The organism is Sphingobium xenophagum, assembly GCF_002288285.1.
Taxonomy (GTDB): domain Bacteria; phylum Pseudomonadota; class Alphaproteobacteria; order Sphingomonadales; family Sphingomonadaceae; genus Sphingobium; species Sphingobium xenophagum.
On record NZ_CP022745.1, the window covers coordinates 789391 to 845304 of the forward strand.

Genomic DNA, 55914 nt, shown 5'->3' on the forward strand with positions numbered 1-55914 from the left:
GTATAATGGGCAAGGTCCGTGGCAGTGTCGCCCGCCGCGCGCCACATGACATCGGCCGCGCGCCAGCCCAGCCGGGTCGCGCGCGCCGCATTGGTCGGCAGGGCAAGGATGGCGATGGCGCGGCGCAACGCTTCGCGGTCGGGCGCCAGCAGGTCCAGCCGCGCCTCCACCAGCGCGATGATCCTGCGCCGGATCGACAGCGCGTCAAGCGTGTCGGCTGGCAAAGCGTCCAGCATCCGCGCGTCGATGCTAGCGAACCAGGCGTCGATCATGTCGACCGGGCCGTCGGCAAAGGCCAGCGCGGCAATATCCGCGTCCACGCCCTTTTCCGCCGCAGCCATGGCGACCGCTTCCTTGCGCCACCCGTCAAAGGCCGCATGGCGCGCCAGTACGGGCGCCAGCAGGACGCGGATTTCATCGAGGGTCATGTCGGCAATATCGTCGCTCATGCCACCAATCTAGGCGCGCGAGGGCAAGCGCACAAGCACCAGCGCGGCGGCGACCGCCATCGTCCCCACCATATCGGTGACGCTCAGCCATTCGCCAAACAGCACCCAGCCCAGCACCGCCGACACCGCCGGTTGCAAAAGCAGGCTCAGGCCCAGCACCAGCGGCGTGAACCAGCTGATCGCATAGGTCAGCAGCCCCTGCCCGACCAGCTGGCTGCTGAGCGCCAGCACCACCAGCGGGGTCCAGTCGCCCGGCATGATCCGTTCGCCCAGCCACAGCGCGCACAGCAGCAGCGGCGGGATGCTGAACAGGGTCGACATGGCCAGCACCGACCAACTGTCGAGCCGCACCCGCGCCCGCTGCACGATCAGCAGATAGCCGGTATAGGTCGCCCCGGCGAGCAGACAGAGCAGATCGCCATGAAGGTAACGCGGCGAAAGTTCATAGCTGCCCCCCATCATCACCGCCGCACCTGCCGTCGCCAGGGTGAGGGCGATCGCCTGCATGGCCCTGGGCCGTTGGCGCAGCACGACCATTCCCCATATCGGCAGCATCAGACCGCTCATATTGCCGAATATGGTGGCATTGGTGACTTTGGTGTAGAGAATGCCGATATGCCACGCCGCCAGATCCGCTGCGAAGAAAAGCCCCGACCAGATCAGCGCCGACCATTCGCGAATCGTCGGCATCGTGCGGCGCAACCGCGGCAGGGCGAGGATCAGGAGAAATGGCAGGGCCAGCGTCAACCGCCAGAATGCCGCCGCTACCGGCCCCACATCGGCCATCCGCACCAGCACCGGGCCGAGTGGCAGGATGAGATTGGCCAGTATCAGTGCTGGAAATGCAAATTTGGGCATGCCTGCACGGGCATTGGGGGTTGAACTGACCATCGCGGCTCCCTAGCTGGCTTTCAGCTTTACGTCCCGTTGCAATTTGCAACTTTTATAAAGGGAATTTTCATGTCCAAGCTGTTCGAGTCCGTCCAGATCGGCGCCATTGGCGCACCCAACCGCGTCGTCATGGCGCCGCTGACCCGTGGCCGCGCGACTCGCGATCATGTGCCGACCCCTATCATGGTTGACTATTATCGCCAGCGCGCGGGCGCTGGGCTGATCATCAGCGAAGCGACGGGCATTTCCCGCCAGGGTCTGGGCTGGCCCTATGCACCGGGCATCTGGTCGGACGAACAGGTCGCGGCCTGGCAGCCGGTGACGCAGGCGGTGCATGACGCGGGCGGGCGGATCATCGTCCAGCTGTGGCATATGGGGCGGCAGGTCCATAGCAGCGTCACGGGCGAACAGCCGGTGTCGTCCAGCGCCACCGCTACGGCGGGAGAGGCCCATACTTACGAGGGCAAAGCGCCGTTCGAAACGGCCCGTCCATTGACGCTTGAGGAAATTCCCGGCCTGATCGACACCTATGTCACCGCCGCGCGCAACGCGATCCGCGCCGGTTTCGACGGTGTGCAGATCCACGCCGCCAACGGCTATCTGATCGACCAGTTCCTGCGCGACAATGCCAATTTCCGCACCGATCAATATGGCGGCAGCATCGAAAACCGCGTGCGCTTGCTGGCGGAAGTCACACAGGCGGTGGTCGACGCGATCGGCGCGGACAAGGTGTCGGTACGCCTGTCACCCAATGGCGACAGCCAGGGCGTCAATGACAGCAATCCCGGCCCGCTTTTCGCCCATGCCGCCGAAGTCCTGAACGCGATCGGCATCGCGTCGCTCGAACTGCGCGAACCGGGGGAGAAAGGCACGTTCGGCGCAACCGACGTGCCGCGCCAGTCACCGCTGATCCGTCAGCATTTCAAGGGGCCGCTGATCCTGAACAGCGATTATGACAAGACACGGGCGCAAGCGGATCTGGACAGCGGCCTTGCCGACGCGATCAGCTTCGGTCGCCCGTTCATGGCCAACCCCGATTTGGTGGAGCGACTGGAAAGCGACGCGCCGCTGAACCCGATCAAGGGGATGGAAACCTGGTATGGTCCGGGCGAGGATGGCTATACCAACTATCCCGCGCTGGAGCAGCAACCGGCCACCGCCTGATCGAAATGAACCCGTCGCCCCATGGGGGACGACGGGTATTTCCCGGCCGTCCGGGGCCATGGTCCATCCGCTCTGTCATTGCGCCCCCCGCGTGCGGGGGCGCAAACAGCCTAGGCCCCGAAGCGCTCGCGCAGGGCCAGCATGGCGATGGCCGCCTTGGCCGCCTCGCCGCCCTTGTCCTTTTCGGTCCGCTTGGCGCGGGTCAGCGCCTGCGCTTCATTCTCGACCGTCAATATGCCGTTGCCGATCGCAATCGCATCCATGCTGAGCGCCATCAGGCCGCGCGCGCTTTCGTTCGACACCACCTCGAAATGATAGGTTTCGCCGCGGATCACGACGCCGATGGCGATGAAGCCGTCATAGCGGCCGCTTTCCGCCGCCAACGCAATCGCGCCGGGGATTTCCAGCGCGCCCGGCACCGTCACCACCTCATATTTATGCCCTGCATCGTCCAGCGCAGCCTTCGCGCCTTCGATCAGCAGGTCGTTGAGATGGTCGTAGAAGCGGGCTTCGACGATCAGGAACTTGGCCATGATAAATCCTTTACAGCTCGATCGGACGCTGCCCAACCACGGCCAGGTCATAGCCGTCAAGCGCGATCAGGCTGCGATGGCTGTTGGTCAGCAGGACCATGTCATGCACGCCCAGTTCGGCCAATATCTGCGCGCCCGCGCCATAGTTGCGCAATTCGTCCATATCGCCGACGGCAATTCCGGCATTTTGCTGGAGCATGCGGGTCAGTATGTCGGGTTCGTCGCCATGCAGCAGGACGATGATGCCCGCCCCTTCCGCGCTGATAATCTCCATCGACCGTTGCAGCAGGCCAGCGCGCGAACCTTGCTTGCCGAACGTATCGGTCAGTGGCGAAAATTGGTGCATCCGCACCAGCGTTGGCGTGTCCGGGTCGACATGGCCCTTCTGCAAAACCAGTTGCTCGGTCCGCGTCGCCTTGTTGTAAAAGCTTATCGCCTTCCAGTCGCCGCCCCACTGGCTCTGGAACGTGGTTTCGGCGCGGCGTTCGACGATATGGTCGTGGCGGCGGCGATAGGCGATCAGGTCACGGATCGTGCCGATCTTCATCTTGTGCCTGGCGGCAAAGGGGATCAGGTCGTCCAGGCGCGCCATCGTGCCATCGTCCTTCATCACCTCGCAAATGACGCCGGACGGGTTCAGGCCCGCCAGCCGCGCGACGTCCACCGCCGCTTCGGTATGGCCCGTGCGCACCAGCACACCGCCATCCTTGGCCACCAGCGGAAAGACATGGCCCGGCGTCACAATATCGCCCCGGCCCTTCGACCCGTCGATCGCGACGGAAATGGTGCGCGCGCGGTCGGCTGCGCTGATCCCGGTCGTCACCCCCTCGCGCGCCTCGATCGACACGGTGAAGGCGGTTTCATGGCGGGTGCCATTGTTGCGGCTCATCAGGCTCAGCCCCAGTTCATCGACCCGCGCCTTGCTCAGCGCCAGGCAGATCAGGCCGCGCCCGTGGGTGGCCATGAAATTGATCGCGTCGGGCGTCGCCATCTGCGCCGGGATCACCAGATCGCCCTCATTTTCCCGATCCTCGTCATCGACCAGGATGAACATGCGGCCATTGCGCGCTTCATTGATGATTTCTTCCGGCGACGCGAGCGCGGTCCCGCCCTCGCGCTTCAACAGATAGGCTTCCAGCTTGCCCAGCGTATCGGCGGTCGGGTTCCAGTCCCCCTCGCCCAGCTTGCGCAGCGAATTGGCGTGCAGCCCCGCCGCACGGGCCAGGCCGGATCGCGACATGCCACCATCGGTGACGAGGCTGCGGACGGTATCAATCAGGGTAGAGGACATGGCAGCGGACTCCTTCCCGAACGCCGGGATGATCCGCATATCACATTACAATGTGATTATTTCAAGAGGCAATCACATTGTGCGCGTGCGAAGGCTCATCATCCGGTCGAGATAACGGGCCAGCACGTCAATCTCCAGATTGAACGCACGCCCCTGCGGCAGCGCGTCCAGAGTCGTTTCAGCGGCGGTGTGCGGAATGATGTTCAGGCCGAAATGCACGCTGCCATCCGCCTGATCCTCGACATTATTCACCGTCAACGAAATGCCGTCGAGCGTGATCGATCCCTTGGCCGCCAGCGCTGCGGCCAGCGTGGAAGGCGCGGCAATGACCAGCCGGGTCGAATCGCCTTCGGACGTGGCCGACACCAGATGACCCACGCCATCGACATGCCCGGTGACGATATGCCCGCCCAGTTCGTCCCCGACCTTGAGCGCGCGTTCCAGGTTGAGCCGACCGCCCTCGACCCACAGGCCCGGCGCGGTGCGCGCGACCGTTTCGGCCGACAGGTCGACCGCGAACCAGTCCGCGCCCTTTTCCACCACGGTCAGGCATGCACCCGAACAGGCGATCGACGCGCCGATCGCCACCGACTCCATGTCATAGGCGCTGCCGATCACCAGCCGCAGGTCGCCGCGCTGTTCCGCCTGGCGGATGGTGCCAATGTCGGTGATGATGCCGGTGAACATAGGTCGAAATCCAATTGTCCGTTCACCCCGAGCGAAGTCGAAGCCCCGCTCAGCCCGAACGGGATGAGTTGGTCGTTCCTCTAAGCGCTCGACACCGCCTCGTAAACCTCCAGACGATCAACGCCCAGCCGCCGTTCGTCGGTCAGCCGCCAGCGGCCATGCGCATGGGCCAAGTCCGCAAGGCCAATGTCGCCGATTCCTGCCAGCCCCGCACCGATCAGGATCGGCGCGCGATACAGCAGCAACCGGTCGACCAGCCCCGCCCGCAAAAAGGCCGCAGCCGTTTCCGCCCCCCCCTCCACCAGCAGATGATCGACCCGGTCGAGCGCCGCTATCTCTTCGGGCGCGCCGATCCGCTCCCAGCCGACAGGCGCGTCGCTGCGGCTCAGCAGCACCCGGCGCGGCGAACGATCCTCCAGCCCCGCCAGCCGCACGTCCAGCCCCGGCGCATCGGCGCGCAACGTGCCGCCGCCGACCACGATCGCATCATGCCGGGCGCGTTCGACATGGGCGTGGGCGCGCGCGTCAGGCCCGGTGATCCAGCGGCTGGACCCATCCGCCAACGCGATCCGCCCATCGAGCGACAGGCCCAGTTTCAGCGTCACATGCGGCCGCCCCCGCGTCTGGCGCAGGACGAAGCCCGCCATCGCGCGCGCCGCTTGCGCCGCCATCAGCCCCATCTCAACCGTCACGCCGCGTTCGCGCAGCCAGGCCGCACCCTGCCCATCGGTGCGCGGATCAGGATCGCGCAGCGCGATCACCACCCGCGCGACGCCTGCGCGCGCCAGCAGGTCGGCGCAGCGCGGCCCGCGCGGGGACAGATGAAAACAGGGTTCCAGCGTCACATAGGCGGTCGCGCCATGGGCTTGCTCCATCGCCTGCGCCAGCGCCTGCGCCTCGGCATGGGGTCGCCCCCCCTTCTGGGTCCAGCCCCGCCCCACGACCCGATCGTGCCGGACGATCAGGCAGCCGACATTGGGATTGGGGGTGGAAAGGCCGCGCCCGCGCCCCGACAATGCGATGGCGGCGGCCATGTAGCGCCGGTCGGCGGCGGACGTCGACGTCTGGCTCAGGGCTTGGCGACTTCCGGTTCGGATGAAGGCTTTGGCTGGACCTCCGCCTCTGCCTTCACCAGCCGCTGGTCGAGCATGGCGTTGATCTGCTTGACCGCTTCCTTGCGCCGCGCAGTGTTGCGGGCCTCGTCAGCGCGCCAGTCGATGCCGAACGCATCGGCAATCTTCTGCATCTCCACCTGCTTTTTCTGCAGTATGGCGTCGCGCCGGGCCAGGTCCATTTTCTGTTGCAGGATGATCGCGGCATCGCTGCGATTCGCGTCCCAGCTCTGAAAATAGATGATCTTGTTGCGCGTCGGCATGGTGTTGGTGTTGGCATCAGTGATGAACGCCCACACGATGACCCAGGTGAACGCCATGGAAACCCCCAGCAGCGGCCATTTATGCTGGCGCGGCTGCCGGAAATAGCCCCACAGATCGCCTAGCGCGCTCTTGGGGGAAACGGGACGGGGAAAAATCGCCATATCGCCCATATAGTGCAGGCCGCGCCCGGATGCAAAAGGGGGAAGGCACGGCAATTGCCGTCGCGCTTCCCCCAACCCCTCCCGCTGGCGGGCGGGGCGCAAAAACATCTATCGGTCCGTCAATGTGAACCGCACGGTCATTATCTTCGTCGTCGCCACCGGCACGCCGTCCCGCGTGGCGGGGCGGAAGCGCCATTTGCGCAGCGCATGGCGCTGGGTCGCCAGCCAGAAGCTCTCATCCGTCGCCGACACCCGCGCAATGTCTGTCACGCGCCCTTCGGCATTGATAGTCACCCGCACCGTCACCGATCCTTCCAGCCCCTGCCGGATCATGGCGCCGGGATAATCGGGCTGGAACTGGGGCAGCGCGCGCGGATCGATACCCGCGTCGACCAGCACCGGCGCGCGGGGCGGATCGGCAGGCGGCAGGATGATGGTGGGACCAGGATCAATCCCCTCCCCTGTCCCGGCGCTGCCGATCACGACCGGATCGCCCTGCGCCCCAGTCACGATCGCGTCGGCAGTTGTCGGCTGCTGCTGGGTCGGGCGAGTCCTGATCGGCTGCTCGATCGTCGTTTCGACAGGCTCTGGCGGCGGCGCTTTCTCCTCCGGCACGGCATAGGTCTCGAACGGGCGCGTGATCACCGTATCGATTACCTCTTTGGGGATCAGCAGCCACGCCCCGATCACCAGCGCGTGAACGGCGATCGCGCCGCCAATGCCAACCGATGATCCGGTGCCGCCGCGATAGCCCGACGGTGCCGGCTTGTCGCCTCCGCCTGCTATATGCCTATGTCCGATAGCTGCCTGCATGATGCTCAAACGCATTGCCCGACTCCTCTCCCGCCCGTCCGCTTTTGAACGGTGCGTGACATATTACATCATGTTTCAATGATATGATGCAACATGATTTTTAGCGATACATGGGGGCCGGATCAGCGCGTTCAGAATAGCGTGTCGACAGTGTGGATCACCAGGCCGACCAGCCCGCCGACCAGCGTGCCGTTGATGCGGATATATTGCAGGTCGCGGCCCACCGCGCCCTCCAGCCGGTTGGTGATGGTGCCCGCGTCCCAGCCACGCACCGTGTCGCTCACCAGCCGGACGATGGCGTCGCCATAGGTCGCGGTCGCCCCCACCGCCGCGCGCCGAACAAAGCGGTTGATGACGTGGCGCAGCCGCGCATCCTCCTGCAACGTACCACCCAATTGGCGCAGCGCCTCGCCCAGCCGCCCGGCCATCGCCTTGCCCGGATCGCGCACCGCGCGCAGCAGGCCGCCGCGCGCCTGTTCCCACAATCCGTCGATCCAGCGCTGCATCGCCGGATTGTCGAGAATCTCGTCGCGGATCTGCGCCGCCTTCGCCTGCATCTCGATGTCGAACTGGAGGTCGAACGCCAGCTTCGCCATCCCCTCTTCGGCCTTCAAGCGCAAGCTGTGCCCCGGATCGGCCGCCATTTCCGCCAGCATCTTGCGCAGCCCGTCGATGATCGCATTGGCCAGATTTTCGTCCAGCCCCGTCCATCGCAACAGCTTGCCCGCCTTGTAATGCACCATCTGGCGGATCAGATGGTCGTTCGCTTCCAGCGTACGATCGGCCCAATGGATGATGCCGTCCATCACCGGCGCATGGCGACCGTCGCGCATCGCCGCCTCGATCGCCTGCCCCACCAGCGGGCCGACATTGATGCCGCGCAGCCGCTGGCCGATCGCGCCCTTGACCATGCCGCCCAGCCGTTCCTGGTCCAGCGCCTCCAGCATATCGGCGATCAGGCGCGATGCACCCTCGCGCAGCCGCCCGTCGCCCGCCGACGGGCTGGCCAGGAACCGCCCCGCCGCCGCCGCGACATCCATGCCGCGCATCCGCCGCGCGACCACGGCGGGGGTCAGGAAATTGTCGCGCAGGAACAGGGCCAGCGTATCGCCGATCCGGTCCTTGTTGCGCGGAATGATCGCGGTGTGCGGAATGGGCAGGCCCAGCGGATGGCGGAACAGGGCCGTGACCGCGAACCAGTCGGCCAGGCCACCGACCATCGCCGCTTCGGCAAAGGCCTGTACGAAGCCGATGGCCGGGTGCATGTGCACGGTGCTGCGCGCGGCGATGAACAACGCCGCCATCGCCAGCAACATGCCCGTCGCCAGCAGCCGCATCCGTCGCGCGGGATTGGGCTGGCTTTCGCCGATGGACCGGGGGACGCGGAGCAGCTTCATGGCTCCCCAACGGTTACGCCGCCGTTTCGTTCAGGCAAAGCGTTCTTTTGGGAAGGGCACCGCCCGCGTCATTCCGCCGGTTGCACGTGCCCCGGCGTCTCCTTGTCGTCGCCCGGCTTGTAGGTCAGCAGCCCCCGGCCCAGGCGCGGCCCGACCCAGCTTTCGATCGCGATCGCCAGGCTGAAGGTCGCAGGGACGATCACCAGCGTCAGCACGGTGGACAGGATCAGCCCGCCGATCACGGTAATGCCCATCGGCGCGCGCCAGGCGCCATCGCCCGACAGCGACAGGGCCGTGGGCACCATGCCCGCGACCATCGCCACGGTGGTCATGACGATCGGCTGGGCGCGCTTATGACCTGCATCCATGATCGCCTCGAACTTGGGCACGCCCTTCTCCATCTCCTCCAGCGCGAAGTCGATGACGAGAATGGAGTTTTTGGCCACGATCCCCAGCAGCATCAGCAGGCCGATGAACACCGGCATCGACAGCGGCTGCCCCGCGACATGCAGCGCCAGCGCGCCGCCAAGGGGCGCAAGCAGCAGCGACCCCAGATTGACGAAGGGCGGCATGATCCGCTTGTAGAGCAGCACCAGCACCGCCAGCACCAGCAATATGCCCGACACCACGGCGATGGCGAAATTCTGGAGCATTTCCAGCTGCCACTTGGCGTCACCCGCATTGATCTTCTGCACGCCCGGCACGCGGCCTTCGTTGATCGCCTTCATCAGCGGCAAAGCGTTGAGCTTGGCCATGCCTTCGCTGGTCACGATGCCCGGCGCCAGATCGGCGCCTACGACGATGCGCCTGATCTGGTTATAGCGACGGATCTGCGTCGGTCCCGCGCCAAAGCTGATGTCGGCGACCACCTTCAACGGCACCGATCCGCCATTGATGGTGGGTACGGGCATATTTTCGATCGTGCTGAAATCCTTGCGGCTATCCTCGGCGATCGACACGCGGATCGGAATCTGGCGGTCCGACAGAGAGAATTTCGCGCTGTTCTGGTCAATCTCACCGATCGTGGCGATACGGATCGTCTGGCTCAGCGCCGCAGTGGTCACCCCCATGCTGGCGGCCAGGTCCAGGCGCGGCTTGATGATGATTTCGGGGCGCTGCATGTCGCCCTGCACGCGCGGCGCGCGCAGTTCGCGGATCTTGGACATTTCCGCGACCAGTTGATTGGCCACCGACTCCAGTTTTACCGGATCGTCAGAGCCGAACATCAGGATGATGTCGCGACCAAAGCCGCCGCCCGACTGCGACTGGAAATTCACCCGCGCGTCCGCAATCGTCTGGAATTTGGGCGCAACCTTGCGTTCCCATTCCACCGAAGAGATGGGGCGATCCTTTTTCAGCGTCAGGAATATGTCGGCACTGGTGGTTTCAATATCGGCAAAGGCAGCTTCCACCACATCGCTGTCGGCGGCCAGCATATCGGCCACCTTGCGCGTGATGGCGGTGGTCTGCGCCAATGTGCTGCCCGGCACGGTTTCAATCTTCACCTGGCTGAAATCGGTGTTGATGACCGGCTGGAACGTCATCGGCAGCGTGGCGAAGGCGGCAATCGTGGCGATGAACGCCAGGAAGCCGAAGCCGACCGTCCACATCCGGTGGTCCAGGAAAACACTGGTGAAACGACGCCAGCCGCCCCGCGCGCGATGGGCGATGGCGCGGCGTTCGTCGAGCGACCAGCGCAGCACCGCCATATAGCGATCCATCAACCACCCCTCGCCATGGCTTTCCGCGCCATGGGCCTTGAGGAAATAGGCGGCGATCATCGGCGTGATCAGGCGCGCGACCGCCAGGCTCATGAGAACCGATACGACCACGGTCATGCCGAACTGGATGAAGAACTGCCCGGAAATCCCCGGCATCAGCGCGACGGGCAGGAACACAGCGACGATCGCCATCGTCGTCGCCAGCACGGCCAGGCCGATCTCGTCAGCCGCATCGATGGACGCCTGATAGGCGCTTTTGCCCATCCGCATATGCCGCACGATATTCTCGATCTCCACGATCGCATCGTCGACCAGCACACCGGCCACCAGGCTGAGCGCCAGCAAGGAAATGCCGTTCAGCGTAAAGCCCAGCATGTCCATGAACCAGAAGGTCGGGATGGCCGACAACGGGATGGCCAGGGCCGAAATCATCGTTGCGCGCCAATCGCGCAGGAACAGGAACACGACGACCACGGCCAGCACCGCGCCCTCGATCATCGCGGCCATCGCGCTATGATATTGCTCCCTGGTATAATCGACGCTGGTATAAAGCTGCTTGTAGGTAACCTTGGGGTTTTCCTTTTTCAGCTTTTCCAGTTCCTTCATCGCATCGTCATAGACAGTGACGTCGGACGATCCCTTGGCCTTTTCCAGGCTGAAGCTGGTGACCTGGCGCCCGTTCATCAGCGACAGGCTGCGCTGTTCGGCATACATGTCGCGCACATCGGCTATGTCGGCCAGCTTGACCGTGCGTCCGCCGCTGATGGCGATCTGCGTCGCGCCCAGGTCGCGCGCATTGGCGGCGTTGCCCAGCACGCGGATCGACTGTTCGGCGCCTGCGATTTCGGTGCGCCCGCCCGCTGCGTTCAGATTGACCTGATTGAGCTGCTGGTTCACCTGCGCCGCGGTGATGCCGAACGCCTGCAATTTGGCCGGGTCCAGAATGACCCGGATTTCGCGGCTCACCCCGCCGCCGCGGTTGACCGCCGCCATGCCGCTGACCGACCGCAACCGTTTTGCGACCGTATTGTCGACATACCAGGACAGTTCCTCCAGCGTCATGTCGGTCGCTTCGGCGCTGAAATAGGCGATCGGCCCGCCGTCGATGTCGACGCGGGTAACCTGCGGTTCCAATATGCCGTCGGGCAAGTCGCTGCGGATCTGATCGACAGCGTTCTTGACGTCGTTGACCGCCCGGTCGACAGGCGTGCCGATCGCGAACTGGATGTTGCTGAGCGATCGGCCTTCGGACACGAAGGACGTGATTTCGTCGACCCCGCTGATGCCGCGCACCGCCGCTTCGACCCGCTGGGTCACCTGGGTTTCCAGTTCGGTCGGGGCCGCGCCGGGCTGGCTGACGACCACGCTGACCATCGGGAAGCTGACATCGGGATTATTGTTGATGTCCATCCGGCTGAAGCTGACCAGACCAGCCAGCAACAGCGCCGCGAACATGACGAGCGGCGTCACCGGATTGCGAATGGCCCAAGCCGATATATTGCGAAAATTCATGGGCTACAGCTTCCTTCGCCGGACGCAATCCGTCCGTTCATTCCGTCGCACAGCCGCCCCGATGCGGGCCGCCGAATATTCTTACGAAGCCTTCAGGCGCTCCGGCTTGACCTTCTGTCCCGGCGTCAGGAAGGCGCCGGCCGACGTCACGATCTTTTCATTGCCCGTGATGCCGCTCGTCACGGCAACGCCGGCCTCCGACACCTGACCCACGGTCACGTTGCGCCGTTCGACTTCATTCTTGGCATTGACGACATAGACATAATTGCCCTTGGGATCACTCTGCACCGCCGATTCCGGCAGCAAGGGCGCGTTGCCCGATCCGCTGGTGATCGTGACGGACGCAAAGCCGCCCGGCCGGATCGCGGGCTGATAGGGGAGCGCGATGCGGGCGATGCCCTGCCGCGTCTGCGGATCGACCACAGGCGAAACCTGCCATACCCGTCCGGCAAACTGGTCATTGCCCCCCACGGGGGTCACGATGGCGCTATTGCCCGGACGCAGCGTCGCCAGGTCGCCCTCGGCCACCTGCGCCAGCAATTCCATCTCGCCATCCTTGGCCATGCGGAACAGCACGCCGCTGCCAGAGCCCACAATCTGCCCCGGCTCGACCGCGCGGGTCAGCACCAGGCCGTTGGCGGGCGCGCGAATATCCAGCCGCCCGGTGCGGGCGCGCTGTTCGGCCAGCTGGGCGACGGCGACATTGACGCGGGCCATGGCCGCGTCGCGCGTCGCGGTGCGCTGGTCGATGTCCGCTGCGCTAATGAAACCACGCCCGACCAGCGCCTTGGCGCGATCCAGCTGCGCCTGCGCCAGCTTGGCGTCGGCACGGGCCACATCGACCTGCGCGGCGAGCGAATTGACCTGCTGCGCCTGCACCGACCGTTCGATCACGGCCAGCACCTGCCCGGCGCGAACCCAGTCGCCCGGCTGCACCAATACGCGGGTGACCATGCCGCCTTCACCCACGACGCCGACCGGCATGTCGATCCGCGCGGCAAGTGATCCGGTGGCGGTCACCGTGCGCGCGACGGTCGACTGACCGGGGCTGTTAACGGTGACGACGGGCACCTGTGCGGTGACCGCAGGCGCTGCGGCGCCGCCACCCCTGGTCGAAATCCATACCGCACCGCCGACCAGCGCCACGATGACCACCGCCGCGACCAGCAACAGCCGCCGCTTGCGCGCACGCGCATCCTCATCGTCGATGACGACCGCTGAGTCGGCCGTGACCTGGGTTTCGTAATTCATGCGATTCTGTCTCTCCGGCGCTTCGCCATCCAGCAACTGTATTATATCAATATAGCACCGGCCTCAACCCCCAATATCATGGGTCAAAGGGGGAGGGCAAAGCGATATTGCGCGATTGTATAAACCGGAACGGTGGAAAGGGCAGGCGGTATTGTTAGCGCAATCATTTGCAATTTCCGCCCGTCAGTGGATTCATTTGCCAAAAGCGCCCGATTATGGCGCTATGCGCGTGGGCGCGAAGATCAACAGGGAGGAGCGGGCCATGGACTTGCTGGGTTGGATCATCATCGGCCTGCTGGCGGGGGCAATCGCAAAGCTGATCATGCCGGGGCGCGATCCTGGCGGCTGTATCGTCACGATCCTGCTGGGGATCGCCGGTGCCCTGCTGGCGGGCTTCGTCGGCCGACTCGCGGGCTTCTACGCGCCGGGTGAGCGGGCAGGTTTCATCGCCGCCATATTGGGATCGGTCGCCGTGTTGGCGCTCTATCGCTGGTTCGCCGCGCGACGATAGGCGGGACATAATGAAAAGACCGCGCCCGGTTGGGGGCACGGTCTTTTGGGTGGTCAGTCTTTTCAGGGGTGCGGTTAGCGCACCGACCCGCGACGGACCAGATTGACGATCGCCAGCAGGATGACTGCGCCGACCAGCGACACCAGGAAGCTGTACAGCGACAGGCCGGCATTGTTGATCGAACCGCCGCTGAAAATCATGCCGCCGATGAACGCGCCGACGACGCCGACGACGATATTGAGCAGGATGCCCTGCTGCGCGTCGGTCCGCATGATCATGCTGGCGAGCCAGCCGATGATGCCTCCGACGATAAGCCACATAATGATGCCCATGTTAATCTCCTTGACCACGCCCCCAGCGGGTTGGGTGCTGCGGGATTAACGGTGCACGGGGCGGAGCGTTCCATGAGCCAAAAATGATTCCGGGCGGGAAACCATCCCCGTCCCGCGTCGTTACAGGCGGTTTTGCCGCCGCCGACCATTTCAGCGCCACCCGGCCGCTATCGGTGCGGCTGCGCAAGGACGCGTTTCAGGACCGGCCCTCACGCAAAAGGGGCCGCCGGATGCTGTCCGGCGGCCCCTTTTCATGCTGCATCACCGATGCCTGGGCGACAGATTAATATTTCTGCTGCCGTTCATAGAGGGATTTATAATATTGGATGCGCGTCACGCGCAGGCCATGCATGCCCGACCGGTCGACCGCCCGCTGCCAGCCGGCAAATTCTTCCAGCGTCAGATTATAGCGCGCGCACGCTTCATCCACGGTCAGCAACCCGCCGTTGACGGCCGACACGACTTCGGCCTTGCGCCGCACGACCCATCGGGTCGTGTCCGGTGGCGGCAGGCTGTCCAGCGTCAGCGGTTCTCCGAGCGGCCCGACGACCTGGGCTGGTCGTATTTTCTGGTTTTCAATCATTACTACCCTCAAAAGCGGCGCTGGCGTTGTCAAATCCAGCAGCGAAACCTTGATATATGTTCAGCCCTGAAGAACGGCTAAAGCGCCAAGGTAAACGCCACCTTCATCATCCTTTCCCCACAGCTAAACGGTTCGCGATCAGCGGATTAAAGCTTCCTGCAAGCCGAACGGCCTCGATCATGCCGCTGGAACGTGGCGCGAAAATTCCCGCCAGTTCCTGAATCCAGTCTTCCGTTCCATCCTGCCCCCGCAGGACGCCCGCAACCGCCAGCGCCGTCGGGCTGGCCGCCTGCTGTGCCGCACAGGCGGCGCGCAGGAACGGCCAGACCGGCACGCGTCCGCGGCCAAGGGGTCTGGCATGGGCGGGGGTAAGCCCGCCTGTCCTAAGAAAACTCAAATCCATGACGCTGCTTCTACGCGGCAATGGATAAGGGTCGGTAAATGCGCGCTCGCTTCGTCGCAAAGCTGAAACACTGGCACCCGACGCCCATCATCCCTATAGGCACAGCCATGCAGCCAGAGTTTCAGCTAGCCCAATTCCAGTTGGCAGGTCCGCTTGACGCGCGGCGCATCGTCGTCGCCATGTCCGGCGGCGTCGATTCCTCGGTCGTCGCCGCGCTCGCCGCCAAAACCGGCGCGGAAGTGATCGGCGTCACGCTCCAGCTTTACGATCATGGCGCGGCGGTTGGCCGCACGGGAAGTTGCTGCGCCGGGCAGGACATACGCGACGCGCGCGCCGTGGCGGACCGCATCGGCATCGCCCATTATGTGTTCGATTATGAAAGCCGCTTTCGCGAATCCGTGATTGCCGACTTTGCCGACGAATATATGGCCGGGCGCACCCCTATCCCTTGCGTCAAATGCAATATGGGGGTGAAATTCACTGACCTGTTCCAGATCGCGCGCGACCTTGGGGCAGACTGCCTTGCCACCGGCCATTATGTCCGCCGGGTGGAGGGGCCGCAGGGCGCAGAGTTACACCGCGCCGCCGATCCCGCCCGCGACCAGAGCTATTTCCTCTTCGCCACCACCCAGGCGCAGCTTGATTATCTGCGCTTTCCCTTGGGCGCCCTGCCCAAGCCGCAGGTGCGCGAAATCGCCGCCGAACTGGGGCTGGCCGTAGCCTTGAAGCCCGACAGCCAAGACATCTGCTTCGTCCCCGACGGCGATTATGCGAAAATCGTGCGTAAACTGCGCCCCGACGCGGACGAAGGCGGCGACATCGTCCATGTCGATGGCCGCGTGCTGGGCCGGCACAAGGGCATGATCCATTTCACCGTCGGCCAGCGCAAGGGGCTGGAAATCGGCGGCCAGCCCGATCCGCTCTACGTCATCCGCCTGGATGCGGCGGGCAAGCGCGTGATCGTGGGACCAAAGGCCGCACTGGCGGTATCGGGCGCGACCCTCACCGACATCAACTGGCTGGGCCGCGACTTTGCCGGGCCACTGACGGCCAAGGTGCGGTCTATGGCCAAACCCGTGCCCGCGCGACTGGTGGACGGACAACTCCTGTTCGACGCCCCCGAATATGGCGTCGCGCCGGGACAGGCGGCTGTGCTCTATGACGGCGACCATGTGCTGGGCGGCGGCTGGATCGCCAGCACGCAGAGCGCGATGGCGGAAGTGGCGTAACCTCCACCACCTCGTCATGCCGGGCTTGACCCGGCATCCCGCTTTTCTTCGCGAGCCACAGAAGAAGTGGGATCCCGGCTTCCGCCGGGATGACACAAATGGATATAATTTACGTAGCAATACCGTTCGGGAAAAACAGCACGCCGATGCATAATGCCATGCCGCAAATCATCCAGAAGGCGAGAAGCAGAGTGAGCAACCAGAAACGAAATGGCTGATCTTGTCTGCGGCCTGTCATGGTAAAACCCCAGTAAGGGGTTTGCATTATGCCGCCCCGGAAGCCTTGCAGCAGCTGCCATCCGGCGATCGTTGATACGGCTAATCCGACTATAGGCCCAAGGATGCCCTCATCCACTGTTACTCTCCGCCTCATCTCGGTTCACTCAATATCTTGAGTCATACTTCGCCGCAAATGTCGTCGTCCCGCTTCTCCATCCCCAAATCCTTGCCCTCCCCCCCGGCCCCGCTAAGGCCCGCGCGTCATGACTCGCACCCTCACCTTCGCCATTCCCAAGGGCCGCATCCTCGATGAAGCGCTGCCCTTGCTCGCCAAAGCCGGTATCGAGCCGGAGGCGGAATTTCATGACAAGAAGAGCCGGGCGCTCCGCTTCGCGACAAATCACGCCAATGTCTCGATCATCCGCGTGCGCGCGTTTGACGTCGCCACCTTCGTCGCCCATGGCGCGGCGCAGATCGGCATTGTCGGCTCCGACGTGGTCGAGGAATTCGACTATTCCGAACTCTACGCGCCGGTCGACCTCGACATCGGCCATTGCCGCCTGTCGGTCGCGCAGCCAGCCGATCTGGCCGATGAAGATGAAGCCGCGATCAGCCATGTCCGCGTCGCCACCAAATATCCGCACCTGACGCGCAAATATTATGAAGCGCGCGGGCTTCAGGCGGAATGCGTCAAGCTGAACGGTGCGATGGAACTGGCCCCCTCGCTCGGCCTGTCGCGTCGTATCGTCGATCTTGTCTCGTCGGGCGCGACGCTCAAGGCCAATGGCCTTGTCGAAACCGACATCATCATGCCCATTTCCGCCCGCCTGATCGTCAACCGCGCCGCCTTCAAGATGCGCTCGGCCGAACTCGCGCCAATGGTGGAGGCGTTTCGCAAGGCCGTGGGGGTCAAGGATGCGGCATAACCGGAACTACCGTGCTCCCGCGCAGGCGGGAGCCCAGCTCCGCCCTGTCGACTGGGCTCCCGCCTGCGCGGGAGCACGCGGTTTTCTGGCGTCAGGATCACGTCCATGACCCAGCGCCTCACCACCACCGCGCCCGATTTCGCCGCCGCCTTCACCGACTTGGTCGACGCGCGCCGCGAAGCCGATGAAGATGTCTCGCGCGACGTGACCGCCATATTGAAGGCCGTGCGCGCGAACGGGGACGCAGCGCTGGCCGACTATACGCAGCGTTTCGACCATCATGACCTGAACGTCACCGGATGGGCCGTGACGGCGACGGAAACCCGCGCCGCGCTCGACACGCTCTCCACCCCGCTGCGCGACGCGCTCGAACTCGCCGCCGCGCGCATCACCGCCTATCATGAAAAGCAGAAGCCCGTGGACAGCGACGGCGTGGACAGCGCGGGCGTGCGCCTGGGCGCGCGCTGGAGCGCGGTCGACGCAGCGGGCCTCTATGTACCGGGCGGGCGCGCCGCCTATCCCAGTTCGCTGCTGATGAACGTCATTCCGGCCAAGGTCGCGGGCGTGCAGCGCATCGCGATGGTCACGCCCACCCCCAATGGGGAGATCAACCCGCTGGTGCTGGCCGCCGCGCAGATTGCGGGTATAGAAGAAATCTGGCGCGTCGGCGGGGCGCAGGCCGTCGCCGCGCTCGCCTATGGCACGGATCGAATTGCCCCGGTGGACGTCATCACCGGCCCCGGCAATGCCTGGGTCGCCGAAGCCAAGCGCCAGCTTTACGGCGTGGTCGGCATCGACATGGTCGCCGGGCCGTCCGAAATCGTCGTCGTCGCGGACGGCAGGAATAATCCCGACTGGATCGCCGCCGACTTGCTCAGCCAGTCGGAACATGACCCGACCAGCCAGTCGATCCTGTTCACCGATGACGCAGCCTTTGCCGATGCGGTCGATCGCGCGGTCGACGGGCGGCTTGGCCAGCTCGCCACGGAAAAGGTCGCCCGCGCCAGCTGGGCCGCCAATGGCGCGATCATCGTCGTGCGTGATTTTGAAGAGGCGATGCCGCTGGTCAACCGCCTCGCCGCCGAACATCTCGAACTCGCGGTGGACGATCCTGACGCGCTGTTCGCCAAGGTACGGCACGCCGGATCGGTTTTCCTGGGTCGCATGACGCCCGAAGCGGTCGGCGATTATGTCGCCGGGCCGAACCACGTCCTGCCCACGGGCCGCCGCGCGCGCTTCTCGTCGGGCCTGTCGGTGCTGGACTTCATGAAACGCACCAGCTTCCTCAGCCTCGACGATGCCGCGATCCGCGCGATCGGCCCGGCGGCTGTGGCGCTGGCGCAGGCCGAAGGCCTGCCAGCGCACGCGGCGTCAGTATCTCTCCGTTTAACATAAATTCCGTTCGCCCTGAGCGAAGTCGAAGGGCTGGGCAGAGCCGAAGGCGAAGCCGCTTCGACATTTTTCGAGGCAAGCGACTCGTAAAAACAGCCCGAACGGCTAAGGAAGACATTATGAACGCACGCTCCAAATCCCGCTCCGCCGCGCGCCTTGCCGCGGTCCAGGCGCTGTACCAGCTCGAAATGGAGGGTACGCCCGTCCATGTCCTGCTGCACGAATTCCATGCCCATCGCCTGGGCGCCACGATCGAGGATGTCACCTACGCCCCGGCGGAGGAGCCGTTTTTCGACGATATCGTGTCCGGCGTGGACAAGCGCCGCGACGAGATCGACGCGCTTATCGTCGCCCGCCTGTCGAGCGGCTGGAGCCTAGACCGGCTCGACAAGCCGATGCGCCAGATCCTGCGCGCGGGCACCTATGAATTGCTGGCCCGCGCCGACATCGCGACTGCGACGATCATCAGCGAATATGTCGATGTCGCCCACGCCTTCTACGACAAGCGCGAATCCGGCTTCGTCAACGGCTTGCTGGATGCCGTGGCCAAGGACGCGCGGAAGTAAAACCCCCTCCGTTCGTTTCGAGCGAAGTCGAGAAACCTGTGCGCGGCGTTTCTCGACTTCGCTCGAAACGAACGGATGAAAGCATTTCGGATTGATGGTCAGAAGGCTAGACTCCTGCCATGTCCGCCGAATCCCGCTTCCTCGCCCTGCTGCGCCTGCTGGCCAACCATCCCGCCGCGCAGGGGTTGATGGACGACGTCGCGATCCTGCCGGTCGGCGACACGAAACTCATCCTCACCAGCGACACGATGGTGGAGGAGGTCCATTATCTCCCCACCGATCCGCCCGCCGACATTGGCTGGAAACTCGCCGCCGTGAACCTGTCCGACCTCGCGGCCAAGGGCGCACGGCCGGTCGGCTGCCTGCTCAACTATGCGCTGTCGGGCGACGAAGCGTGGGACGCCGCCTTTCTCGACGGGCTGGGCGACGCGCTTGACCGCCATGGCCTGCCGCTGCTGGGCGGCGATACGGTCAAGATGCCCGATAGCGCGCCGCGCAGCTACACGCTGACCGCGATCGGCGAGGCAGGCGGCCCCATCCCCACGCGCGACGGCGCGCAGCCGGGGGACATGCTCTATGTCACTGGCCCGGTCGGCGACGCAGGCATCGGCCTCACCCTTGCCCGTGCCGATCCCGGCGCGTCCGGCCCGCTGGTCGACGCCTATCGCCGCCCCCGCCCCCGCCTGTCCGAAGGCGCGCTGATCGCCCCGCTCGCCAGCGCGATGATGGACCTGTCGGACGGCCTGCTGATCGACGCGCAGCGGATGGCGCAGGCCAGCGGCGTCACCATCACCATCGACCATATCCCCTTGTCCCCCGCGCTGGAGAGCGTGCGCGGGGCCAGCACCGCGGTACAGATCGCCGCCGCCCAGGCCGGGGACGATTATGAACTGCTCTTCACCCTGCCGCGCGGCGAAACGCCCCCCGTCCGCGCCATCCGCATCGGCCATGTCAGTGCCGGGGCGGGCCTGACCCTCATGATCGACGGCGCAACCGTGCCATTACCGGCCACACTTGGCTGGGAACACGGATAGTCCCCCAACCCGCTTGACGCGCGCTGCCGGGTCTGTAGCTTCATCTCACCCTATTCTCAGCCCGGTTGGACCGCTTATGTGCGTGTGCCTGTTGCTGATTGACGCGGTGCCAGATGCCGGACCCCCTCCGTCCGGCCGCCCGCCTATGCGCCCTTCGTTCGCCCGTCATTCCCTGCGGAGCGGCCGATGAAAGTCATAAACGGGGGAGAGGAACGTCTATGCCAATCGTCATCATCGCCATAGGGTGCGGCCTGCTGGCCGTGCTCTACGGCCTGTTCACCAGCCGGCAGGTGCTCAATGCGCCTGCGGGCAACGCCACCATGCAATCGATCGCCGCCGCCATTCAGGAAGGGGCGAAAGCCTATCTGGGCCGCCAATATACCACCATCGCCATTGTCGGCGCGGTCGTCGCGCTGCTGGTATTCTATTTTCTGGGGCTGACTTCGGCGGTCGGTTTCCTGATCGGCGCGATCCTGTCGGGTGCGGCGGGCTTTATCGGCATGAATATTTCGGTGCGCGCCAATGTCCGCACCGCTGAAGCCTGTCGCGGCACGCTGCAAAGCGGCCTTACCGTCGCCTTCCGCGCGGGGCCATCACCGGCATGCTCGTGGCGGGCCTTGCCCTGCTAGCGATCAGCCTGTTCTTCTGGTATCTGACCGGCCCGGCCGGCCATGCGCCCGACGATCGCCTCGTCATCGACAGCCTCGTCGCGCTGGCCTTCGGCGCGTCGCTCATCTCCATCTTCGCGCGCCTTGGCGGCGGCATCTTTACCAAGGCCGCCGATGTCGGCGCGGATCTGGTGGGCAAGGTCGAAGCCGGCATACCGGAAGACGACCCACGCAACCCCGCCGTCATCGCCGACAATGTCGGCGACAATGTCGGCGATTGCGCGGGCATGGCCGCCGACCTGTTCGAAACCTATGTCGTCACCGTCGGCGCGACCATGGTGCTGATCGCGCTGCTGGTCGCGGGCGTCGACAATGCCTTCAAGATGAGCCTGATGTCGCTCCCGCTGATCGTGGGCGGGGTGTGCATCATCACCTCCATCATCGGCACCTATTTCGTGCGGCTGGGGTCCAGCCAGTCGATCATGGGGGCGCTCTACAAGGGCTTCTGGGTCACCGCGATCCTTTCCATCCCGGCCATCTATTATGTCAGCTGGCGCACGCTGGGCGACATGAACGCAGTGTTCGGTGCGGATCTGGACGGGGTCGGCGGCTATACCGGCATGGACCTGTTCTGGTCGATGATGGTCGGGCTGGCCGTCACCGGGCTGCTCGTCGTCATCACCGAATATTATACCGGCACCAATTATCGCCCGGTCCGCTCCATCGCCAAGGCGTCGGAAACCGGCCATGGCACCAACGTCATTCAGGGGCTGGCCGTCAGCCTGGAATCGACCGCCTTGCCCACGCTGGTGATCGTCGCGGGCATCATCGTCGCCCATCAGCTGGCGGGCCTGATCGGCATCGCCTTTGCCGCTACCGCCATGCTGGCGCTTGCCGGGATGGTCGTGGCGCTCGATGCCTATGGCCCTGTCACCGACAATGCCGGCGGCATTGCCGAAATGGCGCATCTCGATGACAGCGTCCGGGTCAAGACCGACGCGCTCGACGCCGTTGGCAACACGACCAAGGCGGTGACGAAGGGCTATGCCATCGGCTCGGCGGGGCTGGCCGCGCTGGTGCTGTTCGGCGCCTATACGGAGGATCTGAAATTCTACAATTCGGCGCTGGGCCTTACCGCCCCGGTCGATTTCAGCCTCTCCAATCCCTATGTCATCGTCGGGCTGCTGCTGGGCGCTTTGCTCCCCTATCTGTTCGGGGCGATGGGCATGACCGCCGTGGGGCGTGCCGCAGGTGACGTGGTAAAAGACGTCCGCGCGCAGTTCGCGGAAAACAAGGGCATCATGGACGGCACCAGCAAGCCCGATTATGCCCGCACGGTCGATCTGGTGACAAAGGCGGCGATCAAGGAAATGATCGTCCCCTCGCTCCTGCCCGTCCTTGCGCCGATCATCGTCTATTTCGTCATCGCCGCCGTTGCGGGCGTCTCCAACGGCTTTGCCGCCCTTGGCGCGCTGCTGCTGGGCGTCATCGTTTCGGGCCTGTTCGTCGCCATCTCCATGACCAGTGGCGGCGGCGCATGGGACAATGCGAAGAAATATATCGAGGATGGCCATCATGGCGGCAAGGGCAGCGAAGCCCATAAGGCCGCCGTCACCGGCGACACGGTGGGTGATCCCTACAAGGACACCGCCGGCCCGGCCGTCAACCCGATGATCAAGATCACCAACATCGTCGCGCTGCTGCTGCTCGCCGCGCTGGCGCATGGGGGCATGTAGTCCCCACAACGGACTGAAACGATAACAAAAATATCGTGACGAAGCGCCAACCCCGCCCTATTTCCCAGGGCGGGGTTGGTCGTTTCGGGGGCATAGGAATGAAAGCGTTTTTCACATGGCTGGCGAGCAGCGCCCTGCCTTTCGCGGCGCTGGCGCAGACCGACGCCACCGTTGCTCCGGCGCAGACCGACGCACCGGCCTACACGCTTAAGGATTTCGCGGCGCTGCCGCTCATGGATGCGCCGGCCCTGTCGCCCAACGGCCTGCATATCGCCAGCCGCGTGGCGGTGAACGGCGAACAGCGACTCGTCATCGCGGACGTTCATGAAGGGGCCGACCGTATCCGCTCGATAGGCTTGAGCGACAACGACCTCAACTGGTGGCAATGGGTCAATGACGACTGGCTGATTGCTGGCGTGGGCGCTGAAAGCAATGTGCAGGGGACGCCCTGGTATATCAGCCGCGTCGTCAGCATAAAACGTGACGGCAGCAAGGTGATCCTGCTGGCGAAAAAGGACGCTGCGCAAAATGCCGACGATGTCATCTGGATGGCGCGCGACGGCACGCCGCGCATCATGCTCTCATACCAGACATCCATTTTTTACAACGAGCCGGGTTTCTGGCCAAGGGTCGATGAAATTGACGTCAGCACCGGACGGATGCACAGCGTCGTCGCCCCGAAAACGTTCGTGCGCAGCTGGTTTGCCGACGCAGCCGGCACGGTTCGCATGGGCGTGGGCTATAGTGATGCGACGCGAACGGCGAAACTTGTCTATCGACCGGACGGGAAAGCATCGTTCCGGACGATCGATCGCGCCGATCGCCGCCGTGGCGAATCCCTTGTCTCGCCACTGCTTTTTACCGCAGATCCGAACAAGGCGATTGCAGAGGATGATCGCGAGGGCACCGATGCCCTCTACGAACTGGACCTGACCACGCTGGAGTTGGGGAAGAAGATTTTTTCCGCGCCGGGTTTCGACATAGGCAGCATATCGACCGACAGCAGCGGAATGGCGCTGGCCGGTGTGGCCTACACCGCAAACGGGCCGTCGGTTCATTGGTTCGACGCCACTCTCGCCAAGATTCAGGCGGATCTGGACAAGGCGGTTCCCGATCGGCGCGCGCGTATCATATCGCTCAGCCGCGACCGGCAAAGGATGATCGTCCATGTCGGCTCGGCCGATCAGCCGGGCGCCTATTATTATTATGATACCAATGCAGGCGCGATGAGCCTGTTGTCCAAGGTCAGTGGCCGGTTCAGCACGAAAACCCATCTCGGCCCGGTCAAGACCATCCACTACAAGGCGCGCGACGGGCTGGACATCGCCGCCGTCCTGACCCTGCCGGTCGGATCGGCGGCAAAGGATCTGCCGCTCATCCTGATGCCTCATGGCGGCCCGTTCGCCCGTGACAGCGAAGATTGGGACTGGTGGGTGCAGTTCCTCGCCTGGCGCGGCTATGCCGTGCTGCAACCCAATTATCGCGGGTCATCGGGCTATGGCACCGCCTTTGCGGAAAAGGGCGAAGGGCAATGGGGTCTTGCCATGCAGGACGACCTGAACGATGCGGTCGACTGGGCGGTCAAGCAAGGCATTGCCGATCCCAAACGCGTCTGCATGGTGGGCGCTTCCTATGGCGGTTATGCCGCCATGCGCGCGGCCCAGCGCGATCCGGCGAAATATCGCTGCGCCGTCTCTTATGCCGGGGTATCGGATCTGGCGGCAATGATGCGCTATGATCGTCGCTTCCTCAACCATAGCACGCGCCAGGACTGGCTGAAGGAACAGGCTCCCGATTTCGCGTCGGTCTCGCCAGTCCATTTTGCCAGCCAGTTTGCCACGCCCATCCTGCTGATGCACGGCAAGAAGGACCGGCGCGTTCAGGTCAATCAGTCCCGCGAAATGGCCGAAAAGCTCAAGGCCGCAGGCAAGGTCGAGGGGCGCGACTATATCTATGTCGAACAGCCGCTGGCCGATCATCATTTTTCCCGCGAAGCGGACCGGCTGGAGTTTCTCGAACAGATGGACGCCTTTTTGAAAGCCCATAACCCGGCGTGACAGCCTCGTCTGGCAACATTGTGTCACAAAAACGCAATTTTTCAGTCACTCTACTGTAACGCAACGGTCATAGAGGCGCCGCACCGCCACGCAGGCGGTGGAGACGATGACCCATGCGCCTGTCCCTTATGCTTTTGCCCCTGCTTGCCGCACTGGCACTGCCCAATGCCGCCCGCGCCAGCGAGGATGAACAATTATGGACCACCGCCAATGCGACGGTGAAGCTGGGCGACAAATGGCGCCTGTCGCAGGAAGTTGTCCTGCGCTTCAGTGACGACCGCAAGGGGCTGTATGAAGTCGAATCCAATACGCTGGTCGGTTACAGGATCGGCAAGCAGGTCACGCTATGGGCGGGCTATACCCATGATCCGCAATATGCAGGGGGCGACTTCACCGTCATGGAGCATCGCGGCCGCCAGCAGATCACCGCCGACAATATCCTGAAAATCGGTCGCGGCAGGCTCAGCGCACGGATGCGGATGGAGGAGCGCTGGCGCGACGGCGTCGATGGCACGGCCTATCGCCTGCGTCCCTATGTGAAGTTCGTGCTGCCGTTTCAGGACGGCAAAAAGACCGCGCTGGTGCTCAGCCATGAAAGCTTCTTCGATCTCAACAAGACCAATTTCCAGCGGGTCCAGGGCGAAGAACGGATGCGCAACCTGATCGCCATCACCACGCCGCTCGCCAAAAATGTGAATATGGAAATCGGCTATCTCCACCAGCACGGCTTCCGCCCCTCGGCCGACGACAGCAATGACCATGTCGCGTCTGTGTCGCTGGGGTTCAGCTTCTAGGCGATGATTCTGGGCAAGGCGCCCAACCTCCGTTTCACGGCGACATCAGCCTGCCTTGACGATCGGCGTTGAAGGGTCGCCCTGTCCTACACCACCCCCTTCTGCTACAGTTCCGCCCGTCCCGCTCTTTCCCATCGTCCGTCCCACCCCGCCGCCGCGTCGGGGGCCGCTCAAGGTTTCGCCTGAAATTTGCATATATGAATATGGGCGAAGTTTGCGAAGTTCCGCCCCCGCGCCTATAGCCCCGGCCATGACCGCCGAACCCTTTGCCAGACAGCTGGTCGCGCTCGAATCGCGTGGCCGGTTGCGCCGTCTGATCCCCCGGACGGGCCGCGATTTCGCTTCCAACGACTATCTCGGCCTGTCGGGCGATCCGATCATTGCAGGCGCTGTTGCCGACGCGATCGGGCGCGGCGTGCCGGTCGGGTCCGGCGGATCGCGACTGCTGCGCGGCAATGCCCCCGAACATGAAGGGCTGGAGGCGAAGGCCGCCGATTTCTTCCGCACCCAGGCCACCCTGTTCGTCGCCAATGGCTATGTCGCCAATCTGGCCCTGTTCGCCACCCTGCCCCAGCGCGGCGACCTGATCGTTGCCGATGAACTGATCCACGCCAGCGCCCATGACGGCATCCGCATGAGCAAGGCGACCGCCGTGTTCGCCCGCCATAATGACGTGCAGAGCTTTGCCGACCTGATCGCCGCCTTCCGCGCAGAAGGGGGCAAGGGGCGCATCTGGATCGCGGTTGAAACGCTCTACTCCATGGATGGCGACATCGCCCCGCTCGCCGATCTCGCCAAATTGGCGGCCAGGCATCACGGCATGCTGATCCTGGACGAAGCCCATGGCACCGGCGTATTCGGTCCGGGCGGGCGCGGCCTGTCTGCCGGGCTCGACGGGCTGCACAATGTCATCACCCTGCACACCTGCGGCAAGGCGATGGGCGTTGAGGGCGCGCTGATCTGCGGCCAGCGCATCCATATCGACTATCTCATCAACCGCGCCCGCGCCTTCATCTTCTCCACCGCGCCATCGCCGCTGATGACGGTCGCCGTGTCCGCGGCATTGGACCGGATCGAGGAAGCGGACGACCTGCGCGACCGGCTGGCGACGTTGCGGCAGGACGCGGCCGAATCGATCTGCGGCCCGCTCGGCCTGCCTACCCCGCGCAGCCAGATCGTGCCGGTCATATTGGGCGACGACGCCCGCACGATGGCCGCCGCCGCCGCTCTGCAGGAAGCCGGCTTCGACGTGCGCGGCATCCGCCCGCCCACCGTCCCGCCCGGCACCAGCCGTCTGCGCATCTCGCTGACGCTCAACGTCAGCCGCGCCGACATCGCCGCGCTGGGCCGCGAATTGCAAAGGATCGTGCGATGAGCATCCATGTCGTCACCGGCACCGACACCGGCATCGGCAAGACCGTGTTCGCCGCTGGCCTGGCGGCGGCGCTGGGCGCACATTACTGGAAACCGATCCAGGCCGGCGTGGAACCCGACGGCGACAAGGAGGAGGTTGCCCGCCTGTCCGGCCTGCCCGCCAGCCATATCCTGCCCGAAGCCTATCGCCTCAACACCCCCGCCTCCCCCCATCTCGCCGCCCGGATCGACGGGGTGGAAATCTCGCTCGACCGCCTCGCCCTGCCGCAGGTCGATGGCCCGCTGGTCATAGAGGGCGCTGGCGGCGTGCTGGTGCCGGTCAACGAACAACTGCTGATGGCCGATCTGTTCGCCCATTGGGGTCAGCCCGTCATCCTGTGCGCCCGCACCGCGCTCGGCACGATCAACCACAGCCTGCTCAGCATCGAAGCGCTCCGCGCCCGCAACGTGCCGATCGCGGGCATCGCCTTCATCGGCGAACCGCATGAGGAAAATGAACGGATCATCCCGCAATTGGGCAATGTCCGCAGCCTTGGCCGCCTGCCCTTGCTCGATCCGCTGAACCCCGCCACGCTGGCCGCCGCGTTCGCCAGCCACATCCGGCTTTCCGATCCTTTCAACGGCCGATAATATTCGACCAACGACATGGACAGGACTGTTGGACAGGCGTTCAACGTCCCGTCATGCCGGGCGCGCTACGTTGCGCCTACTGCCAAGCAAGGGATGCTTTGATGAAACACCTTTTCCTGCGCGCCGCCGCCTCCGCGCTGGCGCTGACCGCCGCTATCGCGCACGCGCAACAGCCTGCCCCCTCGACCGCGACCCCCGCCCCCGCCACCGCCAAGCCGACTTATGGCAGCTACGGCTTCGACGCCGCAGGCATGGACCGGTCGGTCAAGCCCGGCGATGATTTCTACCTCCATGCCAACGGCACATGGGCGAAGAACACCCCCATTCCCGCCGACAAATCCAACTATGGCGCGTTCAACACGCTGGACGAACTGTCGCGCGCCCGCACCCGCGCGATCCTGGAAACGGCCAAGGACGATCCCGACAGCAAGATCGGCGCGGCCTATGCCAGCTATCTGGACACCGCCGCGGTAGAGGCGAAGGGGCTGGCCCCGATCAAGCCCTGGCTGGGCGAAATCAAGGGCGTGAAGGACAAGGCCGGCTACGCCCTTGTCGCCGCCAAGGCCGCCCGCGCGGGGATCAGCGGCCCGTTCCGCTTCTATGTCGGGCAGGACGATAAAGACCCCGAAACCTATATCCTCTCCATGAGCCAGGGCGGCCTCGGCCTTCCCGACCGCGACTTTTATCTGGATGAAAAGCCGGAAATGGCCAAGATCCGCGCCGCCTATGTCGCGCATCTGGAGAATATGCTGACACTGGCGGGCGAAAGCGACGCCAAGGCGCGCGCCGCCGCGCTAATGGCGTTCGAAACAGAGATCGCCAAGGTTCACTGGACCCAGATCGACAGCCGCGACGCGGACAAGACCTATAACAAGCTGACGCTGGCTGCGCTGCAAAAGGCCGCACCCGGCTTTGACTTTGCCGCCTATTTCAAGGCCAACGGCCTGACCCCGACCGAACTGCTCGTCGCCCAGCCGTCCGCCATTACTGGCGAGGCCGCGCTGATCGCCAAGGCGCCGATCGGCGTTTTGAAGGACGCGCTGCTGCTGCGCAGCCTGCACGCCTATGCCGACAAGCTGCCCGACAGCATCGCCAATGCCGACTTCGCCTTTTACGGCACTACCCTGTCCGGCACGCCGGAACGTGAGGCGCGCTGGAAGCGGGGCGTCGATTTCCTCAAGGATTCGCTCGGCGAAGAAGTCGGCAAAGTCTATGTCGCGCAATATTTCCCGCCCGAAACCAAGGCGGCGATGGACGTCCTGGTCAAAAATGTGCTCGCCGCCATGGGCCGCCGCATCGACGGCCTGCCATGGATGAGCGACACCGCCAAGGCGCGCGCACACAAGAAGCTGGCCGCCTTCACCCCAAGATCGGCTATCCCGACAAGTGGCGCGATTATACGGGCCTGACCATCCAGCGTGACGATCTGCTGGGCAATGCGATGCGCGCCAACCAGTTTGATTTCGACTATAATATCGGCAAGCTGGGCAAGCCCATCTATCGCTGGGAATGGGGCATGACCCCGATGGAGATCAACGCCTACGCCAATTTCGGCATGGTCGAGATCGTCTTCCCCGCCGCCATCCTGCAACCGCCCTTCTTTGATCCCCACGCCGATCCGGCAGTCAATTATGGCGGCATCGGCGCGGTGATCGGCCATGAATTGAGCCATCATTTCGACGATCAGGGCGCGAAATATGACGAGACCGGCAAGCTCAACCAGTGGTGGACCGAAGCCGATGTCGCCAAGTTCAAGGGGCTGACCGACAAGCTGGTCAAGCAATATGACGCCTATGAGCCCTTCCCCGGCGTGCATGTGAAGGGCGCGTTCACGCTGGGCGAAAATATCGGCGATCTGGGTGGCCTCGCGGTCGCACTCGACGCCTATCATGCTTCGCTGGGCGGCAAGCCGGCCCCGGTGATTGACGGCATGACCGGCGACCAGCGCTTCTTTCTGGGCTGGGCGCAGGTATGGCGGCGCAACTATCGGGAGGCGAACCTGCGCCAGCGACTGGTGACCGATCCCCACGCCCCGTCCCAGTATCGCGCCGACATCGTGCGCAATTTCGACGCTTGGTATGACGCCTTCAAGCCGGCACCCGACGGCAAGCTGAGCCTGAAGCCGGAAGATCGGGTGAAGATCTGGTAAGGGCCGCACGGGGGATGGTCATGGGCAAGGGCTTGGCCTAAAGCCGCGCCATATGACCTCCCCCGTCTGGCACCCCTTCACCCAGCATGGCCTGAACGAGCCGATTCCGCGTGTTGTGCGCGCCGAAGGGGCGTTGCTGCATCTGGCCGATGGCAGCGCGCTGATCGACGCGATTTCGAGCTGGTGGGTAACGACCCATGGCCATTGCCATCCGCGCATCGCCGCCGCCATCGCACAGCAGGCAGGGCAACTCGATCAGCTGATTTTTGCCGGTTACACCCATGAACCGGCCGAAACAGTCGCCCGCGGATTGATAGAGATTGCTCCACGATCGCCCGATAGCGACCCGCTGGCTTACGTCTTTTTTTCCGACAGCGGCTCAACGGCGGTCGAAGTCGCGCTCAAGATGGCGCTGGGCTATTGGCACAATCTGGCGCTCGATGGACAGGCGCAGGCGCGCAGCCGCATCCTGGTGCTGGAACATGGCTATCATGGCGACACGATCGGCACGATGTCGGTGGGCGAACGCGGTGTTTATAATGCCGCCTGGACGCCTCTTTTGTTCGATGTCGGCACCATTCCCTTCCCTGCCCCTGGCAAGGAGCAGGCCAGCCTCGACGCGCTGGAAGCGGCCTGCCGCGACAAGCCAGCGGCCTTCATCGTCGAGCCGCTGATCCTGGGTGCGGGCGGAATGCTGCTCTATCCGCCGCATGTGCTGCGCGACATGGCCGCCATCTGTCGTCGCCACGAAGTCCTGTTCATCGCTGACGAAGTCATGACCGGCTGGGGCCGCACCGGCACGCTGTTCGCCTGCGAACAGGCGGGAGTAGCGCCGGACATCATGGCGGTGGCGAAGGGCATAACCGGCGGCGCGATCCCGCTCGCCGCGACACTGGCGACGGCCCGCATTTTCGAGGCACACAGATCGACCGATCGCGCCCGGCTCTTCTACCATTCGTCCAGCTACACCGCCAACGCCATCGCCTGCGCCGCTGCCGTGGCAAATCTGGCCATCTGGCGCGAAGAGGATGTGCGTGGCCGACTCGCCGCGCTGGCCGATGGCATCACGACGCGGCTCGCTTCCTTGGCGCAGCATCCCGCCTTCGCCAATCCGCGCCAGCTGGGTACGATCGCGGCGATCGACATCGTCACACCGGATGCGGGCTATCTGTCGGACCTCGCGCCGCGGCTTCGCGCCTTCTTCCTGCAACATGGCCTCTTGCTGCGGCCATTGGGCAACACCATCTATCTGATGCCGCCCTATTGTATCGACGAACAGCAGCTGGATCGCATCTTTGCCGCACTCGTCGCAGCAGGCGATCATTTCAGCGCATGAAGCCGCCTTTCATTTTGCATGAATTGGCGCTATGGCGACGCGATTTTTGAATTCGGGATATTATGGCCAAAGAAGAACTGCTTGAAATGCGCGGACAGGTTGTGGAGCTTCTCCCCAACGCCATGTTCCGCGTCCGGCTTGAGAATGATCATGAGATCCTCGGCCATACCGCTGGTAAAATGCGCAAGAACCGCATCCGCGTCCTCGTGGGGGACGAGGTGCTGGTCGAACTCACGCCCTACGACCTGACCAAGGGTCGGATCACCTACCGCTTCAAATAAGCCAACGGGTGTCAGGCCCGATGCGGCTCATTCTTGCTTCCGCTTCCCCCCGGCGCCTGGCGCTGCTGGGGCAGATCGGCGTTGCGCCCGATGAGGTAGACCCCGCCGATTGCGACGAAACGCCGCGCAAGGCGGAATTGCCGACCGTCTATGCCGCACGGGTTGCCGCGGACAAGGCAGCGATTGTCGCGGCGCGGCATCCGGGCGCGTTGATCCTGTCTGGCGACACGGTCGTTGCCGCCGGTCGGCGCATATTGCCCAAGGCGGAAACGGCAGAGGAGGCGCGCGCCTGCCTCACCTTGCTGTCCGGGCGGCGACATCGCGTGCTCAGCGCGATCACGCTGATCGACACAACGGGGCACGCACGGCATCGCCTGTCGACCAATATCGTTACCTTCAAGTCGCTGGAACGCAGCGAGATCGACCGCTATATTGCCAGCGAAGAATGGCGGGGCAAGGCAGGCGGCTACGCCATACAGGGTCGCGCTGCTGGCCTGATCCGCGCAATTCAGGGCAGCCACAGCGCGATCATGGGCCTGCCGCTTTACGAAACCCGTACGCTGTTGAAGGCGGCGGGCTATGCTCTCGATTAGGAATAGACATGGCCGAATGGCTTTATGAAGAAGGCATTGGCGAATTCCGTGCCGCGCTGGTGGAAAATGGTCGCCTGGTCGAGGCGCTGATCGAGCGGGAAACTGGTGGCGTGCGCGCAGGTGCGGTAGCGCAAGGGCGCCTGACCCAGACGCTTATTCCCAAAAAGCGCGGCATTGTCCGGCTGACAAGCCAGGAAGAGGTGCTGATCGAACCAATGCCGCCGCGCACGTCGGAAGGGTCGACCGTGCTGGTCGAAATATTGCGCGAGGCGATCCCTGAAGAAGGCCGCCCCAAGCGCGCCAAGGGCCGGATCGCTCAACCAGGCAGCAAGCCGCATGCCGGGCCAAGCCTGCTGCAACGGCTGCGCGCCACCGGCGTCCCCGTCGTCCCCTGCCCCGCGCATGAGGAGGACCGGCTGGAAGCGGTCGGCTGGACCGAATTGATGGAAGAGGCGATCAGTGGAGATGTCGGCACGGAAGCCGCCGCGCTGCGTCTTTACGTTACGCCAGCCATGCTGCTGATCGACGTTGACGGGTCGCTGCCACCTGCGCAGCTTGGTCCCAAGGGCGCAAAGATCGCGGCGCAGACGATTCGCCGCATGGGACTTTCCGGGTCGATCGGCATCGACCTGCCAACCATGAACAACAAGGATGAGCGGATGATCGCCGCGGCGCAGATCGACAAATATCTGCCGCTGCCATTCGAGCGCACGGCGGTTAACGGATTTGGCTTCCTCCAGATCATCCGCAAGCGCGAGCGGGCCAACCTTATCGAACTGCTGCGCGCCGATCCGGTCGAGACGGCGGCACTGGCGCTGCTGCGCCGGGCGGAGCGGCACGGCAATGGCGGCGCAGTGACACTGACCGCTGCTCCTGCGATCATCGACCTGCTCCATCGCAAGAGTGACTGGATCGAGCAATTGGCCAAGCGGCGCGGCGGTGCGATCACCCCGACGGCGGACGCGACGCTGGCGTTGGGAGCGGGCCATGCCGCCTAAAGCCGCCGCCTGCCCGGTCTGCCGTCAGCCCGTAAAGCCCGAAACCCGCCCGTTTTGCAGCCCCGCCTGCCGCGACCGCGACCTGCTGCAATGGCTGGGCGAAGGCTATCGCGTGCCGGGGCCAGCGGCAGACGAAGGGATGCAAAAAAGCAGCGATTATGGGCTAGACAGCGACGCAGATTGACGACTATAGGCACGCTTCCATCGGGCGGAGCCATCCGCAGTTGGCCGTGCCTGGATAGCTCAGTTGGTAGAGCAAGCGATTGAAAATCGCTGTGTCGGCGGTTCGAATCCGTCTCCGGGCACCATTTTTTCCTCATCTTCATCACGCCAACCGCAGCCAATATGGCAGTGGGCGATTGCGCTGACCATGCGGCGGCTTTAGCCTTGGGCTTGCCCCCTCCTGCCGCGAGTGTTTGTCTGTCGATGCGTCTGTTTGCCCGTTGTCTTGCCATTCTGTCGGTCCTGCTTTCGTCCAGCTTTGCCAGTGCGGCGCCTACAAACCGAGCGACGCCCGGCTATATCCGGGTGGCGATCGAGACGTCGGTGGGGACGATCACCGTGGCACTCGATACGAAGCGCGCGCCGCAGACGTCGGCCAACTTCCTGACCTATGTGGATGACGGACGGTTCGACGGCGTGACCTTCTATCGTGCGGCGCGGCGCAAGAGCGATCCGAAACAAGGACTGATCCAGGGCGGGATCGATATGGACGTGCGGCGATCGCTGCCGCCGGTGGTGCATGAGCCGACCAGCCAGACCGGGATTCGCCACCTGGACGCCACCTTGTCCATGGCGCGGCCCAATCGGACCAATTCGGCGATGGGCAATTTCTTCATCACCATTGGCGCGACCCCCACGATGGATGCGCGCGAAGGGTCTATCGGCTATGCCGCGTTCGGCCATGTCGTCGGCGGGATGGACGTGGTCAAAAAGATACTGGCGGTGCCGACCTGTTGCGGAACCGGACCGATGCGGGGGCAGATGATCATAAAGCCCGTCAAAATCCTGCGAGCGCGGCGGATCGACGGGAAGCCGAAACCGACGCGCGGGGTCAAGCCGTGGCTGATCGGGTTGAAAAGGCCGACAGTGAGATAGACATAGGTAGCGCAATTTTGAGCGGGAGGTCGGGATGGCGGGACGGATCAGGATCGGCATTGGCGGCTGGGTGTTCGAGCCGTGGCGCGGGACTTTCTATCCCGTCGGGCTGCGGCAGAAGGATGAACTGGCCTATGTCGGGCAACATCTGACCGCGACCGAGATTAACGCGACCTATTACAGCACGCAGAAACCGGCGACTTTCGCGGGTTGGGCGAAGGCGGTCCCGGACGGCTTCCAGTTCGCGGTCAAGGCTTCGCGCTATTGCACCAACAGGCGGGTGCTGGCGGAAGCGGGCGAATCGGTTGGCAAATTTGTCGGGCAAGGCATAGCCGAACTGGGCGACCGGCTGGGTCCGATCTTGTGGCAGTTCATGCCGACCAAGGCGTTCGATCCCGACGATTTCGGCGCGTTCCTGAAGCTGCTGCCCGCCAGCGTCGATGGCGTGCCGCTGCGCCACGCGCTGGAGGTGCGGCACGCCAGTTTCGACGATCCGGCCTTTCTGGCAATGGCGCGGGACGCGGGAGCGGCGATCGTGCTGGCGGATCATGAGACCTATCCGGCGATCCGGGGTGCCGATGTCGGCTTTTCCTACACGCGGCTGATGCAGACATTGGAGGGCGAAAGCACGGGCTATAGCGCGGCGGCGCTGACGGACTGGGCGGAACGGCTGCGGGCGCAGGCCGCGGCAGGCGATGCCTTTGCCTTCTTCATCAGTGGCGCGAAGGTGCGCAATCCCGCGGCAGCGCTGGCGCTGAGTGCGGCCATATAGTCACAGTCTGTTGCATTTGTTGCAATCGAAATGCCGTGCTTTGCGATTGTTACAAAATCTTGACGGGCGCATAGGCCCGGTCCGCCCATATGGGGCGGCAATGAACGATCATATTGGAGTTATATATGCGACAGGCTTTTCAGGGCGCTGCGCTGGTGGTTGCGGTTGGCGTGCAGATGCTGACCTTCTATTCGGTGCTTTACGCCTGAGCGCTATCCGCGCTCTTCTATATCCCCAATCATCGGGATGATAAAAAGCCGCCCAGGGCCAATGCCGGGGCGGCTCTTTTATTATGGAACGACTGTGATCCAACTTGGCGTTGGCTCAGCCTTCAGCAAGCCAGCCAGCGAGCAGATAAGCCACAACGCCGACCGGGCCGAGTGCGCAGAGCGTCAGCAACACAGTGGCGACGCGGATCAGCGTGACGTCAATTCCCGTGCGGTTGGACAAGCCCGCGCACACGCCCATGATCTTGCCGTGGCGACGGTCGAGGGTGAAGCTGTTGTTCATGAATCTGGCCTTCTGGTAATGCAGTTGAAAATACGGGTCGATCAGGCGATCGGCAGAACCGGCACGGCCGCGCTGACGAACAGGCTGGCGACGAGGAAAGCGCCGACAAGAGCGACGGCGGTGTTGTGGACCTTGGCGATGGACATGGTAGAAACTCCCTGATTTTTGGCTGGTCGGATGATCCGGCCTTGATGCCAAACAGGATTGCAGGAGCCGTGCCAGTTTCACTTTTGCCCGGAAATTCGCGATTTTCAGGCGTCATGTCCGCAAGTTCGCCCGCGTTCATTTCCATCAATTGGGGAAATTTCCCGTTTATCGGTATAATTTTCACAGGAGCAGCATGAGCAGCCCCTTGCTTTTCGTCTATGGCACGTTGCGCCCCGGCTTCGACGGGCCGATGGCGCGCTGGCTGCGCAGCGTGGCCCCCGCCGTCGGTTTGGCCACGGCGCGCGGCTCGCTATATCGGGTGGAAGCCTATCCGGGCTTCGTGCCCGATGATGCAGGCGAGGTGATGGGTCATCTGTTCGCCCTGCCCGACCCGGCAGCGCTACTCGCCCGACTGGACGAATATGAGCAATGTACCGTGCATTTCCCCGAACCGCACGAATATCGGCGGGAGAAGGTGAACGTGCAGAGCCCTGATGGCCCTATTGAGGCCTGGACCTATATTTACACGCGCGACGCGACCGGGCTGGAGCGGATTGCGAGTGGGGATTTTCTGGCCGGATAGTCCGGCACCCGTTCGCCCTGCGCCATTCGACGCCTTATCCCCCTTCGCGAAGGAAAGGGCTGTCGTTTGGCAGGCGCGCGAACGGGTGTCAGCAGGGTCCGCCTATTTCTGCTTCATCGCCTGCACCGCCGCCAGCGTGGATTTGACATGTTCGGCATAGTTCATTTCCGAATGGACGAAGGCGATGCGGCCAGACGGAGCGATGACATAGGAGGTACGGTCGGTCATGCCCGGCCGCATCTTGAGCGCGACGTCATAGCCCGACACGATCCCCGGCCCGGCCGAAGCAACGGCGAACTTGCCCGCGCATTCCTTGGTCGAAAACGCCACCAGATCATCAACGGGGTCTGCCGACATGCCGATGACGGTCGCACCGGCCGCCTTGAACTTGTCGATATTCTCGGCAAATTCGCGCGCTTCGGCCGAACAGCCCGGCGTGAACGCCTTGGGGAAGAAATAGAGGACGACAGGGCCGCGCTTCAACTGATGCGACAGGGTCAGGGTGAAAGTCTTGCCCGCCTGCGCACCGCGCGTGGTGAAATCGGGTGCCTTGGCCCCGACGGCAAGGGCAGCCATGGCCCCGCTCGATCCCAGCAGGGTCGCGGCGGCGGCAAGCAACAGGGTTAGACGCTTCATCATCAGGCTCCTTAAACGGACGGTCAGGCGGCGGGCGCGGGCGGCTCCCACAATTCGATGGCATTGCCTTCGGGATCATGAATGCGGGCAAAACGCCCGACATCGGGATGATCCCATTCCGCATTGGTGATGACGGCAATGCCCGCATCCCGCAAGCCGGTCAGAAGGGAATCGAGATCGGATACCCGCAGATTGATCATGAACGCCTTGTCCGCGGCGAAATAATCGCTGTCGGCCTTGAACGCGGCAAACACCATCGGTCCGCCCAATGTTCGCCAGGTCCATTCGTCAGGCTGGGCGTCGGGATCGGACACGCAGCCCGCACCCACGCCCAGATGGGTGCGATACCAGGCGTTGAGCGCATCCGGATCATGCGCGCGAAAAAATAGTCCGCCCATTCCCAGTACCGGCATGCCATGCTTTCCTTCCTTCATGATCGGGCCGGAGGATAGCATGCCCGCAAAGGTCCGTCACGGCAGGAGACAGGAACCGCCGGGCGTTTCGCCGGTTCTTGCAGGATGCGCCCTGCCCTTGCCCTGCTGCCGGTGATCGCCCTTGCTGCCTGCGACAAGCCTGCCGACAAACAGACGTCGCAACCCGGCGTCGTGGCCAATATCAATGCTCCGATCGAGCCTGCGCCGGAAGCGCCGCCGCCAGCCAACGTCACTGCGCCAACACCGTCGCCCGACCAAGCGACATCGGGGAAGATTCCGATCGATCTACAGGGTCGCTGGACCGGGGTGAGCAATCGGTGCGGGGACAGGGCAGCCGATCTGGAACTGAACATCCTGCCCGACCAGCTGGTTTTTCATGAAAGCGTCGGCACGGTCGAAGCGGTAACGCCCGGCGCGAAAGGCGAAGTCGCGGTCAAGGCGGCATTCACTGGCGAAGGTCAAAGCTGGACCCGCACGCTGACGCTGCGACCGGCGGCGGACGGTGCGACGCTGACGATCGTCAATGACGGGGCGGCGGTGACGCGCAAGCGCTGCTAAACGCTTTCCCATGGCGATGGACCGGGCTACAGCCGGACGATGATCGGCCGCCTGACCCTGAGCGATTTCCGCAATCATGCGGACGCGCTGATCGTGCCCGATCATGGCTTCATCCTGCTGACCGGCGACAATGGTGCGGGCAAGACCAATATATTGGAGGCGGTGTCGATGCTGGCGCCCGGACGCGGGCTGCGCGGCGCGGCGTTGCGGGCCATGGCGCGGCAGGACGGGCCGGGCGGATTTGGCATCGCGGCAGAGGTGGATGGGGTCGTGCTGGGCACCGGCGTGGTCGCTGCGACGCCCGACCGACGGCAGGTGCGGATCGGCGGGGTAGCATCATCGGCCAATGCACTGGCCGACCATCTGTCGATCGTCTGGCTGACCCCGGCGATGGACCGGCTGTTTCTGGACAGCCCCGGCGGGCGGCGGCGTTTTCTGGATCGATTGACGCTGGCGCTGCATCCAGCCCATGCCGCCCACAGCGCGCGTTATGATGCAGCGATGCGGGCGCGTAACCGGCTGCTCACCGACCAGCGCCGGGCCGATCCAGCCTGGCTCGCCGCGCTGGAAGCGCAGATGGGCGAGCATGGCGTGGCGCTGGCGGCAGCGCGCAGCGATCTGGTCGCGCGGCTGAACCTGGCCTTGGCGGGGCAGCCCGACGCACCCTTTGCCCGTCCCATGATCGCGATAGAAAGCGAGGAGGATGGCAGCGACCTGCCCCTGGCCGAACGGCTGGCGCGGGAAAGGCGGCGCGATGCGGCGGCGGGGCGCACCTTGTCCGGGCCACACCGGCACGACCTGTCGGTGCTCCACATCGCCAAGGGCCAGCCAGCCGCCCTGTGTTCGACCGGTGAGCAAAAGGCTTTGCTGCTGTCGATCCTGCTGGCTCATGCCACGCTGGTCGCCGAGCAGCGCGGCCAACCGCCCGTGCTGTTGCTCGATGAAGTGGCCGCGCATCTCGACCCGTCGCGACGGGCCGCCTTGTTCGATCGGCTGGAACATACGGGCGGGCAGGTATGGATGACAGGCACGGAATCGAGCCTTTTCAACGAATTATCATCTGCAACCCGGCTGACTGTAACAGCGGGTCATGTTTTTCGTTCCGCAATATAACCCGCCACCGCAACGACTCGTCGCCCGGCACTTTTCAACGCGCCCTTGCTCTGCCCTAAAGCATCTCAACGGGGCAAAAGCCTGAATCAAAGTCGGGGTCGCATTCGCATGATCGTTAGTTTTCAACGGCTTATCGCCGGTGCTATGCTTGCGTTCTCTTTCCTGATCGTTACGCCTGCGACCGCTGGTGTTCTGCAATGCGTTCCGTTTGCTCGTCAGGTGTCGGGCATCCAGCTCCACGGCAATGCCAATACCTGGTGGGACCAGGCGCAAGGCCGTTATGATCGCGGTCATGAACCGCGTGTCGGCGCTGTCCTGTCCTTCGCCTCCAGCCGCGCCATGCCGGTCGGTCATGTCGCGATGGTGAGCAAGGTGGTCAGCCCGCGCGAAGTGCTGCTGACCCATGCCAACTGGTCCTATCGCGGCGGTATCGAACGCAATGTCCGCGCCGTGGACGTGTCCGCCAACAATGACTGGTCGGATGTCCGCGTATGGTATGGCCCGATCGGCAATCTGGGGCTGCGCTCCAATCCGGCAAACGGCTTCATCTATGCCGACCAGCCCAAGGACATCGAACAGCCGGTGCAGGTCGCCATGGCTGACGCCGTCACCGACGCCAGTGTCACCGGCGCTGCCCGTTCGGCTTTCTGAACGGCTTAACCTCTTCATAAAGGGTCCGATCTAGGATCGATCCCGGTGGGGCGATTCTTTAGGTTTCGGAATCGCATATGGTTCGACAGTTACGCTGGGCGGCAATGTGCCTGCTGTCTGGTCTGAGCGCGGCACCCCTGTTGGGTGCGAGCGCACTGCAATGCGTGCCTTACGCGCGCATTGTGTCAGGGGTGGAGATTCGCGGCGACGCGCTGACCTGGTGGGACCAGGCTGCGGCGCAATATCAACGCGGGCATGAGCCGAAAAAGGGTGCCGTGCTGGCCTTCCGTCCAGTCGGGCCGATGACATTGGGGCATGTCGCCGTGGTCAGCCGCGTGCTGGACGACCGGCGTGTGCTGATCCGCCATGCCAACTGGTCAGCGCCGGGCGCGATTGAGGAGGATGTGCTGGCGATCGACGTGTCGGATGCGGGCGACTGGAGCCAGGTGCGGGTGTGGCATAGCCCAACCGCGCAGATGGGTGCGCGCACCAATCCGACATTCGGCTTCATCTACCCGGCCAAGGCGAAGCTGCACGAATTTACGCCCGACCCGGCGCTGGGTAGCAGCGTCCGTTTTGCCCGTGTCGATCGCGACCAGTGGGACGATGTACGCCTGCCTGCCGGAGTGACGCCGTCGCGCAGTACGCCAACTTATACGCGCGGTCAGCCAGCGGCGCCGAAAATGGCACAGGCCAAGGCGACGGCGCGCAAGGCCGCGCCGAAATTGGAGACCGACCCCTTCATCGTCGAATATGCCGACAGCACCCCATCGCAACGGACGCTGAGCGCGATCATCGCCGATGTGAAGCGGGAAACGAGACTGAACTGACCGACGCTAATGCGCCGATGCCGGTCATTCGGCGTCGGCGGATTTCTCTTCGGACGGTTCCGCTGGGTTCTGGAACCAGGCTTCGACCGGCCCGCTCAACTTGATCGTCAGCGGATTGCCGTGGCGGTCGCGAGTCTTGCCGGCGGCAACACGAATCCAGCCTTCGGAAATCGAATATTCCTCCACATCATTGCGTTCGCGTCCCTTGAAGCGAATGCCGATCCCGCGCTGAAGGACGTCCATGTCGAAATGCGGGCTGCGCGGGTTGGTGGAAAGATGATCGGGGGGCGTGTCGCTCATGGTGAGATGCTTCCTGCAATGTTGCGCCCGCGCCTAGCCGTTTGCCCGCGATGCTGCAACCCGCCTCCGGTTGGCGGCGGGTTGCAGGCTGGTCATGCCATTAGCGGCAGATGCGCACGCGCACGTCGCGGCGGCGATAATAGTCGTAGCGCCATTCGGTCCAGCAGCGCTGGCGATAGCCACGATAATAGCGGCGATTGTCGCGCCAGTCGCGCCGATGGCCGCGCCAGTGGCGGCGATTGTCCCACCGGCCATTGTTCCAGTGATGCCCACGGTCGCCGCGCCAGCCGTCACGATAGCCGCCATGATATTGTGCCTGCGCCGGGACTGCCATGCTCAGCCCCGCCACGGTCAGGCCAAGCGCCGCGGCACCTTTCCAGATGATGTTCATATCCTGCTCTCCTCACTGCCCCGCCGCTCCAGAGGCAGGACCATGAGGGGACAATGGCCCAAGCCGACTGAACCGTCCGCGAACACGCCATTTAGCGGCGGTTCAGCCAGTCAGCGGCCCTGAAGCGCGGCTTCCGTTTCCTGCATATAATCGCGGGTGATCGGCAGGGTGCGCCGGTTGCGGGCATATTGAACCTGGTAATTGACCATGCCGCCATGTTCGAACACCGTCGCCGCGCCCGCCAGATAGAAGGTCCAGAGGCGAAAAAATCGTTCGTCGTACAGCGCGATGATATCCGCCCGGTGGGCCATCGCCCGCTTGTACCATTGGCGGATGGTCAGGCCATAATGGATGCGCAGGACCTCCGCATCCGTGACCATCAGCCGCGTACCCTCGCTGCCGGCCACCATTTCCGACAGGGCCGGGATGTAGCCGCCGGGGAAGATATATTTCTGGGTGAAGGCGTCGGTCGTGCCCGGCCCGCCCATGCGGCCGATTGTATGGACCAGCATCACCCCGTCCGGTGTCAGCAGATCATGGCATGTGTTGAAGAAGGTGCGGTAATGGGCCGTGCCGACATGTTCGAACATGCCGACCGATACGATTCGGTCGAACGGGCCGGTCATGTCGCGATAGTCAATCAGTTCGAAGCGGACATGGTCTGAAACCCCCGCGTCGGCCGCCCGCTGCCGTGCGATCTTGAGTTGTTCTTCCGAAAGGGTGATGCCCGTCACATCGACGCCGCAGGTGCGGTGCAGGTAGAGCGCCATGCCGCCCCAGCCACAGCCGATATCCAGCACCCGCATCCCCGGCTTGAGCAGCAGCTTGGCGGCGATATGGGCCTTCTTGTCCTCCTGTGCCTGATCCAGGCTGATGCCCGCTTCATTGTCCGCGTCGGGCCAATAGGCGCAGCTATATTGACGGTCGCGGTCGAGGAAGAGGGCATATAGCGCGGCGGACAGGTCATAATGATGGGCGACATTGGCCTTTGCCCGCGCCTTGTGATTGGCGCGCCACAATTTTTGCCGGACGGTGCCAAGACCGCGCGCCAGCACATTCTTTGCGTCAATGGAACGGCCGCTTTCCCATGGATTATTGGCGCGAATCATGGAGAGGAATTCCAGGATGCCGCCGCCCTCGATCGTCACCCGCCCGTCGATATAGGCTTCGGCCATGCCCAGTCGCGGATCGCGCACAATGTCGAAGGCGACCCTTTTATCCTGCAACCGCAACGCCAGATCGGGAAAGGCCGGATCGGCTTTGCCGACGGTGAAATGCGCGCCATCTGGGGTAAAAATGGTCAACTGGCCACGGGTGACCAACCGCCGCAATATTCGCTCGAACAGTGTCATGACGATACCTTGTCACTCACAGGAACGCAGATCAAATCCCCGCATACCAATCATAACCGGCATAATCCTCCCAAAAGCCGCCCTTGCCCTTGCCGATGCCGTCCAGGGTCGCGACGGCTTCGATCCCCATCAGATATTTGGCCTGCTTATACCCCAATTGCCGCTCGACACGCAGACGGAGCGGGGCGCCGTTGGCGACAGTCAGCGGGCGATCGTTGAGCGCATAGGCAAGGATCGTCTGGGGATGGAAAGCGTCGAACCGGTCGATACTTTCATAATATGGCCGCCCCCCGCCCATATCGTCGGCACAGCGAAAGACGAGATAACGCGCGCGGTCACTCAGTCCCGCGGTCTCCAATATGGGTTTGAGCGGGACGCCGCGCCATTTGCCGATCGCGCTCCAGCCTTCGACGCAGTCATGGCGGGTGATCTGGGTGCGGTGAGGCATCGCCTGCAACTGGGCCAAAGACAGCGACAGCGGGCGCGCCACCAGTCCGGTCACAGGCAGTCGCCAATCGGCAAAGCCGCTGCGCCACAATGCCTTATAGGCAGGCGTATTGGGATTGGCCGTACCGTTGGCGCGGAAGATAGGCGAGATCTGATCGGGGCGGAATTCCTGCGCCAGCGCGTCACGCGCCATCAGGCTGCGCTGCGCCCAGCGATGGAAATTTTCGGCCGAGAAGAGGGCTTCCCGCACGGCCTCGTTACGGCCAAGCCGGTCGCATCCCGCCAGCGTCGCTGTGGCGCCCAACAGCAAATGGCGGCGGGTGAGAATCATGGGCGTTCCTCCGGCACGCGATAGCGGCCCGTGATCATCGATCGCACCTCGTTCACCGGCCCGGCAAGAAGCACCATCAGGATATGGACGAGGAAAAAGGCGACCAGCGCGAAGGCGGCGATAAAGTGGAGAGAGCGCGCCGATTGCCGTCCGCCGAACAGATCGACCAGCCATGGCCACGCCGCATTCATGCCGGGCGCCATGGTCAGCCCGGTCAGGATGATCAGCGGCAACAGAATGAAGATGACGCCGATATAGCTGGCCTTTTGCAGCACATTGTAGCGCAACGCCGCGTCGCCGGTGGGAAAGCGCAGCCGCGCGTGGTCCTTGATGTCCTGCCAGATATGACGCGGGGCGAGATCATCGCGACGGAAGGCGAGATCGCGGGCGATGTGCCGGTTGGCGAGGCTCCAGAGCATGTAGAAGAGCAGCGCAAAGGCAAAGATCGGCGCAGCGGTCAGGTGCCAGTGGCGCGACATGGCCAGATTATAAAACGCAGGCAGCGTAAGCCATCCGGGGAAGCGATCCAGTTCGAGCCAGGCGGCATCGAAATTCGCACCATAATGCCCCCAATAAAGACGAGGATGGGCGTTGAAGATGCCCAGCCCGCTGGTGAACAGCGTGTAGAGCAGGGCTGCGTTCAGCCAGTGCCACAGCCGCGTCGACAGGCGGTGCCGCTTGACTGTGCCGGTTGCCTTCTTGGGGGTCTGGCTGTCCATGGTCCCTATCCTAACCGATCGCGCGGCCCAGTCCACGGCTGTTCGCAATGGCGCGCGCCTGCCATTCCATCATGTTGTTACACTTTTGCAACAGACAGTTGAAATCATTTGAAATAAAGACCTTGCCCCTTTGCAAACGAAAAGAGCCAACCTAGATGGCGATTGCGCGACGACGATGCCGATCGCAACCATATAAGCCACTGACAAGGTGGATATATGGGCAAGAGGAACCATGTCATTTTTATCGTTATTTCTTTGCATCGAACCTGAACGCTGGATGAATTAGCCATTCGGCCATGAATATATATTGAGGACTTTATGAAAACTGTGATTTTCGCAGCGATCGCTGCTGCCTGTGTTTCGGCCCCTGCTTTCGCTCAGGATGCTGCGCCCTTCACCGGGCCGCGCGCGGGCGTGACGCTGGGCTATGACAATGCGGGTGACGAGGACGGCTTCGCCTATGGCGTGACCGCCGGCTATGACCTGGCGCTCGCACCGCGCATCACCGGCGGCGTCGAAGTCAGCCTGGGCGACACCACTGTCGGCGATTCCGGCGTGGAAATCAGCCGTGATCTCGCCGCGTCGCTGCGCCTCGGCTTCGTCGCCACCCCGCGCGTCCTGGCGTTCGGCAAGGTCGGCTATGCCACTACCCGCATCGAAACGCTGGGCGTTGGCGCGGCGTTCGAGGGCGTCCGTTTCGGCGGCGGTCTGGAATTCGCCGCGACCCCCAACACTTATATCTCGGCTGAATATCAGCGCACCGAATATGAGCAGAATATCGGTGGTCGTGACGCCGCGATGGTTGGCGTCGGCTTCCGTTTCTGATCCTTGTCGATCAGTTTGGAATAAGGGAAAGGGCGGTCCGTGGGGCCGCCCTTTTTCTATGCAGGCAGAGGTTTGAGGTCCGGTGCGACCCAGCCCCTGCGCGCCGCAACCGACATCAGCGTCGCCCGCGACCAGTAAGCGAAAAGCCAGTCCTTGTTCCCCAGCGGCGACGCCATCAGCGCAGCGAAGGCGCTGGCGGGCGTTGAGTCCGGCGGCAGGGCGGCGAGTGTCATGCGGGTCATGTGCAACGATGCCTGGGTGATGGTTTCATGATAGCCGCCCATGTCGCTGTTCACCCCGCCCACACTCTCATTATAGCGGCGGATCATGTCGGGCATATCGCGTTCCGGTACGATGTCGGGACGTTGAAGGATCAGCCAAAGGGCGGTCGCAAAATGCGCGCCGTGGGTCCAGGCCGCCTTGGGCAGGGTGCAACCGCAAAAGCCGGTCGCCAGCCGCTCAATCTCTTCATCGGTCATCGTCAGTCCCCCACAATGAAAAGCCCCGCCGTTGCGGGCGGGGCTTGCTGCATCCTGTCGCCGTGGGGCGACGATCAGCCGAGCGCCGCCTGCTTTTCCTCGGCCAGCCGGTCGAGTTCGGCGCGGCTTTTCTTTTCGCTGGCCGATTTGAGTTGTCCGCAGGCCGCCATGATGTCGCGCCCGCGGGGGGTGCGGACCGGGGCCGAAATGCCGCCTTCGAACACTATGCTGCTGAACGCGCGAATCCGGTCGGGCGTCGAACATTCATAGTCCGTGCCGGGCCAGGGGTTGAACGGGATCAGGTTGACCTTGGCCGGCAACTTATACTTGCGGATCAGGCGGACCAGTTCGCGCGCATCCTCATCGCTGTCATTCTTGTCCTTGATCATCACATATTCAAAGGTGATGCGGCGCGCATTGCTGGCCTTGGGATAGTCGGCGCAGGCCTGGAGCAGTTCCTCTATCCCATATTTCCTGTTGATCGGCACCAGTTCGTCGCGCACTTCCTTGGTCACGGCATGCAGCGAGACGGCCAGATTGACGCCGATTTCCTCGCTGGCGCGCGCCATCATCGGAATGACGCCGCTGGTCGACAGGGTGATGCGGCGGCGCGAGAGGGCAAGGCCATCGCCGTCCATGACGACTTTCAGCGCATCGCGGACATGCTCGAAATTATAAAGCGGTTCGCCCATGCCCATCATGACGATATTGGTCAGCATCCGCCCGTCGGGCGAATATTGCGGGGCGTCCTCATCTTCATCGTCCGGCACCGCGGCAGCGCTGCCCATATTCCCCTTGGGCCATTCGCCCAGCGCATCGCGCGCCAGCATGACCTGACCCACGATTTCGCCCGGCGTAAGGTTGCGGACCAGTCGCATCGTGCCGGTGTGGCAGAAGCGGCAGTTGAGGGTGCAGCCGACCTGGCTCGACACGCACAGCGTGCCGCGATCGGCATCGGGGATGAACACCATTTCATAATCCTGCCCGTCGTCCGACCGGAGCAGCCATTTGCGCGTGCCATCGTTCGAAACCTGCGCCTCCACCACCTGCGGGCGACCGACGACAAAGCGCTCCGCCATCCAGCCGCGCATCGGCTTGGCAAGGTCGGTCATCGCTTCAAAATCCGTCTCGCCGCGATGATAGAGCCAGTGGAACAGCTGTTTGGAGCGCAGCTTGGCGGCTTTTGCGTCCAGCCCCGCTTCCTCCAGCACCGACTTGATCTGCGGGCGCGACAGGCCGAGCAGGTCGGTGCGGCCATCGGCGCGCGGCGTCACGGCGCGCGGCACGGGCACAGGGTCGACAAGGCCGGGAATCGGCATGATGGGGTTGGCGGCTGATTGCATGATCGCGCCCATAGTCGATTTTCGGCGACGATTAAAGCGTTGCCGCTTTACCGCAGCCGCGCGCACCCCAGCGCGGCCGCGTCGATCGCGGTCGCCGCGCCGCGCAGGGCGTAGGCGTCGGCAAAGGCGCGGCCCTGCGCGTCTCTGGTCTGGATGCTCATGCTGCTGGCGGATCGCATGGCGGCGATGATCGTGGCGTCGCCGCGGGCGTCGGCGGCCCAGGCGTCGCTGCGCCCCGCGACCAGGGTGAAGCGGCGTTCGCCGACGGTGAGCGTCACTGGCGCCTTGTCCGCACGGTTGCGGCTCAGGCGGAAATGGACCTGGCCGCGCACCTTCTGCCGTGGCCAGGTGCCGACCGCCGCGAAGCCCGGACTGACCCGCCCGGCGCGCTTGACGGGGCGGGCAATCGCGTAACAGCGCGGCGTGGCGGGATCCCGGAACGCCCCCCAGGTTTCGAACATGCCCAGCGAATCACGCGCGAACGCAGGCGATGCGACCAGCAGCAAGATCATCAGACAGGCGGCGATGCGGCTCATCTGCCAAGGCAGAGCGCACCCTGTCCCGTTTTGCAAGGGTGCTGCTGCGCGAAAGCGCGAGCGAGTGCTTGCCCATGCCGCAACAGCGGTTATGAAGAACCATCCATCATAGTCACCCGGATTCGACTGCATCCGGGCACTTGCAGAAAAAGAAACGGACAGAACAGGGACATGAAGGCCACCATCGAACGCGCGACGCTGTTGAAGAGCCTGAGCCACGTCCAGTCGGTGGTCGAGCGGCGCAACACGATTCCGATCCTGTCCAACGTGCTGATCGAAGCGTCGGCGGACGGCGCTATCAAGCTGATGGCGACCGATCTGGACCTGCAGGTGGTCGAAAGTATTTCGGCGCAGGTGGAGCAGGCTGGCGCGACCACCATATCCGCCCACACTTTGTTCGACATTGCGCGCAAGCTGCCCGAAGGTAGCCAGGTGTCGCTGGCGGCGGCCGATGGCAAGATGCTGATTCAGGCCGGGCGCGCGCGCTTCAACCTGTCCACCCTGCCCCGCGACGATTTCCCGGTGATCGCCGAGGGCGACCTGCCGACCAGCTTCGAACTGCCCGCCGAAACATTGAAGCAGATCATCGACAAGACGCGCTTTGCGATCTCGACCGAAGAGACGCGCTATTATCTGAACGGCATCTATTTCCATGTGTCCGATGATGGCCAGCCAGTGCTGAAAGCCGCGGCGACCGATGGCCATCGCCTCGCCCGCGTCACCGTGCCTCGTCCCGATGGCGCGGACGGGATGCCCGGCATCATCGTCCCGCGCAAATGCATCGGCGAACTGCGCAAATTGCTCGACGAGGTCGAAGGGTCGGTGCAGATTTCGCTGTCCGCCAGCAAGATCCGCTTTGGCCTGGGCAGCGCGATCCTGACCAGCAAGCTGATCGACGGCACCTTCCCCGACTATAGCCGCGTCATCCCGACCGCCAACGACAAGCTGCTCAAGATCGACCCGCGCAGCTTCGAGGAAGGGGTTGATCGCGTTGCGACCATCGCGACCGAAAAGACCCGCGCGGTCAAGATGAGCCTGGACCGCGACAAGATCACCCTGTCGGTCACCAGCCCCGAAAATGGCACCGCCGCCGAAGAAGTGTCCGGCGTGTTTCAGGGCGAGGGTTTCGACATCGGCTTCAACGCGCGCTACCTGCTCGACATATTGGGACAGATCGACAGCGAGACGGTCGAATTGCATCTGGCCGATGCCGCCGCGCCTACGCTGATCCGCGAGAATGACCGCAGCCCTGCGCTCTATGTATTGATGCCGATGCGGGTGTGACCAAAGCCATGTCTAACGAGCGCGTTTAGTGTCGTTAAACATGCAAAAGTCCCCTTATTTGAAGTAATTCTATGTAAAGGAACGGACGTTAAACAACGCGCATGTCTCGATTGCGCGCGTCCCTGTCCGATACTCCCTCCCGCTCCATGTCCCTCATGGTCGCGCTGGGGCTGGCAGAGAGCGGGACCGAGGTGGCCGCGTCCTGGATTTCAGGCGCATTCGTCCAGATCGCTCGGCTATGGCCGCTGATCCTGCTGTCCAAGCTGTGCGTGATAAGCCTGCTGGGCATCCCGCTCTTCCGTCCCGATGATGCGCAGCAGTTCGGCGTCCTGGTCGTGATGCTGCTGGTGGACGGCGCGTTGATGCTGGTGCCGCGCTGGCCGGTGTTTCAGGAGCGGATGCCCCACATCCAGAATTGGCTGATGCTGCCAATGCTGTTCCTGTCCGGCCTCAGCTTCAGCCTGTGGTTAAAGCATGATCCGAAAACGGTGTCGGACTCGCTGTTCCTGGCCGCTGTGCCGGAACTGGCAGTCGCGCTGCTGGCGGTATGCATCGTGGGCGACCGCCGTTTGTTGGGGATCAGCTATTTTCTGGGTGCGCTGCTTGTGTCGGTGGCGGCAAAGGCGGGCCCGGCGCAGATCGGCCTGCTGGTCAGTTGCGTTATCATCATGGCAGTCGCCACGCTGCGACAGGCGACGGCGGACCGCGAGCGGGCCATCGAACGCCAGCGGCAGGATTTGCGTGCGCAGCGATCTGACCGGCTTTTGCAGGAGCATGAGCGCACCGGGCGCGGCTGGTTCTGGGAAACCGACCGGCAGGGTTGCCTGACCTATATTTCCGATACACTCGTTCGCACATTGGACGCGCCCAAGGGTGGGCTGATCGGCCGGCCGATCACTGAAATGATCCGCCCCGGCGACAAGCAGCAGGGCGATGGGGAGCGCACGCTGGGTTTTCACCTGTCGGCACGCACTGGCTTTTCCGACATTTCCGTCCGCGCTGCCATGGCGAAGGAGGAACGCTGGTGGTCGATTTCCGGCCAGCCGGTATTCAATGAATATGGCCAGTTCCACGGTTTTCGCGGATCAGGCACCGACCTGACCGAAATGCGTCGCAGCCAGGCGGAAGTCACGCGGCTGGCCCAGTTCGATTCACTGACCGGCCTCGCCAACCGCATTCAGATGCTGCGTTCGTTGGAGCAGGCTGTGGCCGACCGGCATGGCAAAGCGGGCGATTGCACGCTGATGATGCTGGACCTGGACCGGTTCAAGAGCGTCAACGATACGCTGGGCCATCCGGCAGGTGACGCACTGCTGCGGCAGGTGAGCCAGCGATTGCAGCGGGTCGTAGGCGACCGGGGCCTGGTCGGGCGTCAGGGCGGTGATGAATTCAAGATATTGCTGCCGGGTCGCCAGGATCAGGCGCAACTGGCGCAACTGGCGCAGAACATCATCGCCACCGTGTCGCAACCCTATTCGATCGAGGGAACGGCGGTCGTCATCGGCGTGTCGATCGGCATTTCATCTTGTCCGCAGGACGGGGTGACAGCCGACGCGCTGATCCGCAACGCCGACCTGGCACTCTATGCGGCCAAGGGCAATGGCCGCGGCGTCCACCGCTTCTATTCGTCGGACATGCATGCCGATGCCGAAGATCGCCGCCAGCTGGAGGAGGATCTGCGCCACGCGCTGGCCGCCGACGGGCTGCATCTGGTCTACCAGCCGGTGGTGTCGTCCAAGACGGAGCAGATTGCCGGCTATGAAGCGTTGCTGCGCTGGGAACATCCGGTGCGGGGGCCGATTTCCCCCGCCTTGTTCATCCCGATCGCCGAGGATACCGGCCTGATCGCGCAAATCGGCGAATGGGTGCTGCGCACCGCCTGCCGCGACGCCGTCCAGTGGCTCGATGACATCCGCGTTGCGGTGAATGTGTCGCCGACACAATTTGCCAATCCCGGTTTTCCGTCGACCGTCATGAATGCCCTGGCCAGCGCGCAATTGGCGCCGGAACGGCTGGAGCTGGAGATTACCGAAAGCGTATTCCTGAACGACGATGACGGCACTGACGCCATGTTTGCGCGGCTCAAGGCACTGGGCGTGCGGCTGGCACTCGATGATTTTGGCACCGGCTACTCCTCGCTCGGCTATCTCAAAAAAGCGCCCTTCGACAAGATCAAGATCGACCAGAGCTTCGTGCGCGGAGCCGCGACCAAGGGCAGCCGCAACAGCGCGATCATCAAGGCGATCGTCAGCCTGGCCGAAGCGCTGGGCATGGATACGACGGCCGAAGGCGCGGAGACGCAGGATGAACTGGCGTTGATCCGGCAATTGGGGTGCAGCCATATCCAGGGCTATATCTATGGTCGCCCGATGCCCGCCGCCGACGTTCTGGCAAGTCAGCGGGTCAATGGTTCGGCGGCGTCGGCGGACGGCTTCCAGTCCAGTCGTCCCGCGCGCAAGACCATGTTGCGCACGATAGCCGTGCATCATGACGGCCATGTCTATACCGGACGGGTCCGCAACATATCGTCAACCGGCGCCCTGATCGAAGGGTTGTGGAACGTGCCGCTGGGCACATTGTTCGCGATCGAACTGAGCGAAGGCCAGTTCGTCAACGCCACCGCCCGCTGGTCGAAGGACGACCGCATGGGCGTAGAGTTTGCCGGAGCGGTGGACATTGGAGCGCTGCGCAACGCGCCCAAGGCATTGGCATCCTGACGGCGTCGCAACTGTCGGTCTCAGCAATAAAATATCACGAAATCAGGCTGGAACTGCACATCTGAGCGGAGATTATCATCGGCACACCAACTCAATGGAGACTGCCGATGCATTATAGGGATGATCGCGATGGACAGGAGCGGACCAGCCGCAGCGGGCATAACGGCCTGGCGGTTATTGGCGCGGCGCTGTTTTTGGGCATTGCGACGCTGAGCGCCTATATCCTGTCCAACAATCACACGACCATAAAACCCGCCAGCGGGACGGCGCAGGCAATGGCGTTGGCCAGTTCCAATTCATCGAGCCCAGACTGATGGGCACAGGAAAAGGGGGACGGAAGCGATATGCTTCTGCCCCCCTTTTCCTTGTCCAGATCTGGTCAGGCGGCGATCGCGACCGGTTCCGCTTCCGCCTCGATCAGGCCGCGCGCCACGCTCTTGATCAGGGTCACGAAGCGGGTGGCTTCCCGCACGATCATCGCCTTGTTGAAGCAGGCCGCAGCGCCCCGGTCCATCGCTTCGGCGACGATCGGCGCGCCGTCCCGCATCAGGCTGGACAGCATGATCACCGGGCATGGTTCCATGTCCATGATCTCGTCCAATATCGTCATGCCGTCCTTGCCTGGCATGGCGATGTCCAGCGTCACCACATCGGGCTTTTCGGCCCGGATCATCTCTATCGCTTCCACCCCGTCGCGCGCGATGCCGACCACCTCAACCCGGCGGTCGCGTTCGAGCAGCGTTTCGATCATCGCGCGGATGGTGAGCGAATCGTCGACCACCACAATTCTGATAGGCTTCATCTGCCGTCTCCCCGAACCGTTTATGAGCATCATAACGACCGGGGCGGAACAGGCTTTAGACGTGGCTAACACCCATTTAACTACGTGGCCCATTATTGGCGGCAAAATTGGGGAAGAAGAGCTTGCGGAAGCTGATCGTAACTGCGCGGCCCAGCGGGTCGAGATAATCCTGCTGGTAACGCAGCGGCGTCATTCCGCTCGCGTCGGTGACCTCGCGACGCTGGTTGAAGATATTGTCGATACCGATCGACAATCGCGCGCCGCGCAGGAACGGCACGGACTTCACCAGTTGCGGCATCTGGCCCAGATTGGCGAACAGACGCAGATTGACCGTCGCCAGACTGCCAAAATCGAGCCGCGAACTGCCGCCAAGCGCGCCATCGACATGGGTGCCGCTTTCCCAGTCCAGGCCCAGCCGCGCGCCGATGCCGTTATTCATATAGCCGATCCGCCCTTCCAGTTCATGACGCGGCTGGCCGCCTGACGATCCGGTCGCGTCGCCATCCAGCAGGTTGAGTTGCGGCACGCCGGGCGCGATCGTGATGCTCTCGGTCAGATGCCAGGTGTGATAGAGGCTGAAGCTCAGCCGCCCGCTACCGCCGCCGGGGCCACGCGAACCGCCAAAGCCACCAGAACCGCGACCGCCGGAACGTCCACCGCCAGCACCCGTGCCACCCTCGCCGCGCGGCCGGTCGCCGCCTTCGCCGGGTGGGCGGGCGCCTTCCGGCCGGGGTTGGCGATTGCCAAACAGGCCCTGCAATTCGGGCGGACGGTCTTCCGGCTTGGCGCCTGCCGCGCGCCAGGCTTCGACGACCTTCTGGATATGCGACTTGATCGGGATCGACAGATCGAAACCCCAACGCAGTTGCTCGCTTTGCGCCGCCAGGAAGTTGGTCGGGCGGGTGTCGATCTGAAGCAGATTGCCGTCCGCGTCACGCAGGAAGCGCTGGGAGAAGGCCGCCTCGATCGCCGGGGTGGGCGAAGGGAAGGCTGCGATCGGGTTGCTGGTGCGGCTGTTGAGATAGGTGGCGGTCAGCGTCAGATTGGGCTTGGCGAGCGGCTTGATATTGGCGCTGAGGCGGAACTGGTCTCGCACGCTTTCGCGCAGGTTCGCATTGCCGCCCGACAATTGGGTGACGAACACGCTCTGTCCGGTCGCATAGTCGAACACGGTGACATTGGGGGTGGCGACCAGCGGGTCGGTGATCTGCGTGCCGGTCGGCGCGGCGCGATCCTGATTGGCGGACATCAAAAACTGCACCGCCTTGACCGGCTGCCAGCGCAGGCCATAGCCGATCGTCGAGAGGGTGCCGAAGTCGGAAAGCTGCTGCGCGGCGAGGTTGAGGTTCACGCCAATGTCGCCGATGCCGCCCAGCACATGCCGAGACCGGCTGGTGAGCGGCAGGTCGATGCTGACCTGCCCGCTGCCGATTTCACGGTTATAGTCGGACCGGCTTTCTATTCCGGCACGGGTGGAGCGGCTTTCAAAGCCGTTGGCCGATGCACCGATACGTACGGACGTCATCGCCTGCCCGGCTGGCAGGTCGAACAGTGCGCCGCTGATCAGCAGATCGCCCTGCACCGCCTGCGACCTGGCGCGGGCCCGGTCGGTCAGGCGGGTGGCGAGAAGGTCGGGCGCAAAGCTGCCATAGGGACTGACGCTGGCGTCGCCGGCATCGAGCGCAGCCTGGATCGCGCCGGTCGCCACGCCCCTGTCGGTGCGGGTACGGGTGATCGACAGGTCGCCATTGCCGGTGAAGGACCATTGCCAGCTACCCGCCAGCCGCCCGTTCAGCGTGACGCCGACATGCGCCGTCGTGCCGCGCACCTGCTGCCCCAATGCGCCGGGTTGAACCAGATAACGGGAAAGCGCGACGTCATTGGCAAAGGGGGAGAAAGGGCTGGCCGCAGGCAGGGTCAGCGCGGCCCGCGACAGGCCTTGCAGCGAATCGCTGTCGGACAGTTCCAGCCGCCCGTTGATCGTCGCCGACACGCCGCCCAGGGCGCGGGCCAGGGTCGCATTGGCGCTGAAATTTTCGGTCGCGGGGCTGAGCGTGCGATAGGGGGTGAGGTCGACCGCGTCGCTTGTCGTTGCGCCCGGCACGAAGCTGGCCAGCGTCGGCAGGGCCGTCGCAGCGCTGGCGGGAACACTGGTCTGGGTCACGATCGCACCTGCCAGTGCGGAGAGCGCCGGGTCGATTTCCGCGCCGCGCGTGGTGGCGGTGAGGCGGGACGCGCCGGTGTTGACGATGTCGCGCTCGCTTTCCAGCAATTGCGCGGCGCGGCGATATTTGACGTTCAGGGTGAAGCGATTATCGCCCTGGATGCGCAGGAAGCCGCCCTCCGCCTGGCCATTGTCGCGCCCGCCATCGGTGGTGGTGCCGCCGCGCAGATCGACGGTTTCGGCGCGGAAACGCTGACGCAGAACGATGTTGACGACCTTTTGCGTCGCGGCATAGCCGTATGAGAGCGCGACCTGTTCGGGCAATATGTCGACCCGCGCGACCGCTTCGGAGGGCAGGTCGGAAATTTCCGAAAAGCTGGAAATCCGCTTGCCGTTGAGCAGGATGACGGGCGAACCGTTGGTCTGGGGCGACAATTCGGTGAGCAGTTCGGAAATGGAGGTCACGCCCAGCGCCCGCACATCCGCGCCGCTAAGCTGTTGCTCAGGCTCGATCTTGCCCGGCACCGCGCCGCGCTGTGGCTGGCCGGTGACGACAATTTCCTCGCCATCGTCCATTTGCGGATCGGCCTGCGGCGCGACTTGCGCCCTCAGCGCGCCGGGCGCGGCCCCCAGCATCAGCGAAAACAGGACGAACGAAGTGGATCGGCGCACGCATTTACCCCCGGACAATATCTCTTGCCTCTCCTCTAGCGGGCAGTTGTCGCAAAATATTGGCAATGGCCAGCGGGAATTGTCGCAAGATGTAATCGGCGCGGAAGTTCGCAAACTTCGCCCATGTCGCGCATGGAAATTTTGCCCAAAGTCGGCGGACGAGCAACGCGAGGGTGCGCTGTCGGGGCAGGAAAAGCAGACGGTGGGAAGGAGCCGGGGCGCAGGTTAGCAGCAACCGGCGCCGTAGGACAGGTGCGGGCTTCAGGCGGCGGCGATATGCTGGCGGAACCAGTCGGCCAGGTCGGTTTCGGTGAGATTGCCGGCGGCGAGTTCAAGGAAGGCAACGACCAGTTCGGCGTCGGTCGCGGTCAGTCGATAGCCGTTGAGCAGCAGGAAGGTTTCGCTGACCACTGCCGCGATCCGCTTGTTGCCGTCGATAAAGGCATGATTGCGCGCGAGACCATAGGCATAGGCCGCCGCCAGCGCCGCCGCGTCAGGATCGCCATAGAGCATCTGATTGTGCGGGCGCGCCATGGCGCTTTCAAACAGGCCGCGATCCCGCAGCCCGTCGCCCCCGCCGCCATGTTCGGCAATCTGTTCGGCATGGGCCGCCTCCGCCACGGCGGGCGTCACCCAGACCCAGTCCCGGTCCGCCATTATTTGGCGAGTTCACGCAGCGCCCGCTTGCGCCGCGCCATGACATCGCGCGCCGCCGCCATCTGCGCATCAAAATCCGGTTCGGCGGCAGACAGTTCGATCCCGCGCGGGGTAAGGACGACCGAGAGGCTGTCTCCGGCACTGGCGTGCAGATGGGCCAGCAACTCCTTGGGCAGGATGACCCCGGCGCTGTTACCGATCTTCGTGATTTTGAGGGGCGCGTTCATACGGGGGTTATAACGCAATATGTCGCGATTGCCAATTTAATCGGAATCGATCTGATCGCCCAGTCCTGCCCTTCTTAAATGCTCCGCCCAATCGGGGCGGCAATTCCGCGCTCTGATACAATCCACTTCACCAACGTGCATTGCGTCCATCATCCGACCAAACTCATCCTCGGTTTCTGGTTGATGGGAAACATAGCAATGTGGCGTTTCTCCATCGGGGGCCACATCTTCCCAAACGCCACAGGATATGCAGCAACCATCCTCAACATAGAATGTGCCCGGCACATTGGCTGGATGCGGCGGCAACGGAGAGTAATTAGCTACAGCCAACGGTTGCCG

General features: G+C 63.8%; 57 protein-coding genes, 1 tRNA gene and 2 pseudogenes (1 of these 60 only partly in view). 30 read left to right on the forward strand and 30 right to left on the reverse strand.

All coding sequences use genetic code 11. The features are described 5' to 3' along the window. Both CJD35_RS03890 and CJD35_RS03895 read right to left on the reverse strand, forming a co-directional pair. Positions 1-449, reverse strand: the 5' portion of a protein-coding gene (locus CJD35_RS03890) for a COQ9 family protein (RefSeq protein WP_019052247.1). The gene continues 217 nt to the left of window position 1, outside the view; the window shows 449 of its 666 coding nt (coding positions 1-449); it begins with the start codon at positions 447-449; the stop codon falls past the left edge of the window. 9 nt (positions 450-458) lie between these two features. Then, positions 459-1340, reverse strand: coding sequence for a DMT family transporter (locus CJD35_RS03895; protein WP_017184315.1), 882 nt, complete (start codon positions 1338-1340; stop codon positions 459-461). 69 nt (positions 1341-1409) lie between these two features. Between CJD35_RS03895 and CJD35_RS03900 the strand changes: the two genes are divergently transcribed. Continuing rightward, positions 1410-2504 (forward strand): alkene reductase, encoded by a 1095-nt coding sequence (locus CJD35_RS03900; RefSeq protein WP_017184316.1) that lies wholly within the window; start codon positions 1410-1412, stop codon positions 2502-2504. 110 nt (positions 2505-2614) lie between these two features. Here CJD35_RS03900 and ribH read toward each other — a convergent pair whose 3' ends face one another. The 9 genes from ribH to CJD35_RS03945 all read right to left on the reverse strand — a co-directional run bounded on the left by ribH (position 2615) and on the right by CJD35_RS03945 (position 13246). Beyond that, positions 2615-3037: a 6,7-dimethyl-8-ribityllumazine synthase gene (gene ribH / locus CJD35_RS03905; protein ID WP_017184317.1), complete on the reverse strand. Its 423-nt coding sequence runs from the start codon at positions 3035-3037 to the stop codon at positions 2615-2617. 10 nt (positions 3038-3047) lie between these two features. Further along, positions 3048-4328 carry a 3,4-dihydroxy-2-butanone-4-phosphate synthase gene (gene ribB / locus CJD35_RS03910; RefSeq protein WP_026002606.1) on the reverse strand — a complete coding sequence of 427 codons (1281 nt, stop codon included), beginning with the start codon at positions 4326-4328 and terminating at the stop codon, positions 3048-3050. 72 nt (positions 4329-4400) lie between these two features. Next, a complete protein-coding gene (locus CJD35_RS03915) occupies positions 4401-5015 on the reverse strand; it encodes a riboflavin synthase (protein WP_017184319.1) in 615 nt (204 codons plus the stop codon). A gap of 80 nt (positions 5016-5095) precedes the next feature. Further along, positions 5096-6049 carry a bifunctional diaminohydroxyphosphoribosylaminopyrimidine deaminase/5-amino-6-(5-phosphoribosylamino)uracil reductase RibD gene (gene ribD / locus CJD35_RS03920; protein ID WP_095686799.1) on the reverse strand — a complete coding sequence of 318 codons (954 nt, stop codon included), beginning with the start codon at positions 6047-6049 and terminating at the stop codon, positions 5096-5098. 35 nt (positions 6050-6084) lie between these two features. Continuing rightward, positions 6085-6561: a hypothetical protein gene (locus CJD35_RS03925; protein WP_017184321.1), complete on the reverse strand. Its 477-nt coding sequence runs from the start codon at positions 6559-6561 to the stop codon at positions 6085-6087. Between the two features lie 99 nt (positions 6562-6660). Further along, entirely contained in the window at positions 6661-7380 is a 720-nt protein-coding gene (locus CJD35_RS03930) for an energy transducer TonB (RefSeq protein ID WP_017184322.1), read from the reverse strand. A 116-nt stretch (positions 7381-7496) separates the two neighbouring features. Further along, positions 7497-8762 (reverse strand): DUF445 domain-containing protein, encoded by a 1266-nt coding sequence (locus tag CJD35_RS03935; RefSeq protein WP_017184323.1) that lies wholly within the window; start codon positions 8760-8762, stop codon positions 7497-7499. Positions 8763-8830: 68 nt separating this feature from the next. After that, on the reverse strand, positions 8831-11995 hold the full coding sequence (locus CJD35_RS03940) for an efflux RND transporter permease subunit (protein WP_017184324.1): 3165 nt from the start codon (positions 11993-11995) through the stop codon (positions 8831-8833). An 81-nt stretch (positions 11996-12076) separates the two neighbouring features. Continuing rightward, entirely contained in the window at positions 12077-13246 is a 1170-nt protein-coding gene (locus tag CJD35_RS03945; protein WP_017184325.1) for an efflux RND transporter periplasmic adaptor subunit, read from the reverse strand. A 262-nt stretch (positions 13247-13508) separates the two neighbouring features. Between CJD35_RS03945 and CJD35_RS03950 the strand changes: the two genes are divergently transcribed. Further along, on the forward strand, positions 13509-13757 hold the full coding sequence (locus tag CJD35_RS03950; RefSeq protein ID WP_026002607.1) for a GlsB/YeaQ/YmgE family stress response membrane protein: 249 nt from the start codon (positions 13509-13511) through the stop codon (positions 13755-13757). A gap of 74 nt (positions 13758-13831) precedes the next feature. On the opposite strand, the gene CJD35_RS03955 is transcribed toward CJD35_RS03950, so the two are convergent. The 3 genes from CJD35_RS03955 to CJD35_RS03970 form a co-directional block, all read right to left on the reverse strand. After that, complete coding sequence (locus CJD35_RS03955) at positions 13832-14089, reverse strand: GlsB/YeaQ/YmgE family stress response membrane protein (protein ID WP_017184327.1); 258 nt, start codon at positions 14087-14089, stop codon at positions 13832-13834. Between the two features lie 283 nt (positions 14090-14372). Beyond that, positions 14373-14672 carry a CtrA inhibitor SciP gene (sciP, locus tag CJD35_RS03965; protein ID WP_006952381.1) on the reverse strand — a complete coding sequence of 100 codons (300 nt, stop codon included), beginning with the start codon at positions 14670-14672 and terminating at the stop codon, positions 14373-14375. Between the two features lie 106 nt (positions 14673-14778). Further along, a complete protein-coding gene (locus tag CJD35_RS03970; protein WP_017184329.1) occupies positions 14779-15006 on the reverse strand; it encodes a hypothetical protein in 228 nt (75 codons plus the stop codon). Between the two features lie 176 nt (positions 15007-15182). On the opposite strand from CJD35_RS03970, the gene mnmA reads away from it, so the two are divergent. Then, positions 15183-16304 (forward strand): tRNA 2-thiouridine(34) synthase MnmA, encoded by a 1122-nt coding sequence (gene mnmA / locus CJD35_RS03975; protein ID WP_017184330.1) that lies wholly within the window; start codon positions 15183-15185, stop codon positions 16302-16304. A 109-nt stretch (positions 16305-16413) separates the two neighbouring features. On the opposite strand, the gene CJD35_RS03980 is transcribed toward mnmA, so the two are convergent. Continuing rightward, positions 16414-16659, reverse strand: a complete 246-nt coding sequence (locus CJD35_RS03980) for a hypothetical protein (protein WP_017184331.1) — start codon at positions 16657-16659, stop codon at positions 16414-16416. A 127-nt stretch (positions 16660-16786) separates the two neighbouring features. Between CJD35_RS03980 and hisG the strand changes: the two genes are divergently transcribed. The 18 genes and pseudogenes from hisG (at position 16787) to CJD35_RS04070 (ending at position 34867) form a co-directional block, all read left to right on the forward strand. After that, positions 16787-17449 carry an ATP phosphoribosyltransferase gene (gene hisG / locus CJD35_RS03985; protein WP_017184332.1) on the forward strand — a complete coding sequence of 221 codons (663 nt, stop codon included), beginning with the start codon at positions 16787-16789 and terminating at the stop codon, positions 17447-17449. Positions 17450-17554: 105 nt separating this feature from the next. Continuing rightward, a complete protein-coding gene (gene hisD, locus CJD35_RS03990) occupies positions 17555-18844 on the forward strand; it encodes a histidinol dehydrogenase (RefSeq protein WP_017184333.1) in 1290 nt (429 codons plus the stop codon). Positions 18845-18960: 116 nt separating this feature from the next. Further along, on the forward strand, positions 18961-19407 hold the full coding sequence (gene nusB, locus CJD35_RS03995; RefSeq protein WP_086485770.1) for a transcription antitermination factor NusB: 447 nt from the start codon (positions 18961-18963) through the stop codon (positions 19405-19407). A gap of 119 nt (positions 19408-19526) precedes the next feature. Further along, positions 19527-20441 (forward strand): thiamine-phosphate kinase, encoded by a 915-nt coding sequence (gene thiL / locus CJD35_RS04000; RefSeq protein ID WP_017181112.1) that lies wholly within the window; start codon positions 19527-19529, stop codon positions 20439-20441. 218 nt (positions 20442-20659) lie between these two features. Continuing rightward, a pseudogene (locus CJD35_RS04005) lies at positions 20660-22785 on the forward strand (sodium-translocating pyrophosphatase). 98 nt (positions 22786-22883) lie between these two features. Next, positions 22884-24842, forward strand: coding sequence for an alpha/beta hydrolase family protein (locus tag CJD35_RS04010; protein WP_017181114.1), 1959 nt, complete (start codon positions 22884-22886; stop codon positions 24840-24842). A gap of 113 nt (positions 24843-24955) precedes the next feature. Beyond that, positions 24956-25636 carry a DUF2490 domain-containing protein gene (locus tag CJD35_RS04015; protein ID WP_017181115.1) on the forward strand — a complete coding sequence of 227 codons (681 nt, stop codon included), beginning with the start codon at positions 24956-24958 and terminating at the stop codon, positions 25634-25636. Between the two features lie 250 nt (positions 25637-25886). After that, on the forward strand, positions 25887-27011 hold the full coding sequence (locus CJD35_RS04020) for an 8-amino-7-oxononanoate synthase (protein ID WP_017181116.1): 1125 nt from the start codon (positions 25887-25889) through the stop codon (positions 27009-27011). Continuing rightward, positions 27008-27640, forward strand: coding sequence for a dethiobiotin synthase (gene bioD / locus CJD35_RS04025; RefSeq protein WP_017181117.1), 633 nt, complete (start codon positions 27008-27010; stop codon positions 27638-27640). The genes CJD35_RS04020 and bioD overlap by 4 nt, the downstream gene beginning before the upstream one ends. Positions 27641-27741: 101 nt before the next feature. Beyond that, positions 27742-29789, forward strand: a pseudogene (locus tag CJD35_RS04030) (M13 family metallopeptidase). 52 nt (positions 29790-29841) lie between these two features. Beyond that, the gene (locus CJD35_RS04035) at positions 29842-31125 is read left to right on the forward strand and encodes an adenosylmethionine--8-amino-7-oxononanoate transaminase (protein WP_017181119.1); all 1284 of its coding nucleotides are present in this window, start codon (positions 29842-29844) and stop codon (positions 31123-31125) included. Positions 31126-31187: 62 nt separating this feature from the next. Then, positions 31188-31406 carry a translation initiation factor IF-1 gene (gene infA, locus CJD35_RS04040; protein ID WP_003049127.1) on the forward strand — a complete coding sequence of 73 codons (219 nt, stop codon included), beginning with the start codon at positions 31188-31190 and terminating at the stop codon, positions 31404-31406. Positions 31407-31426: 20 nt separating this feature from the next. After that, positions 31427-31999, forward strand: coding sequence for a Maf family protein (locus CJD35_RS04045; RefSeq protein ID WP_017181120.1), 573 nt, complete (start codon positions 31427-31429; stop codon positions 31997-31999). Positions 32000-32007: 8 nt separating this feature from the next. Continuing rightward, positions 32008-32997: a hypothetical protein gene (locus CJD35_RS04050; RefSeq protein ID WP_017181121.1), complete on the forward strand. Its 990-nt coding sequence runs from the start codon at positions 32008-32010 to the stop codon at positions 32995-32997. After that, on the forward strand, positions 32987-33181 hold the full coding sequence (locus tag CJD35_RS04055) for a DNA gyrase inhibitor YacG (protein WP_017181122.1): 195 nt from the start codon (positions 32987-32989) through the stop codon (positions 33179-33181). The genes CJD35_RS04050 and CJD35_RS04055 overlap by 11 nt, the downstream gene beginning before the upstream one ends. 48 nt (positions 33182-33229) lie before the next feature. Beyond that, positions 33230-33305 (forward strand) — tRNA-Phe (locus tag CJD35_RS04060). A 118-nt stretch (positions 33306-33423) separates the two neighbouring features. After that, positions 33424-34095: a peptidylprolyl isomerase gene (locus tag CJD35_RS04065; RefSeq protein ID WP_017181123.1), complete on the forward strand. Its 672-nt coding sequence runs from the start codon at positions 33424-33426 to the stop codon at positions 34093-34095. 34 nt (positions 34096-34129) lie between these two features. After that, positions 34130-34867: a DUF72 domain-containing protein gene (locus tag CJD35_RS04070; RefSeq protein ID WP_017181124.1), complete on the forward strand. Its 738-nt coding sequence runs from the start codon at positions 34130-34132 to the stop codon at positions 34865-34867. 324 nt (positions 34868-35191) lie between these two features. Here the strand turns inward: CJD35_RS04070 and CJD35_RS04075 are convergent, their stop codons facing one another. After that, complete coding sequence (locus tag CJD35_RS04075) at positions 35192-35377, reverse strand: PspC domain-containing protein (RefSeq protein WP_017181125.1); 186 nt, start codon at positions 35375-35377, stop codon at positions 35192-35194. Positions 35378-35717: 340 nt separating this feature from the next. Between CJD35_RS04075 and CJD35_RS04080 the strand changes: the two genes are divergently transcribed. Continuing rightward, positions 35718-36107, forward strand: coding sequence for a gamma-glutamylcyclotransferase family protein (locus CJD35_RS04080; RefSeq protein WP_017181127.1), 390 nt, complete (start codon positions 35718-35720; stop codon positions 36105-36107). 102 nt (positions 36108-36209) lie between these two features. Here the strand turns inward: CJD35_RS04080 and CJD35_RS04085 are convergent, their stop codons facing one another. Both CJD35_RS04085 and CJD35_RS04090 read right to left on the reverse strand, forming a co-directional pair. Beyond that, the gene (locus CJD35_RS04085; protein WP_017181128.1) at positions 36210-36743 is read right to left on the reverse strand and encodes a peroxiredoxin; all 534 of its coding nucleotides are present in this window, start codon (positions 36741-36743) and stop codon (positions 36210-36212) included. Positions 36744-36766: 23 nt separating this feature from the next. Further along, positions 36767-37156, reverse strand: coding sequence for a VOC family protein (locus CJD35_RS04090; protein ID WP_026002055.1), 390 nt, complete (start codon positions 37154-37156; stop codon positions 36767-36769). Positions 37157-37261: 105 nt separating this feature from the next. Between CJD35_RS04090 and CJD35_RS04095 the strand changes: the two genes are divergently transcribed. The 4 genes from CJD35_RS04095 (at position 37262) to CJD35_RS04110 (ending at position 40329) form a co-directional block, all read left to right on the forward strand. Continuing rightward, positions 37262-37735, forward strand: a complete 474-nt coding sequence (locus tag CJD35_RS04095) for a hypothetical protein (protein WP_017181130.1) — start codon at positions 37262-37264, stop codon at positions 37733-37735. A gap of 39 nt (positions 37736-37774) precedes the next feature. Then, positions 37775-38848 carry a DNA replication/repair protein RecF gene (gene recF / locus CJD35_RS04100; protein ID WP_017181131.1) on the forward strand — a complete coding sequence of 358 codons (1074 nt, stop codon included), beginning with the start codon at positions 37775-37777 and terminating at the stop codon, positions 38846-38848. A gap of 108 nt (positions 38849-38956) precedes the next feature. Next, positions 38957-39499: a CHAP domain-containing protein gene (locus CJD35_RS04105; protein WP_026002056.1), complete on the forward strand. Its 543-nt coding sequence runs from the start codon at positions 38957-38959 to the stop codon at positions 39497-39499. Positions 39500-39576: 77 nt separating this feature from the next. Next, complete coding sequence (locus CJD35_RS04110; RefSeq protein WP_026002057.1) at positions 39577-40329, forward strand: CHAP domain-containing protein; 753 nt, start codon at positions 39577-39579, stop codon at positions 40327-40329. A 24-nt stretch (positions 40330-40353) separates the two neighbouring features. Here CJD35_RS04110 and CJD35_RS04115 read toward each other — a convergent pair whose 3' ends face one another. The 5 genes from CJD35_RS04115 to CJD35_RS04135 all read right to left on the reverse strand — a co-directional run bounded on the left by CJD35_RS04115 (position 40354) and on the right by CJD35_RS04135 (position 43869). After that, the gene (locus CJD35_RS04115; protein WP_017181134.1) at positions 40354-40629 is read right to left on the reverse strand and encodes a DUF3297 family protein; all 276 of its coding nucleotides are present in this window, start codon (positions 40627-40629) and stop codon (positions 40354-40356) included. 100 nt (positions 40630-40729) lie between these two features. Beyond that, positions 40730-41020: a hypothetical protein gene (locus tag CJD35_RS04120; protein WP_017181135.1), complete on the reverse strand. Its 291-nt coding sequence runs from the start codon at positions 41018-41020 to the stop codon at positions 40730-40732. A gap of 110 nt (positions 41021-41130) precedes the next feature. Further along, positions 41131-42372 (reverse strand): SAM-dependent methyltransferase, encoded by a 1242-nt coding sequence (locus tag CJD35_RS04125; RefSeq protein WP_026002058.1) that lies wholly within the window; start codon positions 42370-42372, stop codon positions 41131-41133. Between the two features lie 31 nt (positions 42373-42403). Next, the gene (locus CJD35_RS04130; protein WP_017181137.1) at positions 42404-43150 is read right to left on the reverse strand and encodes a molybdopterin-binding protein; all 747 of its coding nucleotides are present in this window, start codon (positions 43148-43150) and stop codon (positions 42404-42406) included. Continuing rightward, positions 43147-43869 (reverse strand): cytochrome b/b6 domain-containing protein, encoded by a 723-nt coding sequence (locus tag CJD35_RS04135; RefSeq protein ID WP_017181138.1) that lies wholly within the window; start codon positions 43867-43869, stop codon positions 43147-43149. The genes CJD35_RS04130 and CJD35_RS04135 overlap by 4 nt, the downstream gene beginning before the upstream one ends. A 318-nt stretch (positions 43870-44187) precedes the next feature. Here CJD35_RS04135 and CJD35_RS04140 point away from each other — a divergent pair, with 318 nt between their 5' ends. Beyond that, entirely contained in the window at positions 44188-44694 is a 507-nt protein-coding gene (locus CJD35_RS04140) for a porin family protein (protein WP_017181139.1), read from the forward strand. 56 nt (positions 44695-44750) lie between these two features. On the opposite strand, the gene CJD35_RS04145 is transcribed toward CJD35_RS04140, so the two are convergent. The 3 genes from CJD35_RS04145 to CJD35_RS04155 all read right to left on the reverse strand — a co-directional run bounded on the left by CJD35_RS04145 (position 44751) and on the right by CJD35_RS04155 (position 47052). Further along, positions 44751-45173, reverse strand: a complete 423-nt coding sequence (locus CJD35_RS04145; RefSeq protein WP_017181140.1) for a hypothetical protein — start codon at positions 45171-45173, stop codon at positions 44751-44753. A gap of 74 nt (positions 45174-45247) precedes the next feature. Beyond that, positions 45248-46516 (reverse strand): dual-specificity RNA methyltransferase RlmN, encoded by a 1269-nt coding sequence (gene rlmN, locus CJD35_RS04150; RefSeq protein WP_026002059.1) that lies wholly within the window; start codon positions 46514-46516, stop codon positions 45248-45250. Between the two features lie 47 nt (positions 46517-46563). Beyond that, positions 46564-47052 (reverse strand): hypothetical protein, encoded by a 489-nt coding sequence (locus CJD35_RS04155; protein ID WP_017181142.1) that lies wholly within the window; start codon positions 47050-47052, stop codon positions 46564-46566. A gap of 171 nt (positions 47053-47223) precedes the next feature. Here CJD35_RS04155 and dnaN point away from each other — a divergent pair, with 171 nt between their 5' ends. From dnaN to CJD35_RS04170, 3 genes are all read left to right on the forward strand, one after another. Next, on the forward strand, positions 47224-48336 hold the full coding sequence (gene dnaN / locus CJD35_RS04160) for a DNA polymerase III subunit beta (RefSeq protein WP_017181143.1): 1113 nt from the start codon (positions 47224-47226) through the stop codon (positions 48334-48336). Between the two features lie 101 nt (positions 48337-48437). After that, positions 48438-51053 carry an EAL domain-containing protein gene (locus tag CJD35_RS04165; protein WP_026002060.1) on the forward strand — a complete coding sequence of 872 codons (2616 nt, stop codon included), beginning with the start codon at positions 48438-48440 and terminating at the stop codon, positions 51051-51053. Positions 51054-51160: 107 nt separating this feature from the next. Continuing rightward, positions 51161-51367: a hypothetical protein gene (locus tag CJD35_RS04170; protein WP_017181145.1), complete on the forward strand. Its 207-nt coding sequence runs from the start codon at positions 51161-51163 to the stop codon at positions 51365-51367. 65 nt (positions 51368-51432) lie between these two features. Here the strand turns inward: CJD35_RS04170 and CJD35_RS04175 are convergent, their stop codons facing one another. The 4 genes from CJD35_RS04175 to CJD35_RS04190 form a co-directional block, all read right to left on the reverse strand. Next, positions 51433-51855 carry a response regulator gene (locus CJD35_RS04175; protein WP_026002061.1) on the reverse strand — a complete coding sequence of 141 codons (423 nt, stop codon included), beginning with the start codon at positions 51853-51855 and terminating at the stop codon, positions 51433-51435. Between the two features lie 76 nt (positions 51856-51931). Next, positions 51932-54691 (reverse strand): hypothetical protein, encoded by a 2760-nt coding sequence (locus CJD35_RS04180; RefSeq protein ID WP_017181147.1) that lies wholly within the window; start codon positions 54689-54691, stop codon positions 51932-51934. Between the two features lie 261 nt (positions 54692-54952). Continuing rightward, the gene (locus tag CJD35_RS04185; RefSeq protein ID WP_017181148.1) at positions 54953-55348 is read right to left on the reverse strand and encodes a type II toxin-antitoxin system death-on-curing family toxin; all 396 of its coding nucleotides are present in this window, start codon (positions 55346-55348) and stop codon (positions 54953-54955) included. After that, a complete protein-coding gene (locus CJD35_RS04190) occupies positions 55348-55575 on the reverse strand; it encodes an AbrB/MazE/SpoVT family DNA-binding domain-containing protein (protein WP_017181149.1) in 228 nt (75 codons plus the stop codon). The genes CJD35_RS04185 and CJD35_RS04190 overlap by 1 nt, the downstream gene beginning before the upstream one ends. Positions 55576-55914 lie beyond the last annotated feature (339 nt).

Excerpts from the sequence above, each read along its gene's own strand:
- CJD35_RS03895 (WP_017184315.1), bottom strand. The coding sequence starts at position 1,340 with ATGGTCAGTTCAACCCCCAATGCCCGTGCAGGCATGCCCAAATTTGCA.
- CJD35_RS03900 (WP_017184316.1), top strand. The coding sequence starts at position 1,410 with ATGTCCAAGCTGTTCGAGTCCGTCCAGATCGGCGCCATTGGCGCACCC.
- ribH (WP_017184317.1), bottom strand. The coding sequence starts at position 3,037 with ATGGCCAAGTTCCTGATCGTCGAAGCCCGCTTCTACGACCATCTCAAC.
- ribB (WP_026002606.1), bottom strand. The coding sequence starts at position 4,328 with ATGTCCTCTACCCTGATTGATACCGTCCGCAGCCTCGTCACCGATGGT.
- CJD35_RS03915 (WP_017184319.1), bottom strand. The coding sequence starts at position 5,015 with ATGTTCACCGGCATCATCACCGACATTGGCACCATCCGCCAGGCGGAA.
- ribD (WP_095686799.1), bottom strand. The coding sequence starts at position 6,049 with ATGGCCGCCGCCATCGCATTGTCGGGGCGCGGGCGCGGCCTTTCCACC.
- CJD35_RS03925 (WP_017184321.1), bottom strand. The coding sequence starts at position 6,561 with ATGGGCGATATGGCGATTTTTCCCCGTCCCGTTTCCCCCAAGAGCGCG.
- CJD35_RS03930 (WP_017184322.1), bottom strand. The coding sequence starts at position 7,380 with ATGCGTTTGAGCATCATGCAGGCAGCTATCGGACATAGGCATATAGCA.
- CJD35_RS03935 (WP_017184323.1), bottom strand. The coding sequence starts at position 8,762 with ATGAAGCTGCTCCGCGTCCCCCGGTCCATCGGCGAAAGCCAGCCCAAT.
- CJD35_RS03940 (WP_017184324.1), bottom strand. The coding sequence starts at position 11,995 with ATGAATTTTCGCAATATATCGGCTTGGGCCATTCGCAATCCGGTGACG.
- CJD35_RS03945 (WP_017184325.1), bottom strand. The coding sequence starts at position 13,246 with ATGAATTACGAAACCCAGGTCACGGCCGACTCAGCGGTCGTCATCGAC.
- CJD35_RS03950 (WP_026002607.1), top strand. The coding sequence starts at position 13,509 with ATGGACTTGCTGGGTTGGATCATCATCGGCCTGCTGGCGGGGGCAATC.
- CJD35_RS03955 (WP_017184327.1), bottom strand. The coding sequence starts at position 14,089 with ATGGGCATCATTATGTGGCTTATCGTCGGAGGCATCATCGGCTGGCTC.
- sciP (WP_006952381.1), bottom strand. The coding sequence starts at position 14,672 with ATGATTGAAAACCAGAAAATACGACCAGCCCAGGTCGTCGGGCCGCTC.
- mnmA (WP_017184330.1), top strand. The coding sequence starts at position 15,183 with ATGCAGCCAGAGTTTCAGCTAGCCCAATTCCAGTTGGCAGGTCCGCTT.
- hisG (WP_017184332.1), top strand. The coding sequence starts at position 16,787 with ATGACTCGCACCCTCACCTTCGCCATTCCCAAGGGCCGCATCCTCGAT.
- hisD (WP_017184333.1), top strand. The coding sequence starts at position 17,555 with ATGACCCAGCGCCTCACCACCACCGCGCCCGATTTCGCCGCCGCCTTC.
- nusB (WP_086485770.1), top strand. The coding sequence starts at position 18,961 with ATGAACGCACGCTCCAAATCCCGCTCCGCCGCGCGCCTTGCCGCGGTC.
- thiL (WP_017181112.1), top strand. The coding sequence starts at position 19,527 with ATGTCCGCCGAATCCCGCTTCCTCGCCCTGCTGCGCCTGCTGGCCAAC.
- CJD35_RS04010 (WP_017181114.1), top strand. The coding sequence starts at position 22,884 with ATGAAAGCGTTTTTCACATGGCTGGCGAGCAGCGCCCTGCCTTTCGCG.
- CJD35_RS04015 (WP_017181115.1), top strand. The coding sequence starts at position 24,956 with ATGCGCCTGTCCCTTATGCTTTTGCCCCTGCTTGCCGCACTGGCACTG.
- CJD35_RS04020 (WP_017181116.1), top strand. The coding sequence starts at position 25,887 with ATGACCGCCGAACCCTTTGCCAGACAGCTGGTCGCGCTCGAATCGCGT.
- bioD (WP_017181117.1), top strand. The coding sequence starts at position 27,008 with ATGAGCATCCATGTCGTCACCGGCACCGACACCGGCATCGGCAAGACC.
- CJD35_RS04035 (WP_017181119.1), top strand. The coding sequence starts at position 29,842 with ATGACCTCCCCCGTCTGGCACCCCTTCACCCAGCATGGCCTGAACGAG.
- infA (WP_003049127.1), top strand. The coding sequence starts at position 31,188 with ATGGCCAAAGAAGAACTGCTTGAAATGCGCGGACAGGTTGTGGAGCTT.
- CJD35_RS04045 (WP_017181120.1), top strand. The coding sequence starts at position 31,427 with ATGCGGCTCATTCTTGCTTCCGCTTCCCCCCGGCGCCTGGCGCTGCTG.
- CJD35_RS04050 (WP_017181121.1), top strand. The coding sequence starts at position 32,008 with ATGGCCGAATGGCTTTATGAAGAAGGCATTGGCGAATTCCGTGCCGCG.
- CJD35_RS04055 (WP_017181122.1), top strand. The coding sequence starts at position 32,987 with ATGCCGCCTAAAGCCGCCGCCTGCCCGGTCTGCCGTCAGCCCGTAAAG.
- CJD35_RS04065 (WP_017181123.1), top strand. The coding sequence starts at position 33,424 with ATGCGTCTGTTTGCCCGTTGTCTTGCCATTCTGTCGGTCCTGCTTTCG.
- CJD35_RS04070 (WP_017181124.1), top strand. The coding sequence starts at position 34,130 with ATGGCGGGACGGATCAGGATCGGCATTGGCGGCTGGGTGTTCGAGCCG.
- CJD35_RS04075 (WP_017181125.1), bottom strand. The coding sequence starts at position 35,377 with ATGAACAACAGCTTCACCCTCGACCGTCGCCACGGCAAGATCATGGGC.
- CJD35_RS04080 (WP_017181127.1), top strand. The coding sequence starts at position 35,718 with ATGAGCAGCCCCTTGCTTTTCGTCTATGGCACGTTGCGCCCCGGCTTC.
- CJD35_RS04085 (WP_017181128.1), bottom strand. The coding sequence starts at position 36,743 with ATGAAGCGTCTAACCCTGTTGCTTGCCGCCGCCGCGACCCTGCTGGGA.
- CJD35_RS04090 (WP_026002055.1), bottom strand. The coding sequence starts at position 37,156 with ATGCCGGTACTGGGAATGGGCGGACTATTTTTTCGCGCGCATGATCCG.
- CJD35_RS04095 (WP_017181130.1), top strand. The coding sequence starts at position 37,262 with ATGCGCCCTGCCCTTGCCCTGCTGCCGGTGATCGCCCTTGCTGCCTGC.
- recF (WP_017181131.1), top strand. The coding sequence starts at position 37,775 with ATGATCGGCCGCCTGACCCTGAGCGATTTCCGCAATCATGCGGACGCG.
- CJD35_RS04105 (WP_026002056.1), top strand. The coding sequence starts at position 38,957 with ATGATCGTTAGTTTTCAACGGCTTATCGCCGGTGCTATGCTTGCGTTC.
- CJD35_RS04110 (WP_026002057.1), top strand. The coding sequence starts at position 39,577 with ATGGTTCGACAGTTACGCTGGGCGGCAATGTGCCTGCTGTCTGGTCTG.
- CJD35_RS04115 (WP_017181134.1), bottom strand. The coding sequence starts at position 40,629 with ATGAGCGACACGCCCCCCGATCATCTTTCCACCAACCCGCGCAGCCCG.
- CJD35_RS04120 (WP_017181135.1), bottom strand. The coding sequence starts at position 41,020 with ATGAACATCATCTGGAAAGGTGCCGCGGCGCTTGGCCTGACCGTGGCG.
- CJD35_RS04125 (WP_026002058.1), bottom strand. The coding sequence starts at position 42,372 with ATGACACTGTTCGAGCGAATATTGCGGCGGTTGGTCACCCGTGGCCAG.
- CJD35_RS04130 (WP_017181137.1), bottom strand. The coding sequence starts at position 43,150 with ATGATTCTCACCCGCCGCCATTTGCTGTTGGGCGCCACAGCGACGCTG.
- CJD35_RS04135 (WP_017181138.1), bottom strand. The coding sequence starts at position 43,869 with ATGGACAGCCAGACCCCCAAGAAGGCAACCGGCACAGTCAAGCGGCAC.
- CJD35_RS04140 (WP_017181139.1), top strand. The coding sequence starts at position 44,188 with ATGAAAACTGTGATTTTCGCAGCGATCGCTGCTGCCTGTGTTTCGGCC.
- CJD35_RS04145 (WP_017181140.1), bottom strand. The coding sequence starts at position 45,173 with ATGACCGATGAAGAGATTGAGCGGCTGGCGACCGGCTTTTGCGGTTGC.
- rlmN (WP_026002059.1), bottom strand. The coding sequence starts at position 46,516 with ATGCAATCAGCCGCCAACCCCATCATGCCGATTCCCGGCCTTGTCGAC.
- CJD35_RS04155 (WP_017181142.1), bottom strand. The coding sequence starts at position 47,052 with ATGAGCCGCATCGCCGCCTGTCTGATGATCTTGCTGCTGGTCGCATCG.
- dnaN (WP_017181143.1), top strand. The coding sequence starts at position 47,224 with ATGAAGGCCACCATCGAACGCGCGACGCTGTTGAAGAGCCTGAGCCAC.
- CJD35_RS04165 (WP_026002060.1), top strand. The coding sequence starts at position 48,438 with ATGTCTCGATTGCGCGCGTCCCTGTCCGATACTCCCTCCCGCTCCATG.
- CJD35_RS04170 (WP_017181145.1), top strand. The coding sequence starts at position 51,161 with ATGCATTATAGGGATGATCGCGATGGACAGGAGCGGACCAGCCGCAGC.
- CJD35_RS04175 (WP_026002061.1), bottom strand. The coding sequence starts at position 51,855 with ATGAAGCCTATCAGAATTGTGGTGGTCGACGATTCGCTCACCATCCGC.
- CJD35_RS04185 (WP_017181148.1), bottom strand. The coding sequence starts at position 55,348 with ATGGCGGACCGGGACTGGGTCTGGGTGACGCCCGCCGTGGCGGAGGCG.
- CJD35_RS04190 (WP_017181149.1), bottom strand. The coding sequence starts at position 55,575 with ATGAACGCGCCCCTCAAAATCACGAAGATCGGTAACAGCGCCGGGGTC.